The sequence below is a fragment of the Paenibacillus rhizoryzae genome (assembly GCF_059686995.1).
Map to the genome: position 1 here is coordinate 461,372 of NZ_JCAALT010000001.1, position 57,181 is coordinate 518,552.

The window sequence follows — 57,181 nt, forward strand, 5'->3', positions numbered from 1 at the left end:
CCGCATTAGCGGGCAGGATTTCAAAGCCGCTCAGCTCGTCATGGCAAAGGTGACAGGTAATTTCAAACACGGCAACGAGAAAGACAGCAAACGAGAGTAGTTCGGAGTTCTGTCGTTTCATAATCGATGTTTTGCGTAAATGTTAAAGCGGTTTCAATAAATACATTACGGCGCCGAATTTCTATACTTACAAGTAGAAGAAATGACTACGGTATTATGGGAGGCTGCGGACATGACAGTAAAGGTGAAAATCGGCGAATGCGAGCTGGAAATGAACGGCCCGTATTTGACCGAACTGAGAGAATCAAACGATATCCTAGACGATGAAGCAAAGCTGCGTGAAAGACTGAAAGAAGACGGCTATCTGTTCATCAGGGATTTTCATAATCGCTCGAAAGTACAGCTGGCAAGACTGGCTTTCCTGCAGCGGATTAATGAGCAAGGCAAGCTGATGCCTGGCACGGCGCTGGAAGAAGGCATTATTAATGCAAACAATAAGGCTGCAGGCTTCCAAGGCAGCGAGAATCAACCACAGGAGCTGCTTGATGTCGTGAACAGCGAGTCGACGATGCAGTTCTTCGAACGTTTCCTGGGCGGCGAATGTATCACGTACGATTACAAATGGGTGCGTGCCGTAGAGACCGGCGGGTTTACCGGAGCACATTATGACATCGTCTACATGGGGCGCGGGACGAAGAACCTGTATACGCTTTGGACACCGCTCGACGATATTCCGTATGAATTAGGGGGACTTGCTATATTGCTCGGGTCCCAGCATTTCGACCGCATCCGTGAAACGTATGGACAGATGGATGTGGATCGCGACCGCGTGGATGGTTGGTTTTCATCCGATCCGCTCGAGTTAATTAACAAATACGGCGGACGGTGGGCAACGGCGGAGTTTAGAGCAGGGGATGCGATTCTGTTCGGCATGTACACGATGCATGGCTCTCTGACGAATCAAACGAACCGTTACCGGTTCAGTGCCGATACGAGATACCAGCTCAAGTCTGAGCCGGTTGATGAGCGTTGGATCGGCGCTAAGCCGAAAGGTCATTATGGCTGGCATGCAGGCCCGACGGTTAGCATGGAGGATGCAAGAGCAAAGTGGGGCGTTTAGAACCCGAACTGACCTTAAAATGAATGTGTACGGGAATAGAGGAGTTAGGCAGAATAAATCTGCTTAACTCCTTTTCGGTTTGACAAGCGGAGACCGCTCCGTTTAGTATCGAGAGGAGAGTTCTCCGCTTCATACTACAATCGCAATAAGGAGTGTATCACGGATGTCAATACCGAATAAAACCGCTCTATTAGTCATGGATATGCAGAACGGCATTGTATCGCGTTTCGCGGGCAAGGAAGAAGCTCTTGATCCGTACCGAAACGCCGTGAGCGCTGCCCGTGAGCACGGCATTCCGGTCATTTATGTACGCATCGCTTTCCGCGAGGGCTACCCCGAAGTCAGCTCCAGCAATAAGACGTTCTCCGCAATCGCCGGTTATGGGGGCATGGCCGAAACGGACGTAGCGACGCAAATTCACGACTCCGTGCAGCCGCAACCGGGCGAGCCGCTCGTTACGAAGCGCCGCGTCAGCGCCTTCACCGGCAGCGACTTGGAAGTGCTGCTCCGTAGCCGCCAAATTGACTCGCTCATTCTGAGCGGCATTTCGACGAGCGGCGTCGTACTGTCGACGCTGCGGGAAGCGGCGGACAAGGATTTCAAGCTTACGGTGCTTGCGGATGCATGCCTGGATGCCGATCCTGAGGTTCATCGCGTGCTCACCGAGAAAGTTTTTCCCCGCCAAGCTAACGTAATGAACGTAGGTGAATGGATCGAAGCGCTGCGAAATCGCCGATGACTCCACTTATGCGACTGTCCCTCTTTTCTTGTCTTGCGTTCCTATGGTAAATTAGGGGAAGGCCGCGAAGAGGAGTGAGTACGGTGCCGACAATGTCCTGTCCGGTTGTAAAAGGCTCACTCATCGTCCACGACGGAGGTTGGATCATGGGCGCGCATGTCCATCCTTCCTTCGAAGTCTCGGTTGTATTGGAAGGACGGGGCAGCTTCAGCTGCGAAGGAAAGCATTATCTGCTCGAAGCCGGCAATGTCATCCTTATCCCCGCGGACTTGTCGCATGATTACACAGGAATAACGGATATTCGATTCGCTGTGCTTGAAGCATTGGATATGCCAAGCGAAACGATGGCTCTGTTCCACCGGCTTACGCCTCAAGCGGAGCCGCGGATTCTGATGCTTTCGCCAATGGTACTGGAACAGTACGAAGGCTTGTATCGGCAGTGGCTTCGCATGATCTCACAGCCGCTTCAGGATGAATCCAGATGTTATACGACATGGATGGATCTGTTGTTGTTATTCTTGCTTCAACATCAGAGCAGCGGCGGATTAAGTTTATCCGTAGCTTCTTCGGCAGACTTTATCAGGGCCAACTTAAGCTCGGAAATTTCAATTAGCGCTTTGGCGAAGCAGTGCGGATTGTCAGAATCGGCTTTCCGAGCGTTGTTCAAAGAATCGTATGGTGTATCTCCCAAACAGTACCAGCAGCAGTGTCGGATCGAAGAGGCCAAATGGCTGCTCCGGTCCACAAGCCGTTCGATTCAGCTTATCAGCGAGCAAGTCGGGTTTACGACCATCCATTCGTTTAGCGCCTGGTTCCAGAAGAAGGAAGGCGCGTCGCCGTCGGATTGGCGTAAATTGCAGCAGGGTCTGTAGGTCAAATAAACAGAGCAAAATATTTGTGAAACGAATGGATTCACTTGTCGTATTAGAGAACATGAACGCATGCGAACACCATTTTGAGGAGGAAACGAAACATGTCTGTATTTAAACGATTGCGGGACCTTACCTTGTCGAACGTATATTCACTTATTGAGAAAGCCGAGGACCCGATTAAACTGACTGATCAATATATCCGCGATATGCAAGAGGATCTAGAGGATGCGGAGAAAGCTGTTGCCTCCCAAATCGCAATCGAGAAACGGTTCAAGCAATTGTATGAGGAACAAGACGCACTGGTTAAGAAACGTGAAGAACAGGCCCACACAGCAGCTTCGTTGCAAAATATCGAGCTCGCAAGACGTGCACTGGAAGAGAAGAAAGCCGCTGAACAGAAGCGCGATGAATACAAAGTCAGCTACGATCAGAATAAAGCATCCGCGGACAATCTTCGCTCCAAGCTGGGTGAAATGCGCGAGCAGCTGACTGAAATGAAGAACAAACGCGAAACGCTCGTTGCCCGTTACAAAGCAGCGAAAGCGCAAGCTGAGATTAACAAATCGATGGCGGGCTTCAGCTCCGATACGGCGATGTCCGGCTTGAAGCGCATGGAAGAGAAGATGCTGCAAGCTGAAGCGCAAGCGGAAGCAAGCAACGAGATGAACAGCAAAGCCAAGTCGCTCGATGATGAATTCGAAGCGCTCGGCAAGAATAAAGCCGTTGATGATGAGCTCGCGGCGCTGATGAAGAAATACGAGAACAAAGAGTAACGGATGGAGCTTTATCCGCAAGTGGCTGCTTAGGGAAGAACGTCTGCCGGCCGGAATCATGCACATTGCTTGATTCCACGCCCTGCGGCGTTTTTTCTTTGCAGATGGACTGCGGCACAATGGATGACGGAGGAATAATCGAATGACACTGAGTGAGATGGTAGCAATATTCGTATGGACCGGGGCCGGAGCAGTGCTGTTAGTTATACTGATGGCGGTGGATTCCTTGTTTACCCGGTATAAGGATTTGGAAGAAATCAAGAAGGGCAACGTAGCGGTGACGAGCCGTTTTGTCATGAAGCTGCTCGCTCAGGCTTATATCCTATCGCAGTCGATCTCGACTTCGAATCATCTCGGAGAAGCGCTGCTCGTATCCGTCATTTCGTTTGTCATCTTATTGCTCGTGGAGAGTATCGTGGAATTCGTACTGCGCTCCACTGCGGGACTTGACTTGAGCGAAGGCACGAAAGACAACAAACTGTCGCATGCGCTGCTGGCGGGATCGCTCCACGTGGCAGGTGCATTGATCATCGGTTCGTGTCTGTAATCTTGAACAATAGGGAGTTATCGTCATGAGCTTATTCAAACGGATTAAGAATATAATGGCTAAACCGGAGCCGGCGAAGGCGGAGAAAAGCGTCCTGACGATTGGCCCCGGCGATGTGGTCGAAGTGTCGCTTGTTACGTACCAGGTCGTGGGCCGGCTGCATAATCGCCAGCGCAACCTGATTGTACTAACGCTTCAAGACGGATCTGCAATCCAATACTTAACCATTGAAGAGCGGGAACGTACGGAGTATGCTTTGTACAATTCCATTGATGGACGGCTCGATTCGGTTGAGGAAGTGCCTACAGAAATAGAATTGGATGACCGTGTGTTCCATTTGGAGGAGCAGTATTCCGGCCTCGTTACCGCTACCGGTAAGACGCCGTTCGTGCAAGGCGGAGAGCAATATGTATGGCAGTATCAATCTGACGATATGAAGCTGCTGCGTATTGAATGGCAGGATGGCCGATTCATGCTCTATGAAGGTGAAGATGTGCTTCCGGCCGATGTTCGCGTTCTCCGCGGCAGTTAGGAGATGATGAGTGGGATGCGCAAAGCCAGCTATTTAATCAAATTATTGCTTGTTGTAACGCTCATTGTTCCTCTTCTTGCCGCTTGCGGCATAAACAAGACGATCGAAGAGAACTATCCGCTCGAGTCCGTCAACGGGAGCGGCAATGAAACGTCCTATGTGTACCGCGCAACAGGCGTTAGCGTACCTGAAGTGGCGAAGGCGCTCATTGATGAGTCCAAGCCGCAGCAGCAATCGCCTGAGAAAACGGACCATATGTTCCTGGTCTACTCGGACCGAGTTGTCCATCTGCAGCAGGATGCAGCCAAGCCGGAAGATACATTGATCGAAGTGGATTCCAAGGAGTACGTACGCAATAACTATAGCTCCAGTTTCTTGCAAGGCTATTTGATCGCAAGCATATTGGGTGATCTGTTCGATAACGGTCGATATGGGAATGGCAATTATCGTGGTTATACCGACCGAGATAAGTACAAGCCGAAGGGTGGCACGTATCACGCGCCGTCGGTTCAAGAGAAGAAAGCCGTTCCGCCAATGACTGTTAGCCGGACGGGATCCATCTTCAAACGTTCCAAGAATGCGGATTCCAGCAAAGTGGGCGAAGGCGGGCTATTCAATAAAGCTCCCCCCAAATCCGGCAAAATTACGCGCGATTCAGGCGACAGCAAGAAGTCGAGCGGCTGGCTTACGCCGCGTAAATCCTCGAAACCGAAGACGAGAGTGGGATTCGGCAGAATCTCAAGGCGACGATAAACGAAAACGAAGAGACCGGCATAAGCAGACGAATTTGAAGCTGCTTACCCGGTCTTTTTTTTGCGTAAATGGCATGATCTTACTTTAATTCGATTGCGGCATTAGGTATGATGGAGAGATCATATTGGCTGTTTGTAATAGGAAGGGGAACTAGAATGAAACGTATGCTGTCACCGCTGAATACGGTCGTACTTACCCAGTTTTTAAGCGCATTCGCGGATAATTTGAACTTTTTTCTCATCGTGGGCATGGTCAAGCGACAAGGGGTCGCGAATCCGGATATCGCCGTCAATTACATACAGATCGCGTTCCTCTGCGCCTATGTTATACTCGCTCCGGTCGTAGGTGCTTTTGCGGATAAGAAAGCGAAATCGAATGTGCTGCTTCTAGGCAATGTATTGAAAGCAATCGGGATTGGGCTGCTGCTCTTCGGCCTGCCGCCTGCACTATGTTATGTGTTTGTCGGAATTGGCGCTGTAGTTTATTCACCTGGCAAATACGGTATTCTCACCGAGCTTACCTCGAATGAAAGCGAGCTGCTGCGAGCAAATGCCAAGGTAGAGGGCTCGACGATTCTCGCGATCCTTCTTGGTACGGTGGCAGGAGGGTTTCTCGCTGAAAACTCGGATCTGCCTGCTGTGCTGACATGTTTGGGGGTCTATTTGCTGTCCTTGTTCATGACGTTTATGATCCCTGCCAAAGCAGGAAACAGCTCCTTGCGTTACAGCAAAGAAGCCGTTCAATTTCTGCGCGACTTCTCCTTATTGTTCCGCAACGCCCGTGCACGGTTTTCCTTGATCGGCACCGGATCGTTCTGGCTTACGGCAGCAGTGCTGCGCATTGCGCTTATTGCTTGGCTGCCGCTTAATCTTGGGATCGATGATACCGATCAACAGTCGATGATGATCGGCGTTACGGCGATCGGCGTCGTTTGCAGCGCATTCCTAACACCAAGACTGGTGCCGGCAGGCAAGCTGCATCGTGCATTCTACTATGGTCTCTTTATGGTTGCTTCCGTTATGGCGGCGTCGTTAACTTATGTGCTGTGGATGACGGTTCTTCTTCTTTTCTTAATCGGCGTCTTCGGCGGGATCTTCGTCATTCCGCTGAATACGATGCTGCAGGAAGAAGGCAAAGCGCTGATTGGCTCAGGTAAAACAATCGCGGTGCAGAACTTCGTTGAGAACATTCTTACGGTCAGCGGTCTTGTCATTTATTTATCGCTCAGCCAAATGGATGTTTCCGTTAACGGCTCCGTCATCGGGATTGGACTGGTGCTGCTCCTCTTTATTCTGTTCCTCGCAACCCAGCTCGGCGGCATTAAGGAAATCGGAGAATCAGCTCCATTAAAGCAACGACATGAGCACTAGGCATTCTGCGGGGTCTTTCCTTTCCATGGATTGGAAGGACCCTGCTTATTTGTTGGCGGGAAGTCCTACCCAAGTCGAAGTGTATCATTTGCTGAAGAAGCACCTGCTTCTTGAGAAGCTTAAACCATACGTACCGATCCTTGTAGGAACTGTACCAATTGGGATTAACATTGCAGGCAGCGATCTGGACTTGATCTGTGAAGTGACAGACTTTGATGCTTTTGAAGCTGCGATGATAGCGGAGTTCGGGCAGCAGCAGCACTTTACCATCGTTCGAAGAATCGTAGCCGGACTTGAACGCATCAAGGTGAATTTCACGCTGGAGCGTTGGCCGATTGAGATATTCGCGCAATCCATTAAGACCAGCGACCAGAACGGTTACCGGCATATGGTTGTCGAGGCTCGGATGCTGGCATTGTTCGGTCATGCTTTTCAATCGGAGATCATACGTCTTAAAGAGAAAGGTTTCAAAACAGAGCCGGCTTTCGCGAAGGCGCTCGGGCTTGAAGGAGATCCCTATACGAAGCTGCTGGAGCTCGCTGATTGGACAGACGCGCAGCTGCTTGCGTTAATAGCGACTGACTAGATAAACATTTATCAAGAATCGTAGAAAAGATGTATCTCCTTAAGCGAATGTCTGTTAAAATATACGGACTCAACACTTTTGCTAGGAGGCCTTATCTTGTCGTCCGAACCGCTGCTCACATTTCTATCACCGCCGCTGCCTTACTTCATTGAATCCAACCGCGGCTCTTACGGGCCGGGCGGCGAACATCCTAACCGTCGGAATATCGGCGTTTTCGACTTGCTGTTTGTGCATAGCGGAACGTTATACATTGGCGAAGAATCGAATTCCTGGGCAATCGGTCCAGGGCAGATGCTGATCTTAAGACCGGATTTATGGCATTATCCAACGAAACCATGTACAGAAGAAACCGTATTTGATTGGGTTCATTTTCAAACTGCGGGTCCTTGGGAAGAGTTAAATGACACGAACTGCGGTACGCTTCGCGGCGATTATTATTCTTACGCCATCAGGCTGCCGAAGACGATGACGTTCTCCTATCCGGATGAAGCGATTTCGCTCTTCAGCAAGCTGCATGATGCGGCAATGGGTACTTCGCATGCGGCGTTCTGGCAGCGACAGCAGTGGTTTCTTCACTTGCTGCAGCTTTTCGACGAGGGCTGGCGAAGCGATGCGGCTAAAGCTCCGATTGCAGTAGCTGAAGAGGCGGCCGCTTACCTGAAGATGCATTTCCGCACGACCGTGACGAATTCGAAGCTCGGTGAAGTAATGGGCTTACATCCAAACTATATTGCGCGCTGTATGGGCGAAGTGTTTGATTGTACGCCGCAGCAGTACTTGCTTTCTTATCGGATGGATCAAGCGAAGCTGATGCTGATGAAAACCAATTGGCCGATCTCCAAAATCGCGGATGAAACCGGGTTTAAACAAACGCCTCATTTCTCGCGCTCCTTTGCCGAGCACGTTGGAATTACGCCGCTTTCCTATCGGAAGCGCTTCACCGGCAGCAGCAGGGATAAGCAAACGATGCTGGATCTGCGCAATCACGCGCTCGATCGAGAGTAATAATCAAACGGCAGCCTGCCGGTCTTCGCTTAATGCGAGGGCCGGCATTTTATTTCTATGTATAACCTTGTGTTTTACCTGTTTACGAAGCTGACGTTTTCATTTAAGATAACCAAAGACGTTTTCGTATTTGTTGCCGGATGAGGGATGGGAGCACATTGGAGAAAATAGAGAAAGCTCGACTGAATTATGAACATACCTTTCAGCAGGCTGCTACGCTGGAAGAGAAAAGTCCCGTGAAATTTCTAGTTGCCCTTTATCGCGGAAACTTCACGAACCTGCTGTTTTCGTTGTTATTTTACATCGTGAAGAGCGCGCCGATTTTCGTGTTGCCGATTGTGACCGCCAACATTATCAACATTGTCAGCCGGCCAAGCGCACATTCGGAACGAGAATTATGGTTGAACTTCGCCGTCATTGTAGTTGTTATTCTGCAAAATATACCGACCCATACTTGGTATGTCTCGTACATGAGCCGTGCGATCAGACATGTGGAGGCCGGCATTCGAAGCGCGCTTGTCCATAAGCTGCAGCAGCTGTCGATTACGTACCATCGCGACTTGCAAGCAGGGCGGCTTCAGTCGAAGGTGCTTCGCGATGTCGAGGCAGTCGAACAGCTTTCTAAACAAGTGATGCTGACATTGATGCCGGCACTCATTAATATTATCGTTTCGATCGTCATAACGGTTCGTAATAGCTGGTCGGTTTCGCTCTTTTTCGTGATGACGATACCGGCAGCCATTCTGCTCGTTCGGATATTCCGCAAGAAAATCAGCTCGACCAATAAGGAATTCCGTAAGGAAATCGAGAAGATGTCCTCGAAGATGTCGGAGATGGTCGAGATGATACCGGTCACGAGAGCCCATGGCCTCGAAGAAGTGGAGATCGAGCGCATTGACGGTACGCTGCGAAAGCTGCAGGGGAAGGGACTCAGGCTCGATATCGCCGAGGCGTATTTTGGCGCTTCTAACTGGGTAACATTCCAGCTGTTCCAGGTGTTCTGCTTGCTGTTCACTGCTTTTTTGGCTTATAAAGGGCAAATCGAGGTTGGCAATATCGTCATGTATCAAGGGTTCTTCAGCATGATTCTGGGTTCGGTATCTGCCTTGATTACGACCTATCCGAATATGGCTAAAGGTTTCGAATCCATCTATTCCATTACCGAAATTCTGAACTCGCAGGAGATTGAGCGCAACGATGGCAAGATCAAGCTGCGCGAAATTAGCGGGGAAATCGCATTCGAAGATATTCAGCTTGTTTATCCGGGATCGGAGCACCATGTCTTGGAGGAAGTGACGCTTACCGTGAGAGCCGGCGAATGTATCGCCTTCGTCGGGGAATCCGGGGCAGGGAAGTCGACGATTCTCAACCTGGTCACAGGATTTCTGCAGCCGACAGGCGGCAAGCTGACGATCGACGGCGTGAACATCGATGCTATTGATCTAAGGGAATACCGGAAGTTCATTTCGGTTGTACCGCAAACGAACATTCTGTTCTCCGGTACGATCCGCGACAATATCGTGTACGGCTTGCCTAATATTACAGATGAGCAAATCTATGCCGCCATTGAAATGGCAAACTTGTCTGAGATGATCAAGCGGTTGCCGGATGGCATCCATACGAAGGTGGGCGAGCACGGCGGCAAGCTGTCAGGCGGGCAGCGACAGCGGATCGCGATCGCACGTGCACTCATCCGTAATCCGAAAGTGATTATCTTGGATGAAGCTACGTCTGCGCTCGATAATGCATCGGAGTACCATGTGCAGAAAGCGATGCAGGAGCTGATCAAGGGCAGAACCACTTTCATCGTCGCCCATCGATTGTCCACGATTCGCGATGCCGATCGCATCGTCGTCATGAAGCAGGGCCGTATTGCAGAGATCGGTACATTCGATGAGCTGATTGCAAGCAAAGGTGAATTTTATCATTTGAAGCAGCTTCAACTATAAGCAGAAAAAGGCTGTCCCGATCCGCATCCAACAGGATGGAGCGTTTGGGACAGCCTTTTTTGCATGTGCTTTATTTTACAGCGATAGCTCTAGAATTTGACGAACATCCGATTCGTTCAGCTTCTTGAAATTGCCAAGAGGTCCGAAGAGTACCGCTTCTTTGGCCATCGTGTCTAAATTATCGCGGCCAATGTCGTAGTAAGCCAGCGTTGCAGGTGCGCCGATACGTGTGAAGAAGGCACGCGTTGCTTCGATGCCTGCAAGTGCCAGTTCCTCGTCCGATTTGTCTCCGCGTTCAATGCCCCATACGCGTTCAGCATATTGCGTGAAGCGGTCAATCCGCTCTTGATACACATACTTCATCCAGTTCGGGAACACAATGGACAGCCCTGCGCCATGCGGGATGTCGTAGATGGCGCTGATTTCATGCTCAATGCCGTGTGACGCCCAGTCGTTCTGCGTTCCGACACTGATCAAGCCGCCGTTCAAGGCCATTGTGCCGCAAAGCATTAGGTTCGCGCGCGCCTCGTAATTCTCCGGGTTTTCCAGAGCGAGCTCTGTATTCTCGATGACCGTGAGAAGGATAGATTCGCATAGACGATCCTGCAATGGAGCATTTGTCGTCAGCGTAAAGTACTGTTCAAATACATGCGACATAATATCGACTGCGCCGTTAACCGTTTGGTCGCGAGGTACCGAGAACGTAAGCGTCGGATCCAAAATCGAAAAACGCGGATAAGTATGTATGCTGCCGAATGCGCGCTTCTGTTTCGTTTCCCAGTTCGAGATTACGGCATTGCCGTTCATCTCAGAGCCGGTAGCCGATAAAGTCAGAATCGTACCGATTGGGAGCGCTTCGCGAATGACGGCTTTTTGCATCATGAAGTCCCATACGTCACCCTCATAGAGTGCCCCGGCTGCGATAGCCTTGGCTGCATCGAGCACGCTTCCGCCGCCAACGGCAAGAACGAGGTCAACCTTCTCACTGCGGCACAGCTCGATCCCGCGGTTAACGGACGTTAGACGAGGGTTCGGCTCGATACCGGACAATTCCACGACTTTCGCATCGATCGATTTCAATTGCGCCATAACTTCATCATATAGGCCGGTTTTCTTGATGCTGCCTGATCCATAAACGAGAAGAATCGACTTGCCGTAAGCTTCCGTCAGCTTGCCTAACTGACTGACCGTACCGCTGCCGAAGACGATTTTCGTTGGGTTTTGAAAGGTAAAAGAGTTCATATCGCACCTCCATATGTTGGTTACACCATGCTTATCTTATCGATTGTAGAGGAGTGAAGTCAAGGCGACGGCAGACTGGCTGTAAAACGGTTCGGCACAAAGCCGCATGAGTATCGGATAACGTAAATTTGTCCTAATCGGCTCCATTATATGAATCTATGAGCTGTCCTTAGCGGACAGCTTTTTCTTCATTTTGCGCCATATTTTTACAAAAGTTTTTCTTGACAAATATGACATCTAGATAACAGGAGGTGAGATGGAGGACGAATCAAAATTTTCTGAAAATAGGATGCCAACTTTAAAAAGAGAGTGTATAATGAAATAAAAATCGCGCCTGCGTTAGTAAACATGACAATACCTTAACAAGTAGCTACACTAGGGGAGGTGCATGCCAATTATGGCTAATGCGGCTGCAATCGGTCTTTCTATGCGCGATTTATATCTTTTTAACAAAGGAAATCTGTTTCATAGTTACCGTACGTTTGGCGCGCATCCGATCCGTCTGGGCGATGAAACCGGCGTTCGATTCACCGTTTGGGCTCCTAATGCCAAGCAAGTGCGACTCGTTGGTTCGTTTAACGATTGGAACGGGTATCAACATGAGATGGAATTAATTGGCGAAACCGGCGTATGGAGCTTATTTGTTCCGAGTATAGGACCGGGAACGGTGTACAAGTACGAAATTCAAACCGGTGATGGCGCAAAGCAGCTCAAGTCAGACCCCTATGCCTTTCAGTCCGAGCTGAGGCCAAGCACGGGATCAGTTGTTGCGGAAGTATTCCATTTTAACTGGAATGATGGAGACTGGCATCAGCGTAAGCTAGAAGACAGTCCTTATCACGAAGCGATGCTCACGTACGAAGTCCACCTTGGTTCTTGGCGCAACTGGGGCAAGGAGCTGTTTTGGACGTACGAAGAGATGGCTGGCGCGCTTGTCGATTACGTCGTTGAAATGGGGTACACCCATATTGAGCTGCTCCCCATCACCGAGCATCCGCTCGACCAATCGTGGGGATATCAAGCGACAGGCTATTATTCGCCAACGAGTAGATATGGAACACCTGAACAGCTTATGCATCTCATCGATCGCTGCCATCAGCGCGGCATCGGCGTCATCTTGGACTGGGTTCCCGGTCATTTCTGTAAGGATGATCATGGATTGCGGCTGTTTGACGGGACACCGATTTTCGAAGGAAAGAACTGGAAGCTGGCTGAGAAACCGTTATGGGGAACGCTGGCTTTTGACTTTAGCTGCACGGAAGTGCAAAGTTTTCTCATTTCCAATGCGATCTACTGGATGGATGTATTCCATATTGACGGCCTGCGCGTAGATGCCGTTGCCAGCATGATCGATCTTCATTTTGACAAACCTCCCGAGCTTTACACCTATAACGCATTTGGCGGCACGGAGAATACCGATGCCATCCGCTTTCTGAAACGATTGAACGAAACCGTTTTTCAGTATTTTCCGGACGCCTTAATGATTGCCGAAGACTCTTCCGCTTGGCCAGCCGTTACCTCTCCAACTTACATGGGCGGCCTTGGCTTCAACTTCAAATGGAATATGGGCTGGATGAATGACATGCTGCGCTACATGGCGCTTGATCCGAATGATCGCATGCGGCATCACAACCTCATTACCTTCTCTCTCGTATATGCCTTCTCTGAAAATTTCGTATTGCCGCTTTCACACGACGAGGTCGTTCATGGGAAGCGTTCGCTCTTGAACAAAATGTCCGGCACCTATGAGCAGAAATTCGCGCAACTCCGCTTATTCTATGGCTATTGGATGACGCATCCGGGCAAGAAGCTGCTCTTTATGGGCGGTGAGTGGGGCCAGTTTGACGAATGGAAAGACGCTGAGGCACTTGATTGGCAGCTTCTTGACTATCGCGCTCATGGGAGCATGCACCATTATGTAAAATCCCTTAATCATATATACGGCGAGCAGCCATCGCTGTGGGAACGGGATTGCGATCCCGGCGGGTTTGAATGGATTGACGTACACAACGCCGCGCAAAGCGTCATCGTCTTTATGCGCCGCGGACATGCGAGCAACGAGTTCACGATTGTTGTCTGCAATTTCTCCTATCATCACTACTCCGACTATCGAATCGGCGTACCGGAATCCGGTGAATACCGGATCGCACTTCACAGTGAGGCGGCAACCTTCGGCGGTGTCTTAACGGACATCCCGGAAGTTCTATATAGCAAGCCGACACCATGGCATGGAAGGCCGTGCAGCATTTCGCTTGAACTTCCGCCGCTATCTATTCAATTGCTGGTATTTGCCAAGGGGTCACTTGACCGCAATGATCGCTTTACCACGTTGCACTGATTGACAGCAATCATTACACCTACTGCAGCAAGCCGTTGCAGTATAGAAGGAGAGTGTGTCCATGGGCAGAAAACGTATGGTGGCCATGCTTCTTGCCGGAGGAGAAGGGAAAAGGCTCGGCGTGCTGACGAAAGATGTGGCGAAGCCGGCGGTCCATTTTGGCGGGAAGTACCGAATTATCGATTTTACTTTAAGCAACTGTGCACATTCGGGCATCGACACAATCGGCGTTCTGACGCAATATCAGCCGCTGGTCCTGAACACCTATCTCGGAATCGGCACTCCTTGGGGATTAGACCGACGCGACGGCGGAATGGCAATTCTTCCTCCTTATGTCAAGCAAAAGGGCGGTATGTGGTATAAAGGCACCGCAAATGCAATCTATCAAAATATGGGGTTCATCGATCGTTATGACCCCGACTATGTATTAGTGATCTCAGGCGATCACATTTATAAAATGGACTATGAGCTCATGCTGCGCGAGCATGAGGAACGCGGCGCCGATGTTACGATCGCGTGCATTGAAGTGGGCTGGAAGGAAGCAAGCCGCTTCGGGATTATGCATGTCGACGATGAGGGTGCCATCACATCATTTGAAGAGAAACCGAAAGTGCCTACTAGCAATCTGGCATCGATGGGTGTTTATATTTTCTCCTGGCCGGTGTTGCAGCAGTACTTGGTTCGTGATGAAGCGAATCGGTTATCCGGCAATGACTTCGGCAAGGACATTATTCCGGCTATGCTGCAAGACGGCGTGAAGCTTCAGTCCTATACATTCAACGGCTATTGGAAAGATGTCGGTACGCTTGAAAGTCTATGGGAAGCCAATATGGATCTGCTGTCGGAGAAGCCGGCGCTTGATCTGAATGACCGCGACTGGCGTATTTACTCCGTTAACCCGAATCGGCCGGCGCACTATTCGGCGGCTACCGCAGATATCGTAGACTCGCTTATTACGGAGGGCTGCTTGGTAGAGGGACTGGTGCATCGATCGGTATTGTTCCATGGGGTGCAGTCCGGCCTCGACAGTCAAGTGCGCGAGTCCGTTATCATGCCTAACGTTAAGATTGGCAAAGGGGCTCGCATCTATCGTGCCATCATTGGCGAAGGTGCCATCATCGGCGATGGGGTCGTCATTGGAAGTCCGGACACAAGCTCAGTTACGGTAATCGGAAGTGATGAACTCGTTACGGCTACTCATTCGTTGCAGGAGGTAGAGCAGTCATGAACTCCAACATACTAGGTGTCATAAATCTCATTCACGAATCGGACGAAATGGAGACCTTGACGACAAGCCGCTGCTTGGCAACCGTTCCGTTTGGAGCACGGTTTCGGCTAATCGACTTTACGCTCTCAAGCATGGTGAATTCAGGCATTACGAAGGTCGGCGTGTTCGCCCAAACCAAATACCGTTCGCTTATTGACCATTTGGGTTCCGGCAAGCATTGGGATTTGCATCATCGTCAGAGTGGGTTGTTCATCATGCCCCCTGTTACGGATGATGTGAACGAGGTGCGCCGAGGTGACCTGTATCACTTCTATCAGCACCGTGATTATTTCACGCGATCATCGCAAGAGTATGTTTTGGTTACACGCAGTCATATGATTTGTAATGTGGACTTCGACGCCATGTTGTCCTCACATAAAGCGAGCGGTGCAGACATCACAGTCGTTACGAAAGAACAAACGGAGTTGTTTGGGGGTAAAGCACGCAAGCTGCAAACCGACGAGAAAGGACGCGTCACAGCTATGCAGGATCATTACGGCCGGCTGGAGAGCGATCTGATCTCGATGGAAATGTACTTAATGCGTAAGGAACTGCTGCTTGAACTCGTGGACACTTCGCTTGCACAAGGGCAGGATCATCTTGTCCGCCATGCGATTATGTCGCGAGTGAACCAGCTCCATATTCAAAGCTACGCTTATGATGGTTATCTAGGCGTTGTGAATACGCTGAACAGCTATTACAAGAACAACATGCAGCTGCTTCGTCCGGAAGTGTGGAAGAGCTTGTTCTTCGAGCCGGGCCCAATCTATACGAAGGTAAAGGATGAGCCGCCGGCTCGCTATGCAGAAGGGGCTAAGACGTCAAATTCACTCGTTGCCAACGGCTGTATCATCGAAGGAACGGTCATTAACAGCATCCTGTTCCGTGGCGTTCATGTACGCAAAGGGGCAGTTGTGCGCAACAGTATCATTATGCAGAACGGCGTTATCGGAGAGCATAGCTTCGTCGATCATGTCATCCTCGACAAGGATGTCACCGTGGAACGCAGTCGTGAGCTGCGCGGTGCCGAAGTATCGCCATTCCTTGCGGTGAAGCGGAAAGTGATCTAATCCAACCCATTTCAGCCAGACCGATCTATTACGAAGATAGAGAGAAAGAAAGTTGAGTAGAGGTGAAACCATACGATGAATGTATTATTCGCAGCTTCTGAGGCGGTGCCGCTCGTTAAGACGGGCGGCCTCGCTGATGTAGCCGGCGCTTTGCCGAAAGCACTGCGTTCTAAAGTCGGCGTGGATGTGCGCGTCATTCTGCCCAAGTACGATACGATTCCGGCCGCGATGGCGGAACAATTCGAGACCATCGCCACATTTAACGTGCGGCTTGGCTGGCGGGACCAGTACTGCGGCCTGCTCAAGGCCGAGATCGACGGCATTGTCTACTATTTGATCGATAACGAATTTTATTTTAAACGCGGCGTTCTGTACGGATATGGCGATGATGCGGAGCGTTTCGTATTTTTCTGCTTCGCAGTGATGGAGTCGCTCTACCATATGGATTTCCGGCCTGATATTATTCACTGCCATGATTGGCAGACCGGACTTATTCCTTTCCTGCTCAAGACCAGATACAAGCACGACCCGGCATGCCGGGACATCGCTTCGGTGTACACGATTCATAATTTGAGATACCAAGGGGTATTCGGCCGAGAGCTGCTGAAGGATCTGCTTGGTTCCGGCGATGAGCTGTTTGGCTCGGAAGGCATTGATTTCTATGGTGCGGGCAACTGTATGATGGGCGGTCTACGGTATGCGGACAAGCTGACTACCGTGAGCCCCACTTATGCGGAAGAAATCAAGACGGAAGCGTATGGAGAGAAGCTGGAAGGGCTGCTGCGTTATCGCTCAGGGGATTTGGTCGGTATCGTGAATGGGATCGATACGGAGCTGTTTGACCCGATGAATGATCCGGCTGTGGAAGTTCCCTACCGAGGATCATTGCCTCGCAAACGGAAGAACAAGCTGGCGCTGCAGCGCGAGCTGGGGCTGACGGAATCGGAGTCTACACCTCTAATCGGTATCGTTTCCAGACTGGTCGATCAGAAGGGTTTCGATTTGATTGAAGCGGTGCTCGAGCAAATCTTGAAGGAAGATGTGCAGCTGGTCGTGCTTGGTTCCGGCGATTGGCAGTTCGAGCAAATGTTCCGCCGTGCCGAGATGAAGAAGCCTGGTCAAGTGACAACCTGGTTCGGGTTTAACGATGGTCTGGCTCGCAGAATCTATGCCGGCAGCGATATATACTTAATGCCTTCGCAGTTTGAGCCTTGCGGACTTAGTCAGCTACTGGCGCTGCGTTATCGGTCTGTTCCGATCGTGCGCGAGACAGGCGGCTTGAAGGACACGGTGAAGGCGTATAACGAGTTTACGGGCGAAGGTAACGGGTTCAGCTTTACGAACTATAACGCGCATGATCTTCTTTATACGATCCGCAGGGCACTCCAATTCTACCGGGAAGAGGAAGTGTGGCAGCGTATCGTGGCTAATGGCGCCAAAGACGATATCAGCTGGACGCGTTCAGCGAAAGCCTATATGTCGTTATATAGTGTGATTGCGCCAAATCGAAAGGAGAGTCATCCATGGCCCGTCATCTCGTAATTGGCAATGGTAAAATACTGATTAATTTGGACCGAAACAATTACATCCGTGACATCTACTATCCATTCGTCGGTCAACTGAATCATGTGGGCGGCCAATATTGTCGATTTGGGATATGGGCAGGCGGGCAGTTCTCCTGGCTGGAAGATCCGGAATGGAAGTTTGAGCTGTCCTACATCGAGGATTCCCTCGTGACTAATGTCATAGCTCGTAATGACCGTCTTGCGGTAGAGCTTCATATGAATGACGGGATTCATCAGCGGGAATGCATCTACATCAAACGCGTAGTTGTACGCAATCTAGGTTCCGATCCGCGTGAAATCCGGTTGTTCTTCCACCACGATCTCATGATCGACGGCTCGGAAGTAGGGGATACGGCCGCTTATTATCCGGAGAACCATACGCTCTATCACTACAAACGTTCTTCTTATTTCATGTTTAACGGCTTCTCGGACGAAGGCGGTATCATGCAATATACGACGGGAATCAAACGGTTCCAGTCTGCGGAAGGAACTTGGCGCGATGCCGAGGACGGAACGCTGATGGGGAATTCCATCGCGCAAGGGTCTGTCGACAGTACGATCAGCTTCCGCACGGTAGTGCCAGCGGGTGGCGAGAAGACGATTTATTACTGGATGTCGATCGGCAAGAACTTGGAAGAGGTCAAATCGCTTAATCAATATGTGCAGGAAAGCCATCCGGAGAAATTGCTCAGCCGGATCGTCATTTATTGGAAGCACTGGCTCCACCGTGCGGAGAATAATCTGGGCGATCTGAATGAAGAAGCGGCAAACATGTTCCGATTAAGCCTGCTGCTTGTTCGGACGCAAACCGATGAGCGGGGAGCAATCGTCGCGGCTAATGACACGGACATTCTGCAGTACAACCGCGACCATTACAGCTATATGTGGCCGCGTGACGGTGCGCTGATTGCCGATGCGATGTCTGCTGCCGGGTTCCAAAGCGTTATCGCGCCGTTCTTTCAATTCTGCGCGCAGACGCTGTCACCGGACGGGTATTTGTTTCACAAATACAATCCCGACGGGACGGTAGGGTCCAGCTGGCATCCGTATATCGTGCAGGGCAGCCGGCGTTTGCCGATTCAAGAGGATGAAACAGCGCTGGTGCTGTTTGCCCTGTGGCGGGATTATACTCGGCATCAAGTCATTGAGCTGCCGCAGTCGCTGTATAACAATCTGATTCGCAAAGGCGCAGCCTTCTTGAGCCAGTATATGGAGCACAGCCTATCGCTTCCGAAGCCTAGCTATGATCTGTGGGAAGAACGTTATGGCATCTGGACCTATACCGTTGCCTCCGTTTACGGCGGATTAATGGCAGCTGCCTTCTTCACGGAGCTGTTTGGGGATTACGAGCGCAGCGATCATCTTCGCAATACGGCGCAATCCATCAAACACGGGATGCTTACCCATCTCTGGGATGAAGAATCCGGCAGGTTCGCGCGCGGCTTAATCCAGAAGGATAACCGCTGGGTGAAGGATATGACCTTGGAAAGCAGCTTGTTCGGCATTTGGGAATTCGGGGTACTGCCAGTTGAGGACGAACGCGTCATTAAGACGATGAATGCGATTCGCGATGGGCTGACCATCCGAACAAGCGTCGGCGGCGTGGCACGGTACACGAACGACTATTATTTCCAGCAGTCCGGGGATATCGAGAATGTGCCGGGTAATCCTTGGATTATCTGTACCCTGTGGATTGCGAACTTCGAAATCGAATCAGCGAAGCAGTTAAGTGATCTGGTCCGTCCTCGCGAAACGCTTAATTGGGTAGTTGAACACGCGTTATCAAGCGGGGTTCTGCCAGAGCAATTGCATCCGCTTGACGGCAGTCCGCTCTCCGTAGCGCCGCTCACATGGTCTCATGCGACTTATGTGCAGTCGGTGACGCGGTATGCAGCAAAATATGCGGAGCTCTCCGCCAAGGAATAGAACGAATGAAAACAGCAGCTATTGCGGCTCATATGCCGTCATAGCTGCTGTTTTCTGTTTTCTTCCGGATGGGAACTTGAATTTCAAACATGACCTCGCTTGGATTATCGGTAATCGTGATGTCCACTTGCATGATTTGCAGGGCATCCCCCGTTATCTCGTAATCATCCACTTCAAGCTTGCGGCACAGGGTATCGAGGCTCTCGCTGCGATTCCACAGCTCCCCGTAGTATCGAATACAGGCGAATGAACCGGCTGGGATGGTCACCAGATTCCCCTTCGGAACAGAAGTTGCCCGCTTGGCAACCACGAAGATCATGGACGGCGACTCGAAACGACGAGCCTCCAAGTCTTCCTGTGACAACAGGACGCCAAGCCTGTTACTGGCAAGTATCGGTGCGGTCTCCGTAAGCCTGTTTTCCAGCCCCAGCACGCCATAACACAGCTCTAGATTGCTGTTAATCTTCTGATGCAGCGTGAATAGCTTCCGGCGCTCGAGCCGACGAATGGTGACCGCGGAGCTGCCTACCTCGGCAATAACCTCTCTGAGAAAAGCCAGCTTATCACGGATATTCTCCTCAAGTGCCGTCATTTCTTTCAGCTTATGGACAAGCTCTTCGTGTTTGGCTGCCAAGATGTCCGTCGAATTCTTAATATTGCGTTCATTGAAATATTGCTTCACTTCGTTCGTGTTCATCCCAAGCTGACGCAGCTCTTTGATCGTGCCCAGAACCTCGTATTGAAAAATCGAATAGTACCTGTAGCCGGTGTGGGGATCGACATGCTGAGGCTTAAACAGATCGATTCTGTCGTAATGGCGCAGCGTTTCGGCAGAAATCCCTCGCAGCTGCGCCATTTCGCTAATAGACAGCCGTTCTTTCATCGGTGAATCCCCTCGCTTTACTACTACTTCACTGCTCATGTTATAAAATATAACATTGCGATTGACTTTTGTGTAGCACAAAGGTTTACAATCGCTTTAAGTTAATCGAGTGGAGGGAACGAACCATGAAAAAGCGTGTATTATCGATCCTTATAACATGCATGATGGCAGGTTTGCTGCTGAGCAGCTGCGCGAGCAACAATGGCGGTGGCACGGAGAAATCCAGCGATCCGCTCAAAATCGGCCTGAATCCGTTCCCAACCTATTTTCTCTGGTATGTGGCGCAAGAGAAGGGATTCTTCGAGAAACACGGCGTTCATGTTGAGCTCGAATGGTTCCCGAGCTACAGCGACGGCTTGTCGGCACTGAATTCCGGCAATGTAGACGCCAACAGCCAAACGCTCAGTGACACACTGCCTCCGGTTGGCAAAGGAATTAAGCTGCAAATTCCGATGATCATCGATTACTCGGACGGCGCAGATGGGTTTGTCGTCGATCCCTCGGTTAAGAGTTTCGAGGATTTGAAAGGCAAGCGAATTGCGACTGAGCTCGGTACGGTAGATCAATTCTTCATGCTGACGGTTCTCAAGCAACATGGACTATCGGAGAAGGATATCAATTACTTCAATATGGCGATTGCGGACGCGGGCTCATCATTCCTGGCAGGCAAAATCGATGCCGCCGTCATCTGGGAGCCATTCCTGAGTGAAACGTTAAGCTCCGGCAAGGGGAAGCTGCTATTCTCCTCGAAGGAGACGCCGGGACTGCTGATGGACACGATCGCTTTCCGCGAAAGCATCATCAAGGACCGTCCGGAGGATGTGAAGAATGTAATGGCTGCTTGGTTCGACGCGGTAAGCTTCTTGAAGGACAGCCCGGACGAAGCCATTGCCATTATGGCGAAACATGCTGAAATTACACCGGAGGAATTCAAAGTCTCCCTTGAAGGCGTGAAAGTATACGATTTGAACGACAACTTGGCATCGCAGAAGGAAGAAGAGGCGTATACGTCCGTGAAATATAACGGCGAGCAGGTAGGTGCTTTTCTGAAGGACCTGAAGTTCATCGATGAGCTTCCGGATATGAGCAAGCTGTACAATCCATCTTTTATCGAGCAGCTGGCAGATGAGAAATAGGGAGGAATAACAAATGAATATTCTTGTAACCGGCGGTATGGGTTTCTTAGGTTCAAATCTGGTTCCGATGCTGAGAGAGCGCGGCTACCGCGTCGTCAGCTACGATCGCAAAGTGAAGGATAACGGGGGAGATGAATCTCTCACCTATGTACAAGGCGACTTGCTGGATTTGCCTCTTATTCTGGAGACAATCCGCACGTATAAGATCGACCGAATCATTCATACGGCTGCCATCTCTCATCCTGTGACGGCCATAGATATCCCCTATCAGACGGTCATGACCAATGCCGTTGGCACGACGAATATCTTTGAAGCAGCAAGATTATCCGGAATTAAACGGGTGGTCAACCTGAGCTCCGAGTACGCGTACGGCAACAATGCCGAGCTTGGCACGGTGACGGAGGATGTCCCGCTTCATCCGAGCGGGGTGTACGGTGCCACGAAAGTATTCACGGAGAAGCTGGCCTACGGTTATCGCAACCTCTATGGGTTGGAAATCCCATCCCTGCGGCCGGGCTGGCTGTATGGGCCGGGACAGTTTATGCAGTGCTACATGAAAGATCTGATCGTGAATGCGATTAAAGGAGTTCCGACGTACCTGAAGGAAGGCCGGGACTATGGTTTCCAGTATGTGCATGTGAGGGATGTGGCGCAGGCTTGCATCTGTGCGATGGAAGCAGTGGACATGAAGAGCTACGTATACAGCATAACTGCCGGCTATAAAACAACGTTCGGCGAGCTGATCGCTTTCGTGCAGGAGCTATATCCGGATGCCGTAATCGAAGTCGGGGATGGCCGGTTCTCGGAGCTGGACCATTACGGCACCTTCGATATTACGAAAGCACGCGAGGAAATCGGCTATGTACCATCGCGGCCATTCTATGAAAGTGTTCGCGAATATGCGAGCTGGCTGGAATTTAATCCTTACTAAACCACTAGAAAAGCGAGGTGCGAGACGATGAAAACAGAGTCAAAAGGCGCGCCGGCATACAGCCACGCCAAATCGCTGCTCCGTGAAATGAGAGAGAGCTTGAAGGAAGGCATTATCCCCATCGGCATCTTCAACGACCGCGAGCTGTATGAGCTTGAAATGGAGAAGATTTTTACGAAAAAATGGATCTACGTCGGCCACGAATCGGAGATTCCATCCGCAGGCGATTATGTTCTTCGTTATATCGGTGAAGATCCGTTCATCGTCAACCGTGACGAGTCCGGAGAGATTCGCGTCATGCTCGATGCCTGCGTCCATCGCGGCGTTCGGGTATGCCGGGCGGAGAAAGGGAATGCTTCTCATTTTCGTTGTCCCTACCATGGATTTATTTATAAAAACAATGGCAACCTCATCGGAATGCCAGCCCAGCAGCATGCTTACAACGGGCTGAACAAGAAGGATTGGGGGCTGCTGGAAGCGCGCTGCGATACGATTCACGGGTTGATTTTCGCGTGTCTGGATAAGGAGACGCCGCCGCTGGAGGAATATCTTGCCGACAGCAAGTATTACCTGGATCTGCTGTTCGGGCTGCAGGATGAGGGGCTTGAAGTCATCGGCGAACCTCAGCGCTGGATCGTGAATGCGAATTGGAAGGTTGCAGCGGAGAACTTCAGCGGTGATGCGTATCATCTGATCTTCCTGCACCATTCCGCTTACGAAGTGGGATCCTCGCCCTTCTCCATGCTGGCGAATATGAACGGTGAGCAAATTCTTGCCGGCAATGGACATTGCGTCGACATATCGCTGGATAAGACCGAACAGGTCATCGAGATGCCGTACTGGAATTTCCCGCAGGAAATCGTCGATACCTTCCGGCTGGATCGGCTCGAGCCGAAAGGACTTGAAATCGTTCGAGACTCGAAGGAAATGCTCGGCAATATTTTTCCGAACAGCTCGTTTCTGCTCATGACCGTCACCCCGGAGCGGGATTTGCCTCCCGTGCCATTCATCAGTATGCGCCAGTGGCGACCGAAGGGTCCGGATCAAATCGAAATTTGGAACTGGTTTCTTATGTTTAAGAATACGCCGCAGGAATTCAAAGAAGCGTCCTATCGCGCCGGTTCAGCGACGTTTAGCTTGGCGGGAATCTTCGAGATGGATGATTCGATGACATGGGAAACCATTACGCAGACGGCAGGCAATCGGTTTGCGAAGAACAATTTGAAGCTCAATTTCCAAATGGGGATGAATGGGATGGGCAAGGCGAAACGGGATGAGGAATGGCCGCTTCCGGGGATCGCCTACTATCCGCGATATGGGGAAGGCAATCAGCGCTATTTCTATGAATCGTATGTCAATACGATGCTTGATGATGAAGAATGAATCCAGCATCTGAGGGAAGGATTGGGGCTGTTATGGGAGAAGAAACCGTGATCGTTGAACGTGGGACCGAGCAGTTGTTGCAGGAGGGGCAGCATTTCCTGATCTACGAGGCCGAGCTGCTGGACAACGGAAAATATGCGGAATGGATGGGGCTGCTAACGAGCGATATCCGCTATCAAATTCCGATTAGACTGACTCGGGAGCGTCATGCGCCAAGTCCGTTCAGCGATCAAGCCTTTCATATGAACGAGAACCTGGCCTCTATCCAAATGCGGGTGGAGCGGACCTTCTCGGACTACAACTGGGCAGAGGATCCTCCGTCCCGCACGAGACATTTTCTGACGAATTTCCGGTTGGCCGATGTTCGAGAGAGCAGTGAAGGTGCGGTTGAAATGGTCGTCATCAGCAATTTGCTGCTGTTCCGCAGCCGATTTGACAGCCCTGCATACGACTTGGTGTCAGGTGAACGCGAAGATACGATACGGGAATGCGGCGGCGCAGGCGGCTGGAAGCTCGCGAAACGGTTCGTACGGCTGGACCATACGACGATGGGCATCAGCAGTTTAGGTATTTTCTTGTAGAAGGGGGTGGCAGGATGTCGGCAGAACAGGAGATTCGAATTGCCAATGAGTTTGCCAGTGTGACGGTTCGTAAGATTAGAACGCGAAACGGGGAGCGGCTGGAGATTATCTCCAATGGGCTCGGCCTGCAAGTAAGCCTTGATCCGTTGTCACTGGAGAGCTTGACGTGGCAGCATGCGGATATGTATTCTTCGCTGCTGCAGACGCCGCTAGAACCGTATCCGTTTGGTGCGGAAGAACAGTCGGCCGGCGTGAAAAGTGGTTGTAAGGAGGGAAGCGAGTCATGCTAACGTATCAATCGGATGCGGTTTCTGTATTTCAAAGTGAGCTCTATCAGACGAACTGCTTTGTCATCGAGACGATGGATCTTGTCTTGATCGTAGATCCGAATTATTTGCCTTCGGAGCTTGCGGCTATTCGGAAGCATGTGGATGCAGTGAAGGGCGATCGGCCGCTGTATCTGTTTTTTACCCACTCTGATTTTGACCATATTGTCGGTTATGGCTCTTTCACGGATTGCAAGGTCATAGCGGGGACGGCTTTTGCCAATCACCCGGATAAGGCGGAGCGAGTATCGGTTGTCGAGCGATTGGATGATGAGTTCTATATTAGCCGGCCGTACAACATTGTATTTCCGCGAGTGGACCATGTCATCGAACAAGATGGCGATCAGCTCTTCATTGGCGAAACGGTACTGACCTTCCGCACGGCCTATGGACATAATAGCGACGGATTGATGTGTTTCGTTGAACCTGTCGGAGCTCTTATTACCGGTGATTATGTGTCGGATATCGAATTCCCCTTTGTATTTGACACCTTCTCCACATACCGGATCACATTGGACAAAATCGCAGCTTATGCTGGGTCGGTCCCCAATCTGCTATTGCTCCCAAGTCATGGCAGTATCACGTCCGATCAGGATGAAATCATGCATCGGGTCGAAGTTTCAGAGGATTATCTGATGCTGTGCGAAGAGCAGCTTGAGCTGAGAGAGGCATCGAGTCGGTTTGAGGCTTTTATGGATCTGCAAGACTATCGGTACAAGATCGGGTTCCGGAAGCGCCATGAGGCGAATAGGGTACTGCTTGCGACGGAACATAACTTGTTGCCTAATTTGCAATAATCTGAAAATTATGCGGATACCTCTTGAACTTTGTTCGGATGGACTCTATAATATGGAACACAGCAACATAGCAGGCGAGGACCAAAGACATGATTCCCATACGTCAGGCTGCACAGAGAGAGGAGCGATTGCTGCAAGCTCCTTCTGCCTTGAGATGTGGAGTTACCCCTTTGCAGCCGTAACATTGAACCCGTCGATTCTGTGTCGCGGTTGTAAATGGCACCGATTAATCCCCGTTACCGGATGCTAAGAAGGACCCCGCGACTGATCGCGATCGGCTGGGTCGAATTAGGGTGGAACCACGAGTCTGAACGCACTCGTCCCTTGGGACATGTGCGTTTTTTTGCGTTCAATAATCCGAATGGAGGAAGACTCGTGGAGAATGGGATTAAAGTAAAGCTGCAAGACGGCGGTGTAAGGAGCTTCGAGGAGGGCGTATCAGTAGCTGATGTGGCAAAGGCCATCAGTTCGGCGCTGGGGAAGAACGCGGTGGCAGGCAAGGTGAACGGTAAAGAGGTCGATTTAAGTTATCGGCTTGAAGGGGATTGCGCGGTGGAGATGATTACACTCGATGGCGATGCCGGAGTGTCCGTTCTACGACACAGCACAGCTCATCTGATGGCGCAAGCGATGAAGCGGATTTACGGCGTTGAGGCAGTGCAGCTGGGTGTAGGGCCGGTTATCGAAGACGGATTTTATTACGATGTCGCGATTGAGCATCCGCTTACACCTGCTGACCTGCTCGCCATTGAGAAAGAAATGGAACGTATCGTGCAGCAGAATCTGCCGATTGTCCGGCGAGTGGTTGATCGGGAGAATGCACTTGCTTTTTTTGAAGCACAAGGCGAGTCCCTGAAAGTGGAATTGATTCGTGATCTCCCGGAATCGGCAGAGATTTCGATCTATGAGCAAGGGGAATTCTCGGATTTATGCCGCGGCCCCCATTTGCCATCCACTGGCCGGATCAAGGCGTTTAAGCTGTTATCCGTAGCAGGCGCTTACTGGCGGGGAGATGCCGAGAATGCGGTGCTTCAGCGGATTTACGGCACGGCGTTTCCGAAGAAAGCGCATCTCGAAGAGCATCTGAGTATGCTTGAGGAAGCGAAGAAACGGGATCATCGCAAGTTAGGCAAGGAGCTCGGGCTATTCATGTTCTCGGAAGAAGCGCCTGGCATGCCGTTCTATCTGCCTAAAGGAATGACAATTCGTAATGAGCTGGAACAATTCTCGCGGGAGCTGCAGCGGGAGCGCGATTATGACGAGGTGCGGACTCCGCTTATGCTGAACCAACGGCTGTGGGAGCAATCGGGGCATTGGGACCACTACAAAGACGATATGTACTTCACTAAAGTGGATGAGACTGCGTTTGCACTCAAGCCCATGAACTGTCCGGGTCATATGTTAATTTACAAAAACAGCCTGCATTCCTATCGCGAGCTGCCGATGCGAATCTCCGAATTCGGTCAAGTACATCGCCATGAGTACTCCGGCGCTCTGAACGGCATGATGCGTGTACGGACATTCTGCCAGGATGATGCCCATCTCTTCGTGAGACCGGATCAAATTGAAGAGGAGATTGGCCGCGTTATATCGCTCATCGATGACATATATGCCGTGTTCGGTTTCGATTACCGGATTGAGCTCTCCACGCGGCCGGAGGATTCAATGGGGGAGCCGGAGCTGTGGAACCAAGCGGAAGCCGCGCTGGCACAGGTGCTGGACAATCGCGGAATTGCCTATCGCGTAAATGAGGGAGACGGCGCATTCTATGGGCCGAAGATTGATTTCCATATTCTCGATGCGCTGAAGAGAAGCTGGCAGTGCGCGACAATACAGCTTGATTTTCAAATGCCGGAGAAGTTCGATTTGTCGTACATCGGAGAGGATGGACAAAAGCATCGCCCGATCGTCATCCACAGAGCGGTCTATGGATCGATTGACCGTTTCATCGGCATCTTGACTGAGCATTATGCCGGAGCGTTCCCGCTGTGGCTGGCGCCGGTTCAGGTGAAGGTGATACCGGTCTCGGGGATTGATCAAGACTATGGCTATGAACTGAAACGGAAGCTCGAACAATCCGGTATCCGAGTAGAGGTGGATATTCGCAGCGAGAAGCTGGGCTATAAGATTCGCGAAGCGCAGCTCGAGAAAGTTCCGTATATGCTGGTGCTGGGAGAAGCGGAGCGCAGTTCAAACACGGTTGCGGTAAGGCAGCGCGGGCATGGCGATATCGGCTCCATGCCAATTGACGTATTGATCTCCCGGCTGAGCGAAGAAATGGCTTCGAAGAAGTAAGGTGTGGCTCGGGCTAGGCGTTGTGTGATTTGTGTATGGAGAAGACCATCGGGCCGGCGAAAATAAGCTTGACGGAGCGTTTGCGGGAAGCTAGTCTATTGCTGAACACCAAAGATTGGAAGGTCTCGGCTTATCTCTTGAATGGGGGTATTCTGCTGTGAGTTCAATGGATGATATACAGGAAGTCACGCTTCCCGAACGGCATTATGTAGGGATGGCGATCACGTCCGTCTTTGCTAATCACGATCCGAAGCGGGTCGAGCAGCACTTGAAAGCTTTTATCGCCCGCCGATTCGAGATCAAGAACCTTGTGGACGCCGGTTCTTACGTTTGTCCTTCGTTCGTCAGCGATCAGCTGTTCACGTATTTATCCTGTATGGAGGTTCGCTCACTTCCGGCAGCTCCTGAAGGAATGATCGGGTTCACGATTCCCTCGCAGCGTTATGTAAAAGTCCGTGTCGATCAAGGTGACCCTTACGAGCTTCTTCACGCCTATATCAAGGCAAAAGGCTTAAGCAACAATAAGCGGGGGCTGGCACTTGAGGTTTATCAGGTGCATAATCCGTTATGGCCTTCCGAGGTGGATGTTTACCTTCCGTTGTTATAGCGAGTTTACAAGCACCTAGTACGGTCTGCGAAGTCACGATAAATGCAAAAACCGGTCTTGCCCGAAGGCAAGACCGGTTTTTGTTTATTGGGAAATCGAGATCATAAGAAGCCGCCGCGAAGAACGATTACGAGCAAAATATAAAGTACAAGAATTACGCCTGCACTAGTCCAAAGGCCTGGTCCGCCACCGCAACCGACTCCTGCGCCGCCTACACCTTGCATATATCCCACTGTACATACCTCCTGAGTGGTTAATTTGTGATGTTTCATATCACATTTGTAATATATGCCTTTGAGACGGAATCGATTGGACGTTTGTACGGGGTCCATTCGTAATTACGCATTCGCCCAATTGGGAAAGCAGTGGCTCCGAGGGGGAAACGGCCTTGCATGGCAGCCGCCTACATTAACATTGGTTTGGAGGTGATGCAAGGGAGGAGCGGGTCGGCATCGAGCGGGCATATTGGCGAATATGTTTGACCCTGGATTCCGCCCGCATCTTCAGACCGTTGCCGATCAGCACATTGGCGGCGCTGCTGACGGCTATGATTTCGATACAGCCGACACTGATGGTAGGCTTGAGGTTGGTTGTCCGAATGAAAGTAGGCACGTCATCCGTTGTAATTCCAAGCGGGTCCCAGCTCGGTGTCGCACGATCGAAGATGGAATAAGATTCGAAATACACTTTGCCTGATTCGGCATGATCGGCAGCGCGTTGAACGGCTAGCGCTCGAAGAGAAGCATTGACCTCTGCCCGATCGCCGATTTGCACAACCGAAGCACCGCCTACACTCGTTAAGTACAATCCGCCTAACTCTGATACGCGTACGGGGTAGTCCGATATTTCTTCGCTGTCAGCCGGAAGCGGGGGATTGTTTCTCATAACCCCAGCTCCTCCAGCTTCTCAAGCGTTTCTTTCTTGAACACATCGGCTTCGCCTTCCGCGCGGCTTGCACCTTGCGGTTCGTCAAGCGGTGCAATCGGGCCGACGATTACCGACTCCGGCGGCGTATCGAACATGGAGATGAGCGTAATCTCCTCGGTATCGCCGATTTGAAGTATCGATGCGCTCGCGACGCCGGTGAGTTGAATGCTGCCGACAGCGAGCACATGGTTCACTACATGCATCTGCATAGATAGGCGGCTCCTTCTTATGAGTTTTGCAATCGGGTCAAGTAGCTGCGGAGCGCGGCATGGATGTCGCGCGTCGTCTTCCCGATGATAGCCTCTTGGATTTGCGCATCGCTAAGCGTATTGCCCCCTTCAGATGAGGAACTGCTGCCTTTTCCCTCACGTTCCGCGGCTTGAATATAGAATTGTATTCTCGCGCTCATTTGTTTGCGAATATCCTCGATGATGAGTTTGCGGTGAAAGGGATCGAGCGAAATGCCTAGCTCGGCTTCAAGCTCACTGAGCTGCTGCAGGGCATTCTGATCCAGGTACCGATCAATCACTAAGCGGATTTCCGGATAGGGGGAATCGGGTAACACACTGCTCGGTCCGCCAGCAGTAGGATGTGCGGGAAATACGTTGGGCTTGAGGTTATTCACAGGCGGATTGTCGTTATTCGGCTTATGGCCGGGATCGTTGACGACAACCGTGCTGTTCCCATTCGGCATGACAATTTGGCCGATCTCTTTAATTTGTTCTTCGCTAGGCGGCTGCAGCCCGATGTTCAGCGTACCATCGAGCTTCTCGACTTTTAATTGGTCGAAATGATATTGGATCGTATCGATATGATAGCTTGGCTTGGACTCCGCGGCATCCAAGCGAACATTCAGCGCCTCGAGCTGTTTGCTAAGCCGGGTAATCACAGCCTGCTGCTCATCGAGCTGACATTGCAGCTTTTGAAAATGCTGGTTAAACGCGTTCCATAGTTGCCAAGGAGTAGGCGGTGTGTTTGCCGGTTGCATACGCTCGGGGCACCTCCTTGTTAATTCGGATTTGGCAGCGGAACGAAGTTCAGCGGATTCTCCGTGCTGAGCTCTTCGTTTAGCATAGGTGCCGGTTCTTTAAATCCCCCGGAGTTGTACATTTGCGAGAGGGAGGAAATCGCTCCAGCCGTCCCAACCTGCAGGACGGAGGAGTTTGCTACGCTGTCCACACGAAGCTGGTGGATCGTAATCGTTTGATGAACAGTAAGCTGCATTAGATGTTCACTCCGGTAGCAACTTCATTATTCGTATTGTCTTGGACATCCGGATCATTCGTATTCGTCGCACTGACAGCGTTGTTCGAGTTAGTCAAACCGCCAGTGAGGAACGAGCCGGATCCTGCATACGTTTTGGATGAGCTGGACGGAGAGATTTGAACGGAATCACCGAATTGAACGACAGCGCTGGAGCCGACACTGATTACTTTGACAAAGCCAACAATAGCGGGCATGACATCTCACTCTCCCTAGACTGGTGTTCAGCGAGCATTTGTTACATCGTATGCGGCAAACGCCTAGATGTGACTTTGTGGCACATGCGTCCTTGCCGTTTGATTGGAAATCGCCATTCGGCAGTAGCGCCTATAAAGCTGCCCGCATAAACTAGTTGCTATAACGGCGTTAGGCGGAGGTGCGCTTGCATGTCATCGAAATCAAAGTGGGAAGAACTTGAGGATTGGATGGATGGCCAGCAGCTGCCCAAAGGGTTCGACATCTTCCGCCAATCCGACTGGATCGAGAATTACGTTCGCGGCATGATGAACAAAGCACTGCCGGCAGCAACCTCGGCGCTGAATCCTACTTCATCTAATATTGTAGAAACCAAGAGATATGTAATCGTTACGTATCCGCTCGGAGAATCGGCAGATTTATCTGCCATTCGTCTGGTTGTGAAGGAAGATCGCGTGAAGCTAAGCGGAATAGCCGGCAAGAGCGATGAAAGCATTAAACTGCCGAAGCTTGTGCTGCCACGTTCCTGCCATGCCGTGTATGATGGGGCAGTGCTCAAGATTAAGCTCCGTAAACGTCCGCCAAGCAAACGCGTGCATACAGCAACAATCCATGGGCTATAGCAATCAGCTTTATAAGAGCAGCCCTTTCACCATATAAATGTCACGAATTTGTTCGATCTTCCTATGTTCCCCTGCTGGCTATACGTCACGGGCTTGGCTATAATGCAAGTATAGACTTGCATAGGGAGTGTTATTAGTGACTCTGGTTGACGTTAGTGCCATATCTGCGGCCTTGTTTATTACAGGCGCGGTGTTTATTATGCTGATATTTGGATTGCTCAGCTTCGGCATCGTGAAGATGTTCGAGCAGCGAATTCGCGCCGGCGTATACAGCTTTGCCGGGGCCGTTGTCAGTGCGATTTCATTCGGAATTATTTTGAAACAATGGTTTGTCTGATCTGAAAATAGGTGGCATAATTGTACAAAGCAGGCTGTCCCAGCGACTTGATCACCAAGTCTGGGGCAGCCTTTTTGCGTAAAAAAGTTTGTTTGTCCATTTGGGCTCGAAAAGGCGAAAAATAGTCAATAATCCAAGTTGCCAGAACATAAGATGGAGTATAAGATAATCATATGAGAGAATATTCAGAACATTTCGTCAATGAAGCCAAACGAAGGGAGGGATTGCCGATGAACAAAAGTTATGAAGTTGAATACTGCAATTTGGAGCTGCGTTTCGACAGGCGGCAAATCCAAAATCTCATTCGGGATTTGATCCAGGAGGGATATTCGCTTTATTGGAGCGAAACGGACGTCTATTTTCTCATCTCGGTACGCAGCGGGCGCAAGCTTGTGAAGCTTCGGTTTCAACGTGTTCGCAACCGATACAAAATCGTCGGTGATTATCTAATCAAGGATGAGAAGTTGTCGGATTTATTGGAGAAGCTGATTAACGATTCCCGCGGTCATGCAGTTGTCAAACGGTTCAAAGACAGGCAAATTGTCATTGAAAGCATTATGTTTGGTGAAATCATTCGACTTGTGGAGGTGTCCGGCATGGAACATCGCATCATCTATCAGAAAAAACCATTTGTTACGGTAGAGGAAGTCATTCAGGCGTTTCAGTCGAAAAGGGCTGAGGAGCGAGCGTCAGTGCTACGGTATGAGCTTGATTATGAGCTTTCGGTCCTCCATGAAGCGATCACGGAAGGGCGAGAAGAAGACATGTCGCAGTCCAAGGAAAGACTGCAATCCCTTAGAACTGAGATGATACAGCTTGAGCTTTGAAATAACCAAGATTAAAGATAGGAAATAAACCTCCGGGGTGCTAGCAAACCGGGGGTTTATTTTGTTTGTGTGGTAATATATAGGTGGGAATCGACATTTTTCTGATGAAGAAGGTTTTCATTCCCGGTTAAAAGGAGTAAAATAGGATCATTGTATCCGCAAGCGAAGGTACTTGCTTCGCCGTACTGTGTCATTACTATAACAGAGAAAAGGTGTGGAGAATCAAATGTCTAAGCAGCAAATCGGCGTTATCGGTCTTGCCGTAATGGGTAAGAACCTTGCACTTAATATTGAGAGCAGAGGATTTACGGTATCGGTTTATAACCGTTCCCGTGAGAAAACAGACGATCTCTTGAGCGAATCGGCTGGCAAAAACCTTGTCGGTACATATACTGTCGAGGAATTTGTAGCATCGCTTGAAGTACCTCGTAAAATTCTTATCATGGTTCAAGCCGGCGCAGGCACAGATGCAACTATTGATGCACTTGTTCCGCTTCTGGATGAAGGCGATATTATTATCGACGGCGGCAACGCTTATTTCCCTGATACACAGCGCCGCAGTAAAGCGCTGGAAGCACGCGGTCTTCGTTTCATCGGCACAGGCGTTTCCGGTGGCGAAGAAGGCGCACTGAAAGGACCGTCCATCATGCCTGGCGGTCAAGAGTCTGCTTATAAACTTGTTGAGCCTATTCTTACAGCGATTTCCGCGAAAGTTGGCGGCGACGCATGCTGCACATACATCGGACCGGACGGTGCCGGCCACTACGTGAAAATGGTGCACAACGGTATCGAGTATGGCGATATGCAATTGATCTGCGAAGCATACGACCTGCTTAACCGCGTTTTGGGCGTAAGCACAGAAGAATTGCAATCGATCTTCACCGAGTGGAACAAAGGGGAGCTTGACAGCTACCTAATCGAAATTACAGCAGATATTTTCTCCAAATACGATCCGGAAACGAAACAGCCTATGGTTGATGTTATCCTTGACTCCGCTGGACAGAAGGGTACCGGTAAATGGACAAGCCAAAGCGCACTTGATCTTGGCGTGCCGTTGTCCATTATTACAGAATCCGTCTTCTCCCGTTTCTTGTCTGCACTTAAAGACGAGCGCGTAGCAGCAAGCAAATTGCTGAAAGGACCTCAATCGGCTCCTTACCAAGGCGACAAAGCAGCTTTCATCGAAGCAGTTCGTAAAGCATTGTTCGCAAGTAAAATTTGCTCGTACGCGCAAGGCTTCGCACAGATGCGCGCAGCAAGCGACGAGTACGGCTGGAACCTGCGTTACGGCGACATCGCGATGATTTTCCGCGGCGGCTGCATTATCCGTGCGGGCTTCCTGCAAAACATCAAAGATGCGTATGACAAAAACCCAGGTTTGACTAACCTACTTCTTGATGACCACTTCAAAGAAATCGTGGAATCGTACCAAGGCGCATGGCGCGAAGTAATCGCAACTGCAGTAACGCAAGGGATTCCGGTACCGGCATTCTCGAGCGCGCTGTCCTACTACGACAGCTACCGCACAGAGCGTCTGCCTGCGAACCTGCTTCAAGCGCAGCGCGACTACTTCGGCGCACACACGTTCAAGCGTGTGGACAAAGAAGGATCATTCCACTTCAATTGGATTCAATCGTAAGACCCGTTATTACATCCTGTAAGCAGCTTCTCAGACGGTCGGACTCTTGGCCGCATCCGCTGCGCTGCTGCTTGAGCAGGAATAACGAAGCTTCTGCAAAGCTTTGAAATTTTTTTAATAAGAGTGGCTGGGGAAGACTGAGTAATTCAGGCGCTTCGTCAGCCATTTTCTTTTTCATATACTCTAGGGTCCACAGCACATCTTCACGGGAAAGCGGATAATCGGGATTAAAGATTCTGTCCACGCGGTACTGTGCGGAGAAAGGCTCGGGGATTGGAGCCATATCGAGGTCACTCCTTTATGAATTTGTAGGAATCGGTACTATCAACTCTACGGAAGAAACCAATTTTTTATACCCGTTAATCTGTAATAATGATATAATCACTGGAAAATGTTTTTTTGTTAACGTTCAGGTTGGGAAGGTGTTTAGCCATGCATAAGGAACAACCGCTTCATCATGTCGTCCTCATCGGCTTTATGGGAACCGGCAAGTCGACGGTCTGCAAGCTGTTAGCAGAGCTTCTGAAATGCGGAACGGCCGATATTGACGCCGAGATTGTCCGGCGTGAGGGCCAGGCGATTGCGGACATTTTCGCCGAGCGGGGCGAGGTGGAGTTTAGGCTTGCAGAGACAGCTGCTCTCGCAGAAGTGCTGGGTAGTTCGAAGCCTCTCGTGATTGCGACCGGCGGCGGCGCAGTCTTGTCGGAGCGCAACCGTTCCATGATGCTTCAAGATAGCATCGTAGTTGCTTTAACTGCAGATCCGGAGCATATTATTGCCCGCGTGAGCGAAGATCCCGCACGTCCGCTGCTTCAAGGCGATGTGCGCGAGCGTGTATATAAACTGCTCGAAGACCGGAAGCATGCGTATGCGTTTGCCCATTTGACGGTTGATACGACGAATCTCAGCGTAGAGCAGGTTGTGGAGCAAATTGAGCACGGCATCAAGAGGCGTTTCTAACACTTACATATAAAGGAGACCGACTAAAGATGGATGTACTCGTAACCCCAACGCCGAAGCTGCAAGGCGAGCTTCAAGCGCTATCTTCCAAGAACTATACAACACGTTACCTGCTTGTTGCCGCTCTGGCAGAAGGCACCAGCACGATTTATTACCCCGCACATAGTGAAGACAGTGACGCTATGCGCCGTTGTATTCGCGATCTTGGCGCCGTTATTGAAGAAGATGACGAGAAAATTACGATTACAGGCTTTGGTCGCAATCCCAAAGACGTGAAAGAGCTTGATGTAGGAAATGCAGGAGCTGTGCTCCGTTTCCTGATGGCGATTACTGCCCTCGCTCCGGATGTTACGTTTATTAATCGTTACCCGGATTCCTTGGGCAAACGCCCGCATGATGATCTGATCGATGCGCTTGGCCAAATCGGCGTTGATGTACAACATAATAACGGCCGACTGCCGATCACCATTCGCGGCGGCGCAGCCAAAGGCGGCAAAATTCAAGTATCCGGGAACGTGAGCTCGCAGTTCCTCAGCGCGCTGCTGTTCTTGACGCCGCTTCTTGAGGAAGACAGCGAGATTGAAGTGCTTCACGACCTGAAATCCAAGGTTGTTGTGGGACAAACGCTTGAAGTTCTTGCGCAAGCAGGCATCGTGATTGAAGCAAGCGAAGACCTGATGCACTATCGCGTCGCAGGCGGACAACGTTATGAAGCGAAGAAATACGTTGTACAAGGCGACTATCCGGGCTCTGCTGCTGTACTTGCAGCTGCTGCGGTTACGCAATCCGATGTTATCCTTCATCGCTTGGAAGAGAACAGCAAGCAAGGCGAACGCGCGATTGTTGACGTGCTGCGTATAATGGAAGTACCACTGACGCACGAGAACGGCATCGTTCATGTGAAAGGAAACGGCAAGCTGAAAGCCGTTGAATTTGATGGCGATAAAGCGACGGATGCGGTGCTTGCTATGGTTGCCGCAGCGGTATTCGCAGAGGGCACCTCCCGATTCTATGATGTCGAGAACCTCCGCTACAAAGAGTGCGACCGCATTACAGATTACTTGAACGAGCTGCGCAAAGCAGGCGCAAACGTCGAAGAGCGCCAGAGCGAGATTATCGTCCACGGTCGTCCGGAAGGCGTAGAGGGCGGCGTGGAAATCAATGCGCATTACGATCACCGCGTTATTATGGCTCTTACTGTCGTTGGTCTGCGTGCCAAACAACCGCTTCGTATTCGTGACGCCCATCATGTGGCGAAGTCTTACCCGATCTTCTTTGATCATTTGAAAGCACTCGGCGCGAATGTCGAATGGATTGAGTAGGAAATTGGCAGTCTAAGCTAAGAAAACGAATGTTAGAAGGGAAGGTATACACATGGCCTTTACTAATCCTTCAAGAGATGAAATCAAAGGAATTCTGGAAGCAAGCTCGGTTATCGCGGTAGTCGGTTTATCCGATAAACCGGATCGTACCTCGTATATGGTTTCGGAAGCGATGCAGGCGAAAGGCTACCGCATCGTTCCCGTCAACCCTGCGGGGGCAGAAACGATTCTCGGTGAGAAGAATTACGCTTCGCTTAAGGATATTCCGTTTCCGGTTGACGTCGTAAACGTCTTCCGTCGCAGCGAGCATACGCCTCCTGTCGCGGAAGAAGCAGTCGCCATTGGTGCGAAGACCTTATGGCTGCAGCTCGGCATCGCAAACGATGAAGCAGCGGCAATCGCGGAGCGCGGCGGACTGCGGGTCATTATGGATCGCTGCATCAAAGTAGAGGACTCCATCTTGCTGCCGCAAGGAAAGCGCAAAGCATAAATGTTTGGCTCATAATCGAATGGAGCGGCGGACCATGGGGTCTGCCGTTTTATTTTGACAAAGACGGTTTCAACCCTTACGATCAGGAGTAGAGGTTTTTTTGGGAAATGTCATATTCAAGAGAGGGGGGAACCTATGAACATAATGGGGCATCTGCAGCAGCTTGGCCGTTCATTCATGCTTCCGACGATTGTACTGCCCGGCGCAGCCATATTCCTAAGTTTGAGCGCTTTGCCTTGGGAAGCGATGGGACTTCCCAGCATCCACACGCATCTGCTAACCGCAGGGAATACGCTGTTTACGTTCCTGCCCTATTTATTTGCATTTGGCATCGCAATGGGGATGACAAGCAATGCAGGCGCGGCAGGTTTAGCCGCTATTGCCGGCATGTTTATATATACGAGCATTATTAATGCGAGTCATTATGAGCTGGAGCCGACGGTATTTACAGGCGTAATAATCGGGATCGTGACCAGTATCTTTAATGAACGATTCAAGTCGATCAAGTTTCCGGAATATATCCAATTCTTTGGCGGGCCGAGGTTTATTCCGCTCATTGTGAGTGTATTCTCCACCATATGGGCCATTATTATGGTGCAGCTCGCACCTTATATTCATAGTGCTCTAATCGAGCTTGGGGAAATTATCGATTCCGGCGGCGGCTTCGGCGTGTTTCTGTTCGGCTTCGTGCTTCGCATTCTAGTCGTGTTCGGGCTGCACCATTTGGTCAGCCACGTCTTCTGGTTTCAAGTCGGGGGCTATAGCACGCCTGAAGGTACTGTTGTTTTCGGAGATTTGCCGCGCTTCTTCGCAGGCGATCCTACGGCTGGCGGATTTATGGCCGGCTTGTATCCGACGATGATGTTCGCGCTGCCAGCAATCGCGTTTGCCATTATTCATGAGGCGCGCGAGGATTTAAAACCGAAAATACGCAAAACGTTTACGACCGCGGCGCTTGCTTCATTCTTAACCGGCGTGACAGAGCCAATCGAATTCGCGTTTCTGTTTGTTGCACCTTATTTATTCGTTGTCCACGCGCTTCTCTCAGGCGCGATGATGTGGGTTACATACGAGCTTGGCATCCGGCATGGCTTCTCGTTCTCAGCAGGAGCGATCGACTTCCTCATTAATGAGCATCTGGCCACCAGAGGCTGGCTGCTCATCCCGATCGGCATTTTGTTCGGTTTGCTTTATTATTTCTTATTCCGATGGGCGATCCAGCGCTTCCAAATTCCAACGCCTGGGCGGGAAGAAGGTTCACAGCTTGACGAGTGGGCAGGGGATATTCCTTATCGTGCACCGCTCATCCTGCAAGCCATCGGCGGCAAAGAAAATATCGTGCAAATGGAAGCTTGTATCACCCGGCTTCGTTTGAAGGTTTCCAGCGATAAGCTGGTCGACATTAACGCTCTCAAACATCTAGGCGCAGCAGGCGTCATCCGGCTTGGCGGAGGCAATGTCCAGATCGTATTCGGTACCTATTCCGAGCTAATACGGGAGGAAATGGACAAAGCGATACGAAGGGATATATCTAGGGTTCTGTTTTGTTCCCCTGTTCAAGGACGGATGATGCCGCTCTCCGAAGTGCCGGATCCGATTTTTGCAGGAAAGCTTGTTGGCGATGGTGTAGCCTTCATGCCTGATAAGGGGGAACTCGTCTCTCCGGTTCAAGGGAAAATCATTCATGTGTATCCATCCATGCATGCCATAGGTATTCGCACGCAGGAAGGGCTTGAAGTGCTGCTGCACATCGGGATCGATACCTCTCAGATGAAAGGACATGGCTTCCATGCTGTCGTCCAAGAAGGGGATCAGGTGAAACCGGGGCAATTGCTCATCACCTTCGATATGCAGAAAATACGTAAAGGGAGTAAGTCTCTCGCGACTCCGATGGTGATTACAAACTCTGATTTGGTCAGTTCTTGGAGCTTCGCTCCGTTTAAAGGGGTTAAAAAGGGTCAGGCTTCCGTCATGTCAGTTGTGCTAAAAGAGAGAAGCGGTGGAGGGGAAACAGCGTGATTCAAGGTATTGGAGCATCATCCGGCATCGCAATCGGCAAAGCGTTCGTGCTGCCGAACTGGGAATGGGATTTGCCGGAGCAGAAAATCGATGTCGCTGATCTGGCGCGCGAGTTTGATCGATTATATGAAGGCATTCGCACCTCTAAAGTCGAAATCGAGCATTTGAAGGATGAACTGCGCGAGGTTGTCGGACCTGAGGAAACGAGCATATTCGATGCCCATCTGGCGATATTGGATGATCCGGTCTTTATGAACGAGATCCAAGGCATCATTCAGCGTCAATATAAAGCAGCGGAAGTGGCAGTGAAAGAAGCCATTGACCATTTTGTAACGATGTTCGATCTATTGGATGACGAGTATATGAAAGAACGCGCGCTGGATATCAAGGACGTAGGGAACCGGCTGCTCAAGCATCTGCTTGGCGCACCGGAAATTACGCTTCCTTCCGATACGCAGCCTTTCCTGCTCATCGCCAGAGAACTTTCACCGTCGCAGCTGGCGCATTTGAACCCCAATCATGTGCTTGGTATCGCAACGTTGGCTGGAAGCACGACCTCGCATTCCTCGATTATGGCAAGGGCGCTTGGTGTTCCGCTTGTTGTGGGCATAGAATCCAAGCTTGAAGAGACGATCCAAACCGGCGATATGCTCATTATCGATGGGGACCTCGGCGTTGTTCATATGCATCCCGAGGACTCGCTTGTCGATCATTATACAGGCATGCAGCTTCGTCAACGGGAGAAGAAGCAGCAGCTCAAACGGATTGTCAGCGTAAAGCCGGTTACACAGGACGGGAAGGAATTCGAGCTTAGTGCCAATATCAGTTCGCTGAAGGAGCTGGATGTCGCATTAAGCAGCGGAACCAATGGCGTCGGGTTGTTTCGGACGGAGTTTCTCTATATGGACCGCAACCGGCTTCCGAGGGAAGATGAGCAGTATGATGTGTACCGCTCCGTGGCAGAGAAGCTGGATCATAAGCCGCTTATTATTCGTACGCTGGATATCGGCGGCGATAAGCAGCTGGATTATTTCGAGCTCCCTGAAGAGAGCAATCCGTTTCTGGGTTATCGGGCCATCCGGATCTGTCTCGACAAGAAGGATTTGTTCAAAACACAATTAAGAGCGATCCTTCGGGCAAGCCACTACGGAAACGTGAAGATCATGTATCCGCTCATCTCTTCGGTCGAAGAGGTGAGCGCCGCAAATGCGCTGCTGGAAGAGTGCAAGGCGGAATTGAAGGCGGAAGGAATCGGCTTTAATGAAAATATCGAAGTCGGTATTATGATCGAGCTTCCCGCTGCTGTGCTAATCGCAGATATTCTTGCCGAGGAAGTCGACTTCTTCAGCATCGGAACGAACGATTTGGTACAGTTTACACTCGCCGTCGATCGGATGAACGAGCAGATTTCTCATCTCTATGAGCCGTATCACCCGGCGGTGCTGCGAATGCTGAAGCTTACGATTGAAGCGGCCAAACGCAGCGGTATCCACGTAGGGGTATGCGGCGAAATGGCAGGCGATCTGCATGCGCTGCCGATCTGGCTTGCTCTTGATGTCGACGAACTGAGTATGTCCGCACATGCGATATTGCCTGTTAAGGAACGGCTGCTTTCCTTGAAGCAGCAGGAATGCCGGGCATTGTTTGATGAGCTGCTCCGCTGCCGAACGAGTGCTCAAATTCATGAGCTGCTGGCAGTTTCGCAGGATGTACCACTTGCAGCTGCTCGTGAACGGTCGGCTGTGACGAAGCAAGTGTAAGCTCGAACATAGAGAAGGGCGGCAACCCTTGGGTTGCCGCCCTTCTTCTGCATCATCTATTATCGGACGGTACGGTAACTGCCCGAGATTTCCGGCGTACGTGAATCAGTTGCCGCGAAGCGCGTCAACGAAGGCTTTCGCGTAAGGCGGCAGATCCGGCGGGCGACGTGACGATACGATGTGACCGTCTACTACGACCGGCTCATCGATCCAAGTTGCCCCAGCATTCTCCATATCATCGCGAATGCCCGGTGTAGATGTAACCTTGCGGCCTTGCAGGATCTTCGCAGAGATCAGCACCCAGCCGGCGTGGCAGATCTGACCGATCGGCTTCTGTGCCGTATCCATTTCTTTCACAAGCTGCAGTACCTTCGGGTAGCGGCGGAGCTTGTCCGGGGCCCAACCCCCGGGTACGAGCAGACCATCGATCTTGCTGCCGTCGACTTCGTCGAAAGACAAGTCGGCCGTAGCAGGAACGCCGTATTTTCCAATATGAGTGCGGCCTTTCTCAGGACCTGCGAACAGGACGGTTGCACCCTCCTCGCGGACACGGTAAACGGGATACCATAGCTCCAAATCCTCGAACTCGTCGTCGAGCAGGCAAATAATTGTTTTTCCTTGTAAGGACACCTGTTTTCCTCCTTTAGCAGTTGCGTTGTAATTTGCGTTTACTAGATTCATAAAGCTCTTATCCATTGTAACGAAGGTGATAGTATGAAGCAAACGGCAAAGGGATGGCTTCGATTCCTCCCGGCGGTCATGATTATGGCAACCATTTTTCTGCTTTCCTCACGTACGAACGATCAGTTGAATACGTTTCTTCCTTGGTTCCAGGAGCTGTTTCCGCAGATGACCAGCTTCGATTGGGGACATTTTATAGCTTATTTTGTGCTTGCATTGGCACTGGATTACGGATTCGCCCGTCGAGCAGAGAAATGGATTTTCAAAGTGGTGATCGTGCTCCTTTGTATGCTATATGGCGTTACAGATGAGTATCACCAATCATTCGTTTCCGGACGAACGCCGGATATCGCGGATCTTCGGCATGACGGGATCGGTGCGGCTCTTGCCGTTGCTGTCGTTGCGATTCCCATAGTGAATAAGCTGTGGCGCAGACTGGTTGCCTTATCCGAATGATGCAAAAATTACAACTCGCTTAGAAGCAGGACTTTTTTTGCATATGGTCGAATATCTTTAACGTCGAGCAGCACCTATTTAACAATGTGCGGTGTTGCTGCTGTTTAAGAGAAGGAGTGGACCACTTTGCAAAAGCGCTGTTCTTGCGGCGACGACATGCCAATGAAGCTGCGTACCGTTATTTATTCGAATAAGGTTGAAATCGATAATGTTCCAATCTACTCATGCAAGTCGTGTAACCGCAGCGAAGTGTTTCCGGAAGTGAAACCGGATTTGACCGGTTTAATCGGCAAACTAGGCGCTCATCCAGTAAAGCAGACGTTCTTGTTTAACGAATGGAATGAATGGGCAAATTTGTTGGTAGAGGCTTATCACGATCGTAAGCTGACCGATCCCGTTATAATGCGGCGCATGACGGAAGAGAGGATCGATATGCTTCTGGATTTGTTTGCTGTGGCACAAGCTGCAGGCGACGAAGCTTGGACTGCTGAAATACATAAGCGGCTGGCTCAATTGAGCCGTAGCATGCTGCAGTACGGAAGCCGAACCTGAAGGGAGTGAGGGAATGAAGCTGCCCCCTCCGATGACAACCGAAGCGCAGTGGGAAGAAGCGTACAATGGTTCTTTCCAACAGCCTTTGCTAGTGTTTAAACATAGTACCAGCTGCTCGATCAGCAGCGGTGCGTATGACGAATTATCAAACTGGTTGGAAGATGCGATAACGCTTTCACTCCGGCCGGTGATGGTTTTAGTGCCGGACAATCGTCCGCTTTCAACCCTCATTTCAGAGAAACTCAGCCTCAAACACGAGTCGCCTCAGCTTATATTAGTGATCGATGGCAAGGTGTCCTGGCATGCATCTCACTGGCGCATTACCTACTCAACATTAGACGAGCATCTCGGTACTCATTGCGAAAAGTAATATTTTGTCGTATCATTACGGTAAAGTAATGCGGCGCGAGATAAAAATTTGAACTAATGGAGAGAAGGACTGTGACGGTAACCATTTATGATGTAGCAAGAGAAGCAGGCGTTTCCATGGCGACAGTGTCGCGGGTTGTCAATAACAATCCAAACGTTAAGCCTCAGACACGGAAGAAAGTATTTGAAGCCATCGAACGTCTTGGCTATCGTCCAAATGCTGTAGCGCGCGGCCTGGCAAGTAAGAAAACAACGACCGTAGGCGTGGTTATTCCGGATATCTCGAATGCAATCTTTGCTGAAGTAGCGCGGGGCATCGAAGATATTGCTAATATGTATCACTACAATATTATTTTGTGTAATGCCGATAAGAAGAAAGATAAAGAGATTCGCGTCATTAACACCTTGCTTGAGAAGCAGGTGGATGGTTTGCTGTTCATGGGCGGCGCTGTAACGGACGAGCATTTGCAAGCTTTCAAGACAGCTAACGTGCCGATCGTGCTCTGTGCAACGACAGACGAGAATGGAACGATTCCTTCGGTTGATATCGATCACGAAGGCGCTGCTTTTGATGCCGTTCAAACGCTTATAAAGAGCGGACATACGCGCATCGCGATGATTTGCGGCACGCTGCAGGATCCATCGAACGGTTATGCCCGTTTCCAAGGCTACAAACGCGCGCTTGAAACAGCCGGCTTGCCTTACGATGAAACACTTGTACGGATCGGTAACTATCGCTATGAATCCGGCGTAGATGCAATGAAATATTTCTTGGAGCTGGAAACGGTTCCGACAGCCGTATTCTCCGCAACAGATGAAATGGCTATCGGTGCCATTCACTGCATTCAAGATGCGGGACTTAAAGTGCCGGATCAAATCTCGGTCATCAGCGTGGATAACAGCCGCATGGCATCCATGGTTAGACCGCAGCTTACAGCAGTCGCTCAGCCGATGTATGACATCGGTGCCGTTTCGATGCGTTTGCTTACGAAGCTAATGAAGAAGGAAGCCGTAGAGAACCCTCGGGTTGTGCTTCCGCATGAAATCGTGAACCGTCAGTCGGTAGGGAGTAAATAATGACAGCTTTGTATAACAAGATTGGCATCATGGGTGCAATGGTTGAAGAGATCGATCTGCTGCATAAGCATGTCGAGAAGACAGGCTCGTTTGTGAAAGCAGGGATTGAATATGTTGAGGGTATGCTGCACGGCCGCAACGTCGTGTTCTGCAAATCCGGTGTAGGTAAAGTGAATGCTGCCGTATGTACACAGCTGCTCATTGATGCAGGCGTGGATTGCGTATTATTCACAGGCGTTGCCGGTGCTGTTGAGCCTAGCTTAAATGTTGGCGACATTGTCGTTTCGACTTCGTGTCTGCAGCATGATATGGATTGTACGCCGCTTGGTTTCGCACGCGGTCAAATTCCGTTTCAGGATGTGTGGGAGTTTCAAGCTGCAGCTGACCTCGTAGAACTTGCGAACAATGCATGCGAGTCCCTGTTCCCGGGGCGCAGCGTGAAAGGCAAAGTACTGTCCGGCGATCAATTTGTCGCGGATCGTGCCGAAGTGCTGAAGCTGCATGAAGAGCTTGGCGGCGCTTGTACAGAGATGGAAGGTGCTTCCCTTGCGCAGGTATGCGTAATGAATAACATTCCGTTTGTTGTCATTCGTTCCATGTCCGACAAAGCAGATGGTTCCGCACATGTAAACTTTGCAGAATTTACGGTTCAAGCATCGGTCAATTCGCACCGCATTATTGACGAAATGATTCAGCACATCTAATTGGTGCATGTTAAAAAGGCAGTTCCGCATGATTTTCCCGCGCACGAATGGGGGAGGTCAAGGGAACTGCCTTTTTGTTATAGCTGCGAGAGTGCAAGCTCCGCAGTCGCTTTATTGCGTGCCTCGATCTCTTGTCTGCGCGGCATAGGCTCCCAGTCCTTCACAGGATCCAGCCAATGCGTTGGCAAGGGATCGCTGCTTTGCTTGGCCCATTTGTCCAGCCACTCTGCTGGCAGCGGCTCATTCGCGTCAGAATCGCGCAGGGCGGCTGTAAGCGGGTGATCGGACATCTCTAGCCAGACAAGTGCCCACGCCCGTGGAACGACGCGCCAGAGGTCGTAGCCGCCGCCTCCGATTGCAACCCACTTGCCTGCTGTATAGGAATGCGCTAATTGATGGATAATGGCAGGCATTTCTTGATAAATGCGCATGCTGCAGTGAATGTGCGAGAGCGGGTCATAGGCATGGGCGTCACAGCCATGTTGACTGATGATAACATCCGGTTTAAACACCTCAGCAGCTTTGGCAACGGTTTCACGAAAGCAAGCAAGCCAAGATTCGTCTTCCGTATAGGGATCGACCGGAACATTAATGCTCGTGCCATAGCCGGCATCGATGCCTCGTTCATGGACGAAGCCGGTGCCGGGGAATAGAAACTTACCGGTCTCGTGAATCGAATACGTGCAGACGTCAGGATCGGCGTAAAATGTCCACTGAACCCCGTCTCCGTGATGGACATCCGTATCGATATATAGGACACGTGCGCCATACTGTTTGCGAATATGCGCGATCGCGATTGCTGCATCGTTGTAGACGCAGAAGCCGGATCCCCGCTCAGGAAAAGCATGATGTAGTCCGCCCGCCATATGATAGGCGTGATCCGCTTCTCCTTGCATCACCAGATCAGCGGCAAGGACGGAACCGCCTACGATTGCAGATGCTGCTTCATGCATCCCCGGGAAGAAAGGCGTGTCTTCTGAATCCAGTCCATATTGAGCTGCTCGTTTGACGGCTTCAGGAGCCGGCGTGTCGCGGCTTAGCTCGCGTACGGCGTCAATGTAATCCGCACGGTGAACAAGCGCGAGGAGCTCGTCTGATGCTGTCTGAGAAGCGACGTAATATGAAGCTTCGATCGCGTTTACGGAGTTCAGTAAATCATGCGTAAGCGTTAAACGAATCGGGTCGAACGGGTGGTCTTTATTGAATTTATACCGTCCTGCCTCGGGATGATGTATGTATACGGTTTTATCCGCCATGATGCGTCCGATCTTCCTTTCCGCCGCTTGCTGCAGCATCACTAATACATAAACCGCTGCCTGAAACGGACACGGTCGAATTGCTCGATGGAGCTGATAGGTACTTCCTTACCGATTCTGACCATTAAACAATTCGCGGGATGGGCGCATATTTCCGGGTCATCGGTTGCTACCCATTCCATTTCGACGGATTTCATCAGCTTCTCCATCATGGCGCGATATTCCCAGACGCTCAGCTTCGTGCCTTCCAAATCCCAATGCCAATAATATTCCGTCGTATATACGATCACGTTCTCTAGCTGTTCTTGTGAGAATGCTAGACGAATCATCCGTTTACCAAGTCCAAGCGAACGATAATCATCGGACACTTCTACCGCACCAAGTTCGATGAGATCAATCATTCCGCCTTCGGACCAGCGTTCCAGCTCATCCGGATAGTGGAAGGTGACGTACCCGACTATAATTTCGCCATCGCGAGCGGCAATAATCCGTCCCTCCGGCAGCTCGGCAATCTCGATGAGTGCTTTCATTTGTTCTTCCGGTCTGCGAAATGCATCCAACTGCGGATGAAGCTTAAGCCGTTTCAATGCACCCGCGGGCAAAGGCCCTTCCAGGACGATTTCTCGATCATGATAAGGCAATCGCTGCGCCTGCATCCTTTTGCGATGTTCCAATGATGTTGGCTCCTTTCGCGTTCTATTCTACTTATAGCAAAAAAAAGACGGGTTGAAAAGCATGGTTGAACGAGGCCCAGCGTGATATAATATGTAAGCGTATTCCTAAGAGGAAGCCGTTACGGAGGCCGACCTCGCTAGAAAATGTTGCACAATGGGCAGGAGGATGATGAAAGAATGACTAACATGCATCAAGAACGGATTCCGGCTACGGCATCCGGCTCCAACATGACAAGCTACGATGAAACATATGGTAACTTTAGTTTTGAACAGCTTGAACAACAGTTTTCATGGTCTGAAACGGGCAAGGTCAATATGGCCTACGAAGCGATCGATCGTCATGTAGCAGCGGGACGGGGCGGCAATGTCGCACTCTACTACAGCGATAACAATAGAGACGAATCGTATACGTTCCAAGAGCTGTCCAGTCAGTCGAACCGTTTTGCCAATGTACTGCGCGGACTCGGAATCGGGAAGGGCGAGCGGGTATTTATTTTTATGCCGCGTACGCCTGAGCTTTATTTCAGCCTGCTTGGCTCGCTTAAAGTCGGCGCGGTTGTCGGCCCTCTATTCGAAGCGTTCATGGAAACGGCCGTCAGAGACCGCTTGCTTGACAGCGGTGCAACTGCAATTGTAACGACACCTGCATTGCTCTCGCGCATTCCGCGCGGCGAATTGCCGGATTTGAAGCATATCGTCGTTTATGGTGAAGGCTTCGAGGCAGGGGACGGCATCGTTGATTTCAAAGAAGAGATGGCGAAGGCGGCTGATGAAGCTGAGATTGAATGGCTTGATCGCGAAGATGGCCTTCTGCTTCACTATACATCGGGCTCCACAGGTAAACCTAAAGGTATTTTCCATGTTCATAATGCGATGATTCAGCACTACTTCACAGGAAAAGTTGTACTCGATTTGAAACCGAACGATGTGTACTGGTGTACAGCCGATCCGGGCTGGGTTACCGGAACCTCTTACGGTATCTTCGCACCTTGGCTTAACGGTGCAGCCAATGTTATTCGCGGCGGACGTTTCAGCCCGCAGGACTGGTACTCCACGATCCAGAAATATGGAGTTACGGTATGGTACAGCGCGCCTACGGCATTCCGCATGCTTATGGGTGCAGGGGACGACGTCGTTCAGAAATTCGACCTCTCCAGCCTGCGTCATGTCCTTAGCGTTGGCGAGCCGCTTAACCCAGAGGTTGTACGCTGGGGGCTTAAAGTTTACAACCAGCGTATCCATGATACATGGTGGATGACAGAAACCGGCGCACAATTGATCTGTAACTATCCAAGCATGGATATTAAACCAGGTTCCATGGGTAAACCGATTCCGGGCGTTCAAGCTGCAATCATCGATGACAGCGGGAACGAGCTTCCGCCATACCGGATGGGGAACTTGGCGATTCGTACACCTTGGCCGTCCATGATGCGCAAAGTGTGGAACAACCCGGCGAAATACGAAGAGTACTTCCGTATTGAGGGCTGGTACATCTCCGGAGACTCCGCTTATCAAGACGAAGATGGCTACTTCTGGTTCCAAGGCCGCATTGATGATGTAATCAATACAGCAGGCGAGCGAGTAGGTCCATTCGAGGTTGAGAGCAAGCTCGTCGAGCATCCGGCTGTAGCCGAAGCCGGTGTTATCGGTAAGCCGGATCCGATGCGCGGTGAAATCATTAAAGCGTTTGTCGCTCTTCGCGAAGGCTACACGGCATCCGATGAACTGAAGGCGGATATCGCCAAGTTTGTCAAAGAAGGCTTGTCCGCTCATGCAGCGCCCCGCGAGATCGAGTTCAAGGATAAACTGCCGAAGACGCGCAGCGGGAAGATCATGCGCCGCGTACTGAAGGCATGGGAGCTTAACCTCCCGACAGGTGATCTGTCGACAATCGAAGACTAAGCTTTGAACAAACAAAAGCCGCCAAGTGCATCGGATGATGCGCTTGGCGGCTTTCATTGTTCTTATTTAATGCCAACCGGTTTGGAAGTGCTGGATTCGCCAGTCTCATTGACCGCGCTCACTTGGAAGTAGCCTGCGGACATTGGAGAGACATATTCGAACCTAGCCTCATCCGTCGAGCCGATTTTACGGTATCTGCCGTTCTCGGTTGTGCTGTAGTAAACATTGTACTGGAGCACTTGCTCTGATGTTGCGTTATCAGACCAGGTGAGCTTTATTCCGATATCGGTGCTTTCCAGCTTCACATTCACCGGGACGGACGGAGCGGCTAAGCCGCTATCGCCCGTATTCGTTGTTCCCGGATCAGGAAGCAGTATGCCGCCGGTATCATCGCCTGTACCTTGAACGTCCCCTTGATCCGTGAAATCCGGCGTAGGCGGTAGCGGATTGCTGCCGCTTCCGGACGCTACGATGATGCTTGGCGAAGATTCTCTGCCTGCGACATCAACGGATGTAACGTAGTAGCTAAACGTTGCCGAGCCGCTGACGTAATTGACAAAACGGCTTTCCTGCCCTGTCATAACCGGGCTGCCTGTGTAAGTGAAAGGCCCGTCATTGATCGCGCGGTACAACCGATACCCGACGATATCCTTCTCAGGTGCCGGTGCAAATACGATGCGGTAAGCATTTGACTTGCTCACCGTTTCGAGCCGCACATTGGATGGAGCTGAAGGTGCCTTACCGTCTTCAACGCGCGGATCGACGATGGATGGAGCATCCTGCCCTGCATCCGGCGGCAGGTACATGTCCATCGGCCTGCGGCTGTCTTCCGGCAATTTGGCTTGTGCAGCCTCGATTTCCTGCATAAGTTCGTCAAGCGGTTTCTCGCGTTTGACGACCGTGAGTTCCTTAATCATATCCGCCGGAGTGGTAGGCTGCGGAATGTAGTTGACTCCGTTGAACGAGATAACGGCCATTTTGACAAGCGCGTCATCGGGATCCTTCGGCAGGAATTTGCTGTTGAACCAATCCGTAACCAGCTTGCCGTTGCTCCGTGTAAGCTCTGTAGGGAGCTTGCCGCTAACGCTTGATACAGTCGATTTCACGATACCCGATGGCATGCTGAACTGCTTCGTAGGGAACAGCTCAGGACGTTCGTCGGTTACTTCATTCATGATAAGCGACCAGATGTTTTTAGCATGATTTCTACCGTTTTTCGATAACGAGTAGGCTTGCTTCTCATACCCGACCCACACACCAAGCGTGATATCAGGAGTGTAGCCCTCGAACCAAACATCGCCATAACTTTGCGTGGAGCCTGTTTTGCCGACGATTGGGATTTTGCCGTAATTTTTAAATTCAGACATGACCATATGACCGGAACCATTCGGATCGGAAATTACCGTTCTCAGCATATCCGTCATCAGGAAGGCTGATTGTTCAGAGAAGACGCGAAGCGGCGTTGCTTCATGCTTGTATACGACTTCTCCGTTGGCATCGGTAATTTTGCTAATCATATAAGCATCATTGAAGACGCCGTTGTTTGCGATTGCACCGTAAGCGTTGGTAAGCTCTTCAACGGAAACCCCGACGCTAAGACCGCCGATTACGCCGGTCTGCGCAACCTCATCGATTGGTTTAAACGAAGTAATGCCGAGCTTCCTAGCGAATTTCCAAGCCTCAGGAATCGTCACTACTTGGTTGAACAGCTTAAGTGCCGGCAAGTTCAAGGAGCGGTTTAACGCTTCACGAGCTGTAACGAGACCATAGAACTTCTTATTGAAGTTCATGGGAATATGGAAGCCCTTCTGTCCGTCCTTAAGCACCATCGGCGCATCATCCAGCACGCTGGCCGGTTGAATTAAGCCTTTCTCAATGGCAGGCAAGTAAGCAGCAATTGGCTTCATCGTGGAACCCGGCTGCCGCGTCATCTGAGTGGCATGGTTCATCTGCTCGGTGTAGAAGTCACGACCCTCCAGCATGCCGAGAATGGCGCCGGTCTTATGGTCTAGCATAATAGCTGCTGACTGCTCCATGCCTTTCTCTTCGCTGTCCGGATCGTAGTTCTCCGGATTTGTGCCCACTTTATGCATCGCATTGTATACGCGCTTATCGATTGTCGTGTAGATGTGATAACCGCCGCGCAGCAGACGTTCCCTTGCTTCTTCGATAAGTGGTGCATTTTCTTTCTTGCGGACATCGGCAATCGTCAGGTTGGGATCCTGCTGCATGAGCAAAATCTCCGCTCCTTGGCGTTCCGCTTCGAGCATCAGATACGGGAAGGTAGAGTACGCTTTCTCCGTAGGCTTGGCTAGCGAGCCTTTAATATCGAATGCTAGTGCTTCATCATATTGATCCGCGCTGATTCGGCCCGTTTCAAGCATCCGCTTGAGTACGATGTGCTGTCGGTCGAGTGAAAGCGCGAATCCGGATTCGTTGAATTTGCCTTTGCTTGTGAATGCCGTATAGGCAGACGGACGCTGCGGCAATCCTGCGAGATAAGCAGACTGTGCGATGTTCAGCTGAGTAAGGTCCGTAATGTTGAAGATCCCTTTAGCTGCCGCTTTAATACCGTATAGATTATAGCCGCTGTTTCCTGTACCGAACTGTACCTTGTTCAGGTAAGCTGTCAAAATTTCATCCTTAGTCATAAATCGTTCCAGCCGCAAGGAGAGGAAAATCTCTTTCACTTTACGACTGTCTGTCTTGTCCAAGGTGAGAAACACTTGACGGGCAAGCTGCTGCGTCAGCGTACTGCCGCCTGTTTGCGTTTCTTCGTTAAGTATTTTTTGCTTTACGGCGCGCGCAAGACCATTGAAATCGACGCCGATATGTTTGTAGAAATTGTTGTCCTCTGTAGCAAGGACGGCATTCACGACTTGTGGAGGAATATCTGCCCGCTTAATGAGGCGGCGATCCTCCTGGGTACGCAATTGTCCGACAGGTGTTTGTCCATCATTGAAATAGACAAATCCGGTTATGGCGTTCTCATTAATTTTGGTTTCAATATCAGTGCGAGGGCGTACGGGTTCATCCTTGACGAAGGATGCGACGTAACCAGCGACAGTCGCTCCGGCAAACAATCCGATTAATAATCCGAAAATGAATAGCCATTTGAAGGTTACGAGCGTCACGATTCCAAAAGTCCGCCATTTGCTGTATCCTTTTGTTTTCTGTTGACGGTCTTGATTCATAAAATGATTAGCCTCCTCCGATTAACAGTGCTATTATAGCATAAATCGCCATACGGTTTGCAGGGGAGAAAGCGTTTTTGTCTAAACTTAAGCCTATCCAAAGGGGAAGTTATGGACAAAATGCAGTCAAATTGCGGTCAAAATGGATTCCAGTTGACTTTAGCTAAACCTGTATGATATAACCTAAAACAAGAAAAGTTCATATTGAAACGTGTTGACAGGCATCAGTAGAACTGCTGATCGACGATTCCAGAGAGCCGGTGGTTGGTGTGAACCGGTACGCGCTGCAGTTTGAATTACCGCCTCGAGCTGATCGGACGAACGAGGGTCTCTTTTAAGCGTTTATTTAGAGAGACTCTGCCAGTAGTCCGTTTCCGGATAGAATCCGTTATGAAATGAAGTGAGAGCCGCCATATTGGCAGCTGCGTCAGCCCAACTGACACTGGCCAAGCGACTCTAACGAGGGTGGTACCGCGAGCAAATCCTTCTCGTCCCTTGAGGACAGAGGGATTTTTTTTATTTCGCGGAGGGAGTCGATCGTAATGGTGAAATGGGAACAGCTTACCACTGAACAGCAGCAGGAAGTAGAAAGACAGATGAACGTTATTCGCCGCGGTGTCGTTGAAATCGTGCCGGAGGATGAGCTGAAAGCGAAGGTAGCGAATGCAGTTGCTGCCAACACGCCGCTGAAAATAAAGCTTGGGCTTGATCCTTCGGCACCGGACATTCATATCGGACACACGGTTGTGCTTCATAAGCTAAGACAATTCCAGCAGCTTGGTCATACCGTTCAGCTGATTATCGGTGATTTCACCGGACGGATTGGAGATCCGACCGGTAAATCCGAGACACGTAAACAATTGAGCGAAGAAGACGTTAAGCGCAATGCTGAGACGTATAAGAAACAAATTTTCAAGCTGCTCGACCCGGCGAAAACAACCGTGTACTACAATTCAGAGTGGCTTAGCCCGCTGCATTTTGCAGATGTGGTAACCTTGTCGGCGAAAGTAACGGTTGCGCGTATGCTCGAGCGGGATGATTTTACGAAACGCTACCAATCCGGACAGCCGATCAGCATCCACGAGTTTTTCTACCCGCTGATGCAGGGGTATGACTCAGTCGCGCTGGAAAGCGATGTTGAGCTTGGGGGAACCGATCAGAAGTTTAATCTGCTCATGGGCCGCACCCTTCAGAGGGAATATGGCAAAAGTGCGCAGGTTGCTATTATGACACCGCTCCTGGAAGGCTTGGACGGCGTGAATAAGATGAGCAAGAGCCTGGGCAATTACATTGGGATTGATGAGGAACCGAACCAGATCTATGGGAAATCGATGTCGATTCCGGATGAGCTAATGGTTAAATACTACGAGCTGGCAACGGATATGAATAATGATGAACTAGTGGCGCTGCGAGTTGGACTCGAAGACGGAAGTGTACATCCTCGTGATGCGAAGATGAGGCTTGGACGTACGCTAGTCCGTATGTACCATGGCGAAGAAGCAGCTGAGGCGGCGGAGCAGCATTTTATTACCGTATTCCAGAAACGTGCTCTTCCTACTGATATAGAAGAAGCGGCTCTTTCAAGCAGCGCTCTTGAAGAAGGCGCGATCAGTATTCTTAAGCTGCTTACAACACTTGGACTTCAGGCATCCAGCAGCGAGGCTAAGAGGAGTGTGCAGCAAGGCGCTGTACGGATAAACGGAGTTAAGATTGAAGATTGGTCTGCTGCCATTTCACCGGAGAACGGCGACATCGTGCAAGTTGGCAAGCGGAAATTTGTTAAAATCGTCCTGCACTAGCAAATAATAAAGGCTCACCTTGCGAAGCGAATTCGTTGGTGAGCTTTTTCTATATTTCGACAAGGCTTGCCTGAGTTATTGCTGTCAATCGAAACTTATGTGAAGAAGCTGCGTAATAAGTACCGGATGTTCTACTAGAAAATGGTTTATTTTATAAATGAAGGGGGGAGTGCTTTGGAAGGATTATTCATGGGCTGCCTGGTTGGCGGCGTTCTATTCGCGATTGTAAGCGTCGTTCTTGGCGATTGGCTAAGCGCTTCGCTCGATGGCATGCTGGATTTCCTGTCGCTGGATGGGCATCCGATCTTGCAGCCGATGGCAATCGTAGGCGGTATCACGGTATTTGGCGGCGCGGGCTTGCTGCTTGACAGACATACAGGATTAGACTCGATAGTGATCATACTGTTATCGGTTCTATGTGCGATAGCGGCTGCGCTGGGTGTTTATTACTTCTATGTACGTCCGATGCAGAAGACAGAGAATTCGACCGGGTATTCGATGAAAGAGCTTGCAGGGACGATTGGGGAAGTGTCCATCCCGATTCCGGCGAAAGGGTATGGGGAAGTCATGATTCGAGTAGGCGCAGCCCTTACCAGTCATATTGCCTCAAGCCAAGACGGTGTCTTGATCCCGAATGGTTCACGTGTAGTTGTTGTTCATGTTGAAGGTCATGCCTTAATTGTTTCGTTATTGGAGCTGTAATTTACAACCGAGAGGGGATTTTATACTTGATTCCAGATTACTTAGTCATTCCAGCAGTCGTTGTTGGTGTACTCATCGTACTTGGTCTTGCATTTTGGGCACGTTACAAAACCGTTGGACCGGATAAAGCGATGATCGTTACCGGTACTTTCCTTGGTGGCCGAAACGCGGCCATTGACGAGACCGGTCGCCGAATCAAAATCGTACGCGGCGGCGGGGCATTCATTCTGCCTGTATTCCAAAAAGCGGATTTCCTCTCGCTGCTCTCCCATAAGCTGGATGTATCGACGCCTGAAGTATATACCGAGCAAGGTGTTCCGGTCATCTGCGACGGTGTTGCCATTATTAAGATCGGCGGCACAGTAGAAGATGTTGCAACAGCTGCCGAGCAGTTTCTCGGCAAGCCGACAGAAGCGCTGAAAGGCGAAGCGCAAGAAGTACTGGAAGGTCATCTTCGCGCCATTCTCGGCTCGATGACGGTGGAGGAAGTGTACCGGAACCGCGATAAATTCGCGCAGGAGGTACAAGGGATTGCAGCGCTTGATTTGAAGAAAATGGGGCTGCAAATCGTATCGTTCACCATCAAGGATGTTCGCGATAAGCATGGTTATCTGGACGCGCTTGGTAAGCCGCGTATCGCTGCAGTGAAGCGGGATGCAGACATTGCGGAAGCGGAAGCCGTTCGGGATTCGCGGATTCAGAAGGCGAAAGCTGAAGAAGAAGGACAGAAGGCCGAGCTGCTTCGGGATACGAATATCGCGGAAGCGTCCAAAGCGAAGGAGCTTAAAGTAGCTTCCTTTAAGAAAGAGCAGGATTCCGCTAAAGCGGAAGCTGACCAAGCTTACGCGATTCAAGAAGCGAAAGCGAAACAGCAAGTGGTCGAAGAACAAATGCAGGTTGAGATCGTACGTAAAGAACGTGAGATCGATCTCGAGGGCAAAGAGATTTTGCGCCGTGAGAAACAGTATGATGCGGAAGTGAAGAAGAAAGCAGATGCGGACCGCTATGCAGTAGAACAAGCCGCTGAAGCGGACAAATCGAAGCGGATGCGTGAAGCAGATGCTGCGCAGTACAAGATCGAGGCAGAAGCGCGTGCAAATGCGGAGCAGAAGCGACTTGACGGTATGGCCATTGCAGATGCAGAGCGTGCCAAAGGTACTGCTGAGGCGGAGGTTATCCGGCTCCGTGGTTCGGCAGAAGCGGAAGCGAAAGAAAAGCTGGCAAGAGCGTTCGAGCTCTTCGGCGAAGCGGCCGTTCTGGATATCATTGTGAAGATGCTGCCTGAGCTGGCCGGTAAAGTGGCCGATCCGATCCGCGCGATCGACAAGCTGACGATCGTGGATACCGGACATGGGGAAGGTGCGGCACGTTTAAGCAACTACGTGACTTCTTTGATGGCGACAGCGCCGGAAATGCTCAAGAGCGTCTCCGGAATCGATCTGAACGCCTTCGTTAGAGGGTTAACGAACAAATCGCAGCTTACTTCTGATGCGGCAGCCGCAGCAGCAACGCTGCCAGAAGCCCTAGTTCAAGAAGTGGCGGCTAAGTTAGCTAAACCGACCGAATAACGCCATAGGCATAAAAAAAGAGCGGTCCGATTATTCGGACCGCTCGATTTATTAACGGCTGTAGAACTCGACGATTTGTTTCTCGTCGATCTCTTGTGGAAGCTCAGCGCGTTCTGGAAGACGAAGGAATTTACCTTCAACCGCGCCATCGTTGAACTCAAGGTAGTTCGGTAGGAAGTTACGTCCTGCCAAAGCTTCTTTGATCGATTTCAATGCACGGCTGCGTTCGCGAAGACCGATTACATCGCCGATCGATACTGTGTAAGAAGCGATGTCGACTTTCTTACCGTTTACAGTTACGTGACCGTGGGATACAAGCTGACGAGCTCCTGCACGGGAGTTCGCGAAACCAAGACGGTAAACCAGGTTGTCCAGGCGGCTCTCAAGAAGCGCCATGAAGTTTTCACCGGCAATACCTTTTTGTTTCGAAGCTTTGTCAAACAGGTTACGGAACTGTTTTTCGTTCATACCGTACATGTGACGAAGTTTTTGCTTTTCTTGCAATTGAATACCGTAGCCGCTCATTTTCTTACGTTGACCTGGACCGTGTTGGCCTGGTGGGAATGCGCGTTTCAATTCTTTACCTGTACCGCTTAGGGAAATGCCGAGGCGACGGCTTAGTTTAAATTTAGGACCTGTATATCTTGACATGTGTCGTAAAACTCCTTCTTCAAATGGGATGTTTGAAATGGGTGTTTCGCCGAGTGCTGTCTACGCTGCATTGTACAAACAATGAAGTCCTGACAGGTATGTTCAGCCGCAGACCTGTTAGCGACAGTCTCTTGAGGGTGACACAAAACCGTTCCCATGTATTCAACTATAAATATTATATAAGTTGAGCGGTGAATGTCAAGCAAATCGGATTAGAAAAGTGCCAGGGAAATTCATGAATCGTGCCGTTTAAAATGGCTGAATCCTAAGACCTAGCCCTCTAGTGCCAAAAGTAGTGCATTTCAATAATTTTTCAAGTATAGTTGTAGAATGGTAGAAGCAAATATTTACATGGACATCCAATATGGATTGAGGTGATGCTGCGGTGAAATCCATCGATTCTGATTGGACGAGTAAGATAGACAATAAGGCTGACATTCTCTTGAATACGCAGCAGCCAATGTCATCATTTCCGCAAGGTGATATCCATGATAGTGATGATTCAGCTATCATTTCCCTATTAAAGGAAAGCTTCCAACAGTGGTTGGAAGAAGCAAGGACAATGAATTCGCCTTTGCTTGAATTTGAACTTGCCTTACTCAGTACTGCGGGACAAGTTATTGCGCAGCATGGGGAATTCG

Annotated in this window: 58 protein-coding genes and 1 other annotated feature (2 of these 59 cut by a window edge); of the genes, 44 read left to right on the plus strand and 14 right to left on the minus strand. The window is 50.5% G+C overall.

What is annotated here, in order from left to right:
* The 12 genes from AC6ESO_RS02000 to AC6ESO_RS02055 form a co-directional block, all read left to right on the plus strand.
* A protein-coding gene (locus tag AC6ESO_RS02000; protein WP_497089940.1) for a hypothetical protein crosses the window boundary here: on the plus strand, window positions 1-100 show its final stretch. Its footprint begins 140 nt before the window's first position; 100 of the gene's 240 nt are visible here — the last part of the coding sequence; its start codon lies beyond the left edge, outside the window; its stop codon occupies window positions 98-100.
* 132 nt (window positions 101-232) lie between these two features.
* Window positions 233-1,120, plus strand: coding sequence for a phytanoyl-CoA dioxygenase family protein (locus AC6ESO_RS02005; RefSeq protein ID WP_497089941.1), 888 nt, complete (start codon window positions 233-235; stop codon window positions 1,118-1,120).
* Window positions 1,121-1,283: 163 nt separating this feature from the next.
* Window positions 1,284-1,859, plus strand: coding sequence for a cysteine hydrolase family protein (locus tag AC6ESO_RS02010; RefSeq protein ID WP_497089942.1), 576 nt, complete (start codon window positions 1,284-1,286; stop codon window positions 1,857-1,859).
* Between the two features lie 92 nt (window positions 1,860-1,951).
* Entirely contained in the window at window positions 1,952-2,731 is a 780-nt protein-coding gene (locus AC6ESO_RS02015) for a helix-turn-helix domain-containing protein (RefSeq protein WP_497090473.1), read from the plus strand.
* A 101-nt stretch (window positions 2,732-2,832) separates the two neighbouring features.
* Window positions 2,833-3,504 (plus strand): PspA/IM30 family protein, encoded by a 672-nt coding sequence (locus AC6ESO_RS02020; RefSeq protein ID WP_494817126.1) that lies wholly within the window; start codon window positions 2,833-2,835, stop codon window positions 3,502-3,504.
* 142 nt (window positions 3,505-3,646) lie between these two features.
* Entirely contained in the window at window positions 3,647-4,051 is a 405-nt protein-coding gene (locus AC6ESO_RS02025; RefSeq protein WP_497089943.1) for a DUF350 domain-containing protein, read from the plus strand.
* A 25-nt stretch (window positions 4,052-4,076) separates the two neighbouring features.
* Window positions 4,077-4,583 (plus strand): DUF4178 domain-containing protein, encoded by a 507-nt coding sequence (locus AC6ESO_RS02030; protein WP_497089944.1) that lies wholly within the window; start codon window positions 4,077-4,079, stop codon window positions 4,581-4,583.
* Window positions 4,584-4,598: 15 nt separating this feature from the next.
* Window positions 4,599-5,336, plus strand: a complete 738-nt coding sequence (locus AC6ESO_RS02035; RefSeq protein WP_494817129.1) for a DUF4247 domain-containing protein — start codon at window positions 4,599-4,601, stop codon at window positions 5,334-5,336.
* A gap of 155 nt (window positions 5,337-5,491) precedes the next feature.
* A complete protein-coding gene (gene lplT / locus AC6ESO_RS02040) occupies window positions 5,492-6,706 on the plus strand; it encodes a lysophospholipid transporter LplT (RefSeq protein WP_497089945.1) in 1,215 nt (404 codons plus the stop codon).
* A gap of 25 nt (window positions 6,707-6,731) precedes the next feature.
* Window positions 6,732-7,292: a DUF4269 domain-containing protein gene (locus tag AC6ESO_RS02045; RefSeq protein ID WP_497089946.1), complete on the plus strand. Its 561-nt coding sequence runs from the start codon at window positions 6,732-6,734 to the stop codon at window positions 7,290-7,292.
* 96 nt (window positions 7,293-7,388) lie between these two features.
* Complete coding sequence (locus AC6ESO_RS02050) at window positions 7,389-8,297, plus strand: helix-turn-helix transcriptional regulator (RefSeq protein WP_497089947.1); 909 nt, start codon at window positions 7,389-7,391, stop codon at window positions 8,295-8,297.
* A 158-nt stretch (window positions 8,298-8,455) separates the two neighbouring features.
* Window positions 8,456-10,246: an ABC transporter ATP-binding protein gene (locus AC6ESO_RS02055; RefSeq protein ID WP_497089948.1), complete on the plus strand. Its 1,791-nt coding sequence runs from the start codon at window positions 8,456-8,458 to the stop codon at window positions 10,244-10,246.
* A gap of 75 nt (window positions 10,247-10,321) precedes the next feature.
* Here the strand turns inward: AC6ESO_RS02055 and AC6ESO_RS02060 are convergent, their stop codons facing one another.
* Complete coding sequence (locus AC6ESO_RS02060) at window positions 10,322-11,488, minus strand: iron-containing alcohol dehydrogenase (protein WP_497089949.1); 1,167 nt, start codon at window positions 11,486-11,488, stop codon at window positions 10,322-10,324.
* A gap of 397 nt (window positions 11,489-11,885) precedes the next feature.
* Between AC6ESO_RS02060 and glgB the strand changes: the two genes are divergently transcribed.
* The 5 genes from glgB to AC6ESO_RS02085 all read left to right on the plus strand — a co-directional run bounded on the left by glgB (window position 11,886) and on the right by AC6ESO_RS02085 (window position 19,654).
* Entirely contained in the window at window positions 11,886-13,826 is a 1,941-nt protein-coding gene (glgB, locus tag AC6ESO_RS02065; protein WP_497089950.1) for a 1,4-alpha-glucan branching protein GlgB, read from the plus strand.
* 61 nt (window positions 13,827-13,887) lie between these two features.
* The gene (locus AC6ESO_RS02070) at window positions 13,888-15,054 is read left to right on the plus strand and encodes a glucose-1-phosphate adenylyltransferase (protein WP_494817135.1); all 1,167 of its coding nucleotides are present in this window, start codon (window positions 13,888-13,890) and stop codon (window positions 15,052-15,054) included.
* Window positions 15,051-16,163 carry a glucose-1-phosphate adenylyltransferase subunit GlgD gene (gene glgD / locus AC6ESO_RS02075; protein ID WP_494817136.1) on the plus strand — a complete coding sequence of 371 codons (1,113 nt, stop codon included), beginning with the start codon at window positions 15,051-15,053 and terminating at the stop codon, window positions 16,161-16,163. The genes AC6ESO_RS02070 and glgD overlap by 4 nt, the downstream gene beginning before the upstream one ends.
* A 75-nt stretch (window positions 16,164-16,238) precedes the next feature.
* Window positions 16,239-17,705 carry a glycogen synthase GlgA gene (glgA, locus tag AC6ESO_RS02080; RefSeq protein WP_497089951.1) on the plus strand — a complete coding sequence of 489 codons (1,467 nt, stop codon included), beginning with the start codon at window positions 16,239-16,241 and terminating at the stop codon, window positions 17,703-17,705.
* Window positions 17,687-19,654 (plus strand): glycoside hydrolase family 15 protein, encoded by a 1,968-nt coding sequence (locus AC6ESO_RS02085; RefSeq protein WP_497089952.1) that lies wholly within the window; start codon window positions 17,687-17,689, stop codon window positions 19,652-19,654. The genes glgA and AC6ESO_RS02085 overlap by 19 nt, the downstream gene beginning before the upstream one ends.
* A gap of 28 nt (window positions 19,655-19,682) precedes the next feature.
* On the opposite strand, the gene AC6ESO_RS02090 is transcribed toward AC6ESO_RS02085, so the two are convergent.
* Complete coding sequence (locus AC6ESO_RS02090; protein WP_497089953.1) at window positions 19,683-20,537, minus strand: MerR family transcriptional regulator; 855 nt, start codon at window positions 20,535-20,537, stop codon at window positions 19,683-19,685.
* A 125-nt stretch (window positions 20,538-20,662) separates the two neighbouring features.
* On the opposite strand from AC6ESO_RS02090, the gene AC6ESO_RS02095 reads away from it, so the two are divergent.
* The 8 genes from AC6ESO_RS02095 (at window position 20,663) to AC6ESO_RS02130 (ending at window position 28,593) form a co-directional block, all read left to right on the plus strand.
* Window positions 20,663-21,673: an ABC transporter substrate-binding protein gene (locus AC6ESO_RS02095; RefSeq protein WP_497089954.1), complete on the plus strand. Its 1,011-nt coding sequence runs from the start codon at window positions 20,663-20,665 to the stop codon at window positions 21,671-21,673.
* A gap of 13 nt (window positions 21,674-21,686) precedes the next feature.
* On the plus strand, window positions 21,687-22,604 hold the full coding sequence (locus AC6ESO_RS02100) for an NAD-dependent epimerase/dehydratase family protein (protein ID WP_497089955.1): 918 nt from the start codon (window positions 21,687-21,689) through the stop codon (window positions 22,602-22,604).
* Window positions 22,605-22,631: 27 nt separating this feature from the next.
* A complete protein-coding gene (locus AC6ESO_RS02105; protein WP_497089956.1) occupies window positions 22,632-23,987 on the plus strand; it encodes an aromatic ring-hydroxylating oxygenase subunit alpha in 1,356 nt (451 codons plus the stop codon).
* A gap of 47 nt (window positions 23,988-24,034) precedes the next feature.
* On the plus strand, window positions 24,035-24,568 hold the full coding sequence (locus AC6ESO_RS02110) for an aromatic-ring-hydroxylating dioxygenase subunit beta (protein ID WP_497089957.1): 534 nt from the start codon (window positions 24,035-24,037) through the stop codon (window positions 24,566-24,568).
* A gap of 14 nt (window positions 24,569-24,582) precedes the next feature.
* Window positions 24,583-24,858 (plus strand): dihydrodiol dehydrogenase, encoded by a 276-nt coding sequence (locus AC6ESO_RS02115; RefSeq protein ID WP_497089958.1) that lies wholly within the window; start codon window positions 24,583-24,585, stop codon window positions 24,856-24,858.
* Window positions 24,852-25,691 (plus strand): MBL fold metallo-hydrolase, encoded by an 840-nt coding sequence (locus AC6ESO_RS02120; protein WP_497089959.1) that lies wholly within the window; start codon window positions 24,852-24,854, stop codon window positions 25,689-25,691. The genes AC6ESO_RS02115 and AC6ESO_RS02120 overlap by 7 nt, the downstream gene beginning before the upstream one ends.
* 375 nt (window positions 25,692-26,066) lie before the next feature.
* The gene (gene thrS, locus AC6ESO_RS02125) at window positions 26,067-27,986 is read left to right on the plus strand and encodes a threonine--tRNA ligase (protein WP_497089960.1); all 1,920 of its coding nucleotides are present in this window, start codon (window positions 26,067-26,069) and stop codon (window positions 27,984-27,986) included.
* 166 nt (window positions 27,987-28,152) lie between these two features.
* Entirely contained in the window at window positions 28,153-28,593 is a 441-nt protein-coding gene (locus tag AC6ESO_RS02130; protein WP_497090474.1) for a GyrI-like domain-containing protein, read from the plus strand.
* 101 nt (window positions 28,594-28,694) lie between these two features.
* Here AC6ESO_RS02130 and AC6ESO_RS02135 read toward each other — a convergent pair whose 3' ends face one another.
* The 6 genes from AC6ESO_RS02135 to AC6ESO_RS02160 form a co-directional block, all read right to left on the minus strand.
* Window positions 28,695-28,826, minus strand: coding sequence for a YjcZ family sporulation protein (locus AC6ESO_RS02135; RefSeq protein ID WP_218147095.1), 132 nt, complete (start codon window positions 28,824-28,826; stop codon window positions 28,695-28,697).
* A 175-nt stretch (window positions 28,827-29,001) separates the two neighbouring features.
* Window positions 29,002-29,478, minus strand: coding sequence for a spore germination protein GerPE (locus AC6ESO_RS02140; protein WP_497089961.1), 477 nt, complete (start codon window positions 29,476-29,478; stop codon window positions 29,002-29,004).
* A complete protein-coding gene (locus AC6ESO_RS02145; RefSeq protein WP_497089962.1) occupies window positions 29,475-29,729 on the minus strand; it encodes a spore germination protein GerPD in 255 nt (84 codons plus the stop codon). Before AC6ESO_RS02145 ends, AC6ESO_RS02140 begins: the two co-directional genes overlap by 4 nt.
* A gap of 17 nt (window positions 29,730-29,746) precedes the next feature.
* Entirely contained in the window at window positions 29,747-30,508 is a 762-nt protein-coding gene (gerPC, locus tag AC6ESO_RS02150; protein ID WP_497089963.1) for a spore germination protein GerPC, read from the minus strand.
* A 20-nt stretch (window positions 30,509-30,528) separates the two neighbouring features.
* Entirely contained in the window at window positions 30,529-30,744 is a 216-nt protein-coding gene (locus tag AC6ESO_RS02155) for a spore germination protein GerPB (protein ID WP_091215337.1), read from the minus strand.
* Entirely contained in the window at window positions 30,744-30,980 is a 237-nt protein-coding gene (locus AC6ESO_RS02160) for a spore germination protein (RefSeq protein ID WP_497089964.1), read from the minus strand. Before AC6ESO_RS02160 ends, AC6ESO_RS02155 begins: the two co-directional genes overlap by 1 nt.
* Before the next feature lie 189 nt (window positions 30,981-31,169).
* On the opposite strand from AC6ESO_RS02160, the gene AC6ESO_RS02165 reads away from it, so the two are divergent.
* From AC6ESO_RS02165 to gnd, 4 genes are all read left to right on the plus strand, one after another.
* On the plus strand, window positions 31,170-31,601 hold the full coding sequence (locus tag AC6ESO_RS02165) for an Hsp20/alpha crystallin family protein (RefSeq protein WP_497089965.1): 432 nt from the start codon (window positions 31,170-31,172) through the stop codon (window positions 31,599-31,601).
* 136 nt (window positions 31,602-31,737) lie between these two features.
* Complete coding sequence (locus AC6ESO_RS02170; RefSeq protein ID WP_494817153.1) at window positions 31,738-31,938, plus strand: hypothetical protein; 201 nt, start codon at window positions 31,738-31,740, stop codon at window positions 31,936-31,938.
* A gap of 230 nt (window positions 31,939-32,168) precedes the next feature.
* Window positions 32,169-32,765, plus strand: coding sequence for a YkzI domain-containing protein (locus AC6ESO_RS02175; protein WP_494817154.1), 597 nt, complete (start codon window positions 32,169-32,171; stop codon window positions 32,763-32,765).
* Window positions 32,766-32,991: 226 nt separating this feature from the next.
* The gene (gene gnd / locus AC6ESO_RS02180) at window positions 32,992-34,404 is read left to right on the plus strand and encodes an NADP-dependent phosphogluconate dehydrogenase (protein WP_497089966.1); all 1,413 of its coding nucleotides are present in this window, start codon (window positions 32,992-32,994) and stop codon (window positions 34,402-34,404) included.
* Here gnd and AC6ESO_RS02185 read toward each other — a convergent pair.
* A complete protein-coding gene (locus AC6ESO_RS02185; protein ID WP_210654459.1) occupies window positions 34,385-34,687 on the minus strand; it encodes a hypothetical protein in 303 nt (100 codons plus the stop codon). The two genes, gnd and AC6ESO_RS02185, sit on opposite strands and share 20 nt — an antisense overlap.
* Before the next feature lie 149 nt (window positions 34,688-34,836).
* Here AC6ESO_RS02185 and AC6ESO_RS02190 point away from each other — a divergent pair, with 149 nt between their 5' ends.
* The 5 genes from AC6ESO_RS02190 (at window position 34,837) to ptsP (ending at window position 40,955) form a co-directional block, all read left to right on the plus strand.
* Complete coding sequence (locus tag AC6ESO_RS02190; protein ID WP_497089967.1) at window positions 34,837-35,364, plus strand: shikimate kinase; 528 nt, start codon at window positions 34,837-34,839, stop codon at window positions 35,362-35,364.
* Between the two features lie 29 nt (window positions 35,365-35,393).
* Window positions 35,394-36,686 carry a 3-phosphoshikimate 1-carboxyvinyltransferase gene (gene aroA, locus AC6ESO_RS02195; RefSeq protein WP_497089968.1) on the plus strand — a complete coding sequence of 431 codons (1,293 nt, stop codon included), beginning with the start codon at window positions 35,394-35,396 and terminating at the stop codon, window positions 36,684-36,686.
* 52 nt (window positions 36,687-36,738) lie between these two features.
* Entirely contained in the window at window positions 36,739-37,176 is a 438-nt protein-coding gene (locus tag AC6ESO_RS02200) for a CoA-binding protein (RefSeq protein ID WP_497089969.1), read from the plus strand.
* A 135-nt stretch (window positions 37,177-37,311) separates the two neighbouring features.
* The gene (locus AC6ESO_RS02205) at window positions 37,312-39,195 is read left to right on the plus strand and encodes a glucose PTS transporter subunit IIA (protein WP_497089970.1); all 1,884 of its coding nucleotides are present in this window, start codon (window positions 37,312-37,314) and stop codon (window positions 39,193-39,195) included.
* Window positions 39,192-40,955 carry a phosphoenolpyruvate--protein phosphotransferase gene (gene ptsP / locus AC6ESO_RS02210; protein WP_497089971.1) on the plus strand — a complete coding sequence of 588 codons (1,764 nt, stop codon included), beginning with the start codon at window positions 39,192-39,194 and terminating at the stop codon, window positions 40,953-40,955. Before AC6ESO_RS02205 ends, ptsP begins: the two co-directional genes overlap by 4 nt.
* Window positions 40,956-41,060: 105 nt before the next feature.
* Here the strand turns inward: ptsP and AC6ESO_RS02215 are convergent, their stop codons facing one another.
* On the minus strand, window positions 41,061-41,585 hold the full coding sequence (locus AC6ESO_RS02215) for a type 1 glutamine amidotransferase domain-containing protein (RefSeq protein ID WP_091215368.1): 525 nt from the start codon (window positions 41,583-41,585) through the stop codon (window positions 41,061-41,063).
* A gap of 84 nt (window positions 41,586-41,669) precedes the next feature.
* Between AC6ESO_RS02215 and AC6ESO_RS02220 the strand changes: the two genes are divergently transcribed.
* From AC6ESO_RS02220 to AC6ESO_RS02240, 5 genes are all read left to right on the plus strand, one after another.
* Window positions 41,670-42,092 (plus strand): VanZ family protein, encoded by a 423-nt coding sequence (locus AC6ESO_RS02220; protein ID WP_497089972.1) that lies wholly within the window; start codon window positions 41,670-41,672, stop codon window positions 42,090-42,092.
* 126 nt (window positions 42,093-42,218) lie between these two features.
* On the plus strand, window positions 42,219-42,644 hold the full coding sequence (locus tag AC6ESO_RS02225) for a hypothetical protein (RefSeq protein ID WP_494817163.1): 426 nt from the start codon (window positions 42,219-42,221) through the stop codon (window positions 42,642-42,644).
* A 13-nt stretch (window positions 42,645-42,657) separates the two neighbouring features.
* Entirely contained in the window at window positions 42,658-43,014 is a 357-nt protein-coding gene (gene ytxJ, locus AC6ESO_RS02230; RefSeq protein ID WP_497089973.1) for a bacillithiol system redox-active protein YtxJ, read from the plus strand.
* A 71-nt stretch (window positions 43,015-43,085) separates the two neighbouring features.
* Window positions 43,086-44,090 carry a catabolite control protein A gene (ccpA, locus tag AC6ESO_RS02235; protein WP_497089974.1) on the plus strand — a complete coding sequence of 335 codons (1,005 nt, stop codon included), beginning with the start codon at window positions 43,086-43,088 and terminating at the stop codon, window positions 44,088-44,090.
* Window positions 44,090-44,794: a 5'-methylthioadenosine/adenosylhomocysteine nucleosidase gene (locus tag AC6ESO_RS02240; protein WP_497089975.1), complete on the plus strand. Its 705-nt coding sequence runs from the start codon at window positions 44,090-44,092 to the stop codon at window positions 44,792-44,794. Before ccpA ends, AC6ESO_RS02240 begins: the two co-directional genes overlap by 1 nt.
* A 77-nt stretch (window positions 44,795-44,871) precedes the next feature.
* Here the strand turns inward: AC6ESO_RS02240 and AC6ESO_RS02245 are convergent, their stop codons facing one another.
* Window positions 44,872-46,050 (minus strand): acetoin utilization protein AcuC, encoded by a 1,179-nt coding sequence (locus AC6ESO_RS02245; protein ID WP_497089976.1) that lies wholly within the window; start codon window positions 46,048-46,050, stop codon window positions 44,872-44,874.
* Between the two features lie 41 nt (window positions 46,051-46,091).
* The gene (locus tag AC6ESO_RS02250; RefSeq protein ID WP_497089977.1) at window positions 46,092-46,724 is read right to left on the minus strand and encodes a GNAT family N-acetyltransferase; all 633 of its coding nucleotides are present in this window, start codon (window positions 46,722-46,724) and stop codon (window positions 46,092-46,094) included.
* Between the two features lie 177 nt (window positions 46,725-46,901).
* Between AC6ESO_RS02250 and acsA the strand changes: the two genes are divergently transcribed.
* Window positions 46,902-48,626 (plus strand): acetate--CoA ligase, encoded by a 1,725-nt coding sequence (gene acsA, locus AC6ESO_RS02255; RefSeq protein ID WP_497089978.1) that lies wholly within the window; start codon window positions 46,902-46,904, stop codon window positions 48,624-48,626.
* Between the two features lie 62 nt (window positions 48,627-48,688).
* Here acsA and AC6ESO_RS02260 read toward each other — a convergent pair whose 3' ends face one another.
* A complete protein-coding gene (locus AC6ESO_RS02260; protein ID WP_497089979.1) occupies window positions 48,689-51,820 on the minus strand; it encodes a transglycosylase domain-containing protein in 3,132 nt (1,043 codons plus the stop codon).
* A gap of 205 nt (window positions 51,821-52,025) precedes the next feature.
* Window positions 52,026-52,319: a binding site (T-box leader), on the plus strand.
* A gap of 46 nt (window positions 52,320-52,365) precedes the next feature.
* Between AC6ESO_RS02260 and tyrS the strand changes: the two genes are divergently transcribed.
* The 3 genes from tyrS to floT all read left to right on the plus strand — a co-directional run bounded on the left by tyrS (window position 52,366) and on the right by floT (window position 55,889).
* Window positions 52,366-53,619, plus strand: coding sequence for a tyrosine--tRNA ligase (tyrS, locus tag AC6ESO_RS02265; protein ID WP_497090475.1), 1,254 nt, complete (start codon window positions 52,366-52,368; stop codon window positions 53,617-53,619).
* A gap of 174 nt (window positions 53,620-53,793) precedes the next feature.
* Window positions 53,794-54,321 carry an NfeD family protein gene (locus AC6ESO_RS02270; protein ID WP_497089980.1) on the plus strand — a complete coding sequence of 176 codons (528 nt, stop codon included), beginning with the start codon at window positions 53,794-53,796 and terminating at the stop codon, window positions 54,319-54,321.
* 29 nt (window positions 54,322-54,350) lie between these two features.
* Window positions 54,351-55,889 (plus strand): flotillin lipid rafts scaffold protein FloT, encoded by a 1,539-nt coding sequence (gene floT, locus AC6ESO_RS02275; protein WP_497090476.1) that lies wholly within the window; start codon window positions 54,351-54,353, stop codon window positions 55,887-55,889.
* A 51-nt stretch (window positions 55,890-55,940) separates the two neighbouring features.
* Here floT and rpsD read toward each other — a convergent pair whose 3' ends face one another.
* Complete coding sequence (rpsD, locus tag AC6ESO_RS02280) at window positions 55,941-56,540, minus strand: 30S ribosomal protein S4 (protein ID WP_494817172.1); 600 nt, start codon at window positions 56,538-56,540, stop codon at window positions 55,941-55,943.
* 385 nt (window positions 56,541-56,925) lie between these two features.
* Between rpsD and AC6ESO_RS02285 the strand changes: the two genes are divergently transcribed.
* A protein-coding gene (locus tag AC6ESO_RS02285; RefSeq protein ID WP_497089981.1) for a sensor domain-containing diguanylate cyclase crosses the window boundary here: on the plus strand, window positions 56,926-57,181 show its start. The gene runs 1,601 nt beyond the window's last position; the window shows 256 of its 1,857 coding nt (coding positions 1-256); its start codon is at window positions 56,926-56,928; its stop codon lies beyond the right edge, outside the window.

What these genes read in the sequence shown, in the direction of transcription:
- AC6ESO_RS02005 (WP_497089941.1), top strand. Translation starts at nt 233, where the DNA reads ATGACAGTAAAGGTGAAAATCGGCGAATGCGAGCTGGAAATGAACGGC.
- AC6ESO_RS02010 (WP_497089942.1), top strand. Translation starts at nt 1,284, where the DNA reads ATGTCAATACCGAATAAAACCGCTCTATTAGTCATGGATATGCAGAAC.
- AC6ESO_RS02015 (WP_497090473.1), top strand. Translation starts at nt 1,952, where the DNA reads ATGTCCTGTCCGGTTGTAAAAGGCTCACTCATCGTCCACGACGGAGGT.
- AC6ESO_RS02020 (WP_494817126.1), top strand. Translation starts at nt 2,833, where the DNA reads ATGTCTGTATTTAAACGATTGCGGGACCTTACCTTGTCGAACGTATAT.
- AC6ESO_RS02025 (WP_497089943.1), top strand. Translation starts at nt 3,647, where the DNA reads ATGACACTGAGTGAGATGGTAGCAATATTCGTATGGACCGGGGCCGGA.
- AC6ESO_RS02030 (WP_497089944.1), top strand. Translation starts at nt 4,077, where the DNA reads ATGAGCTTATTCAAACGGATTAAGAATATAATGGCTAAACCGGAGCCG.
- AC6ESO_RS02035 (WP_494817129.1), top strand. Translation starts at nt 4,599, where the DNA reads ATGCGCAAAGCCAGCTATTTAATCAAATTATTGCTTGTTGTAACGCTC.
- lplT (WP_497089945.1), top strand. Translation starts at nt 5,492, where the DNA reads ATGAAACGTATGCTGTCACCGCTGAATACGGTCGTACTTACCCAGTTT.
- AC6ESO_RS02045 (WP_497089946.1), top strand. Translation starts at nt 6,732, where the DNA reads ATGGATTGGAAGGACCCTGCTTATTTGTTGGCGGGAAGTCCTACCCAA.
- AC6ESO_RS02060 (WP_497089949.1), bottom strand. Translation starts at nt 11,488, where the DNA reads ATGAACTCTTTTACCTTTCAAAACCCAACGAAAATCGTCTTCGGCAGC.
- glgB (WP_497089950.1), top strand. Translation starts at nt 11,886, where the DNA reads ATGGCTAATGCGGCTGCAATCGGTCTTTCTATGCGCGATTTATATCTT.
- AC6ESO_RS02070 (WP_494817135.1), top strand. Translation starts at nt 13,888, where the DNA reads ATGGGCAGAAAACGTATGGTGGCCATGCTTCTTGCCGGAGGAGAAGGG.
- glgD (WP_494817136.1), top strand. Translation starts at nt 15,051, where the DNA reads ATGAACTCCAACATACTAGGTGTCATAAATCTCATTCACGAATCGGAC.
- glgA (WP_497089951.1), top strand. Translation starts at nt 16,239, where the DNA reads ATGAATGTATTATTCGCAGCTTCTGAGGCGGTGCCGCTCGTTAAGACG.
- AC6ESO_RS02085 (WP_497089952.1), top strand. Translation starts at nt 17,687, where the DNA reads ATGGCCCGTCATCTCGTAATTGGCAATGGTAAAATACTGATTAATTTG.
- AC6ESO_RS02090 (WP_497089953.1), bottom strand. Translation starts at nt 20,537, where the DNA reads ATGAAAGAACGGCTGTCTATTAGCGAAATGGCGCAGCTGCGAGGGATT.
- AC6ESO_RS02095 (WP_497089954.1), top strand. Translation starts at nt 20,663, where the DNA reads ATGAAAAAGCGTGTATTATCGATCCTTATAACATGCATGATGGCAGGT.
- AC6ESO_RS02100 (WP_497089955.1), top strand. Translation starts at nt 21,687, where the DNA reads ATGAATATTCTTGTAACCGGCGGTATGGGTTTCTTAGGTTCAAATCTG.
- AC6ESO_RS02105 (WP_497089956.1), top strand. Translation starts at nt 22,632, where the DNA reads ATGAAAACAGAGTCAAAAGGCGCGCCGGCATACAGCCACGCCAAATCG.
- AC6ESO_RS02115 (WP_497089958.1), top strand. Translation starts at nt 24,583, where the DNA reads ATGTCGGCAGAACAGGAGATTCGAATTGCCAATGAGTTTGCCAGTGTG.
- AC6ESO_RS02120 (WP_497089959.1), top strand. Translation starts at nt 24,852, where the DNA reads ATGCTAACGTATCAATCGGATGCGGTTTCTGTATTTCAAAGTGAGCTC.
- AC6ESO_RS02130 (WP_497090474.1), top strand. Translation starts at nt 28,153, where the DNA reads ATGGATGATATACAGGAAGTCACGCTTCCCGAACGGCATTATGTAGGG.
- AC6ESO_RS02140 (WP_497089961.1), bottom strand. Translation starts at nt 29,478, where the DNA reads ATGAGAAACAATCCCCCGCTTCCGGCTGACAGCGAAGAAATATCGGAC.
- AC6ESO_RS02145 (WP_497089962.1), bottom strand. Translation starts at nt 29,729, where the DNA reads ATGCAGATGCATGTAGTGAACCATGTGCTCGCTGTCGGCAGCATTCAA.
- gerPC (WP_497089963.1), bottom strand. Translation starts at nt 30,508, where the DNA reads ATGCAACCGGCAAACACACCGCCTACTCCTTGGCAACTATGGAACGCG.
- AC6ESO_RS02155 (WP_091215337.1), bottom strand. Translation starts at nt 30,744, where the DNA reads ATGCAGCTTACTGTTCATCAAACGATTACGATCCACCAGCTTCGTGTG.
- AC6ESO_RS02160 (WP_497089964.1), bottom strand. Translation starts at nt 30,980, where the DNA reads ATGCCCGCTATTGTTGGCTTTGTCAAAGTAATCAGTGTCGGCTCCAGC.
- AC6ESO_RS02165 (WP_497089965.1), top strand. Translation starts at nt 31,170, where the DNA reads ATGTCATCGAAATCAAAGTGGGAAGAACTTGAGGATTGGATGGATGGC.
- AC6ESO_RS02175 (WP_494817154.1), top strand. Translation starts at nt 32,169, where the DNA reads ATGAACAAAAGTTATGAAGTTGAATACTGCAATTTGGAGCTGCGTTTC.
- gnd (WP_497089966.1), top strand. Translation starts at nt 32,992, where the DNA reads ATGTCTAAGCAGCAAATCGGCGTTATCGGTCTTGCCGTAATGGGTAAG.
- AC6ESO_RS02185 (WP_210654459.1), bottom strand. Translation starts at nt 34,687, where the DNA reads ATGGCTCCAATCCCCGAGCCTTTCTCCGCACAGTACCGCGTGGACAGA.
- AC6ESO_RS02190 (WP_497089967.1), top strand. Translation starts at nt 34,837, where the DNA reads ATGCATAAGGAACAACCGCTTCATCATGTCGTCCTCATCGGCTTTATG.
- aroA (WP_497089968.1), top strand. Translation starts at nt 35,394, where the DNA reads ATGGATGTACTCGTAACCCCAACGCCGAAGCTGCAAGGCGAGCTTCAA.
- AC6ESO_RS02200 (WP_497089969.1), top strand. Translation starts at nt 36,739, where the DNA reads ATGGCCTTTACTAATCCTTCAAGAGATGAAATCAAAGGAATTCTGGAA.
- AC6ESO_RS02205 (WP_497089970.1), top strand. Translation starts at nt 37,312, where the DNA reads ATGAACATAATGGGGCATCTGCAGCAGCTTGGCCGTTCATTCATGCTT.
- AC6ESO_RS02220 (WP_497089972.1), top strand. Translation starts at nt 41,670, where the DNA reads ATGAAGCAAACGGCAAAGGGATGGCTTCGATTCCTCCCGGCGGTCATG.
- ytxJ (WP_497089973.1), top strand. Translation starts at nt 42,658, where the DNA reads ATGAAGCTGCCCCCTCCGATGACAACCGAAGCGCAGTGGGAAGAAGCG.
- AC6ESO_RS02240 (WP_497089975.1), top strand. Translation starts at nt 44,090, where the DNA reads ATGACAGCTTTGTATAACAAGATTGGCATCATGGGTGCAATGGTTGAA.
- AC6ESO_RS02245 (WP_497089976.1), bottom strand. Translation starts at nt 46,050, where the DNA reads ATGGCGGATAAAACCGTATACATACATCATCCCGAGGCAGGACGGTAT.
- acsA (WP_497089978.1), top strand. Translation starts at nt 46,902, where the DNA reads ATGACTAACATGCATCAAGAACGGATTCCGGCTACGGCATCCGGCTCC.
- AC6ESO_RS02260 (WP_497089979.1), bottom strand. Translation starts at nt 51,820, where the DNA reads ATGAATCAAGACCGTCAACAGAAAACAAAAGGATACAGCAAATGGCGG.
- rpsD (WP_494817172.1), bottom strand. Translation starts at nt 56,540, where the DNA reads ATGTCAAGATATACAGGTCCTAAATTTAAACTAAGCCGTCGCCTCGGC.